At 45.7% G+C, this 57,671-nt stretch carries 53 protein-coding genes (1 of these 53 running past the window's edge); 32 read left to right on the top strand and 21 right to left on the bottom strand.

What is annotated here, in order from left to right:
- The 3 genes from AACT19_RS01245 to AACT19_RS01235 all read left to right on the top strand — a co-directional run.
- A protein-coding gene (locus AACT19_RS01245) for an ArsR/SmtB family transcription factor (RefSeq protein ID WP_004732945.1) crosses the window boundary here: on the top strand, positions 1–233 show its 3' portion. 76 nt of this gene lie to the left of the window's left edge; 233 of the gene's 309 nt are visible here — the last part of the coding sequence; the start codon falls outside the window, past its left edge; its stop codon occupies positions 231–233.
- 185 nt (positions 234–418) lie between these two features.
- The gene (locus tag AACT19_RS01240; RefSeq protein WP_076644896.1) at positions 419–1,759 is read left to right on the top strand and encodes an aldehyde dehydrogenase family protein; all 1,341 of its coding nucleotides are present in this window, start codon (positions 419–421) and stop codon (positions 1,757–1,759) included.
- A 9-nt stretch (positions 1,760–1,768) separates the two neighbouring features.
- A complete protein-coding gene (locus tag AACT19_RS01235) occupies positions 1,769–2,548 on the top strand; it encodes a 2OG-Fe(II) oxygenase (protein ID WP_076644861.1) in 780 nt (259 codons plus the stop codon).
- Positions 2,549–2,640: 92 nt separating this feature from the next.
- On the opposite strand, the gene AACT19_RS01230 is transcribed toward AACT19_RS01235, so the two are convergent.
- Positions 2,641–4,620: a methyl-accepting chemotaxis protein gene (locus AACT19_RS01230; RefSeq protein WP_076644860.1), complete on the bottom strand. Its 1,980-nt coding sequence runs from the start codon at positions 4,618–4,620 to the stop codon at positions 2,641–2,643.
- A 497-nt stretch (positions 4,621–5,117) separates the two neighbouring features.
- On the opposite strand from AACT19_RS01230, the gene AACT19_RS01225 reads away from it, so the two are divergent.
- Positions 5,118–5,291, top strand: a complete 174-nt coding sequence (locus AACT19_RS01225) for a hypothetical protein (RefSeq protein WP_004732938.1) — start codon at positions 5,118–5,120, stop codon at positions 5,289–5,291.
- Here AACT19_RS01225 and AACT19_RS01220 read toward each other — a convergent pair.
- Together AACT19_RS01220 and AACT19_RS01215 are read right to left on the bottom strand one after the other, a co-directional pair.
- The gene (locus tag AACT19_RS01220) at positions 5,288–6,172 is read right to left on the bottom strand and encodes an SDR family oxidoreductase (protein ID WP_076644859.1); all 885 of its coding nucleotides are present in this window, start codon (positions 6,170–6,172) and stop codon (positions 5,288–5,290) included. The genes AACT19_RS01225 and AACT19_RS01220 overlap by 4 nt on opposite strands.
- 36 nt (positions 6,173–6,208) lie before the next feature.
- Positions 6,209–6,808, bottom strand: coding sequence for a hypothetical protein (locus AACT19_RS01215; RefSeq protein ID WP_076644858.1), 600 nt, complete (start codon positions 6,806–6,808; stop codon positions 6,209–6,211).
- Between the two features lie 197 nt (positions 6,809–7,005).
- Here AACT19_RS01215 and AACT19_RS01210 point away from each other — a divergent pair, with 197 nt between their 5' ends.
- Both AACT19_RS01210 and AACT19_RS01205 read left to right on the top strand, forming a co-directional pair.
- Positions 7,006–7,554: a TetR/AcrR family transcriptional regulator gene (locus tag AACT19_RS01210; protein WP_029405971.1), complete on the top strand. Its 549-nt coding sequence runs from the start codon at positions 7,006–7,008 to the stop codon at positions 7,552–7,554.
- A gap of 162 nt (positions 7,555–7,716) precedes the next feature.
- Positions 7,717–8,301, top strand: a complete 585-nt coding sequence (locus AACT19_RS01205) for a TetR/AcrR family transcriptional regulator (protein WP_076644857.1) — start codon at positions 7,717–7,719, stop codon at positions 8,299–8,301.
- Positions 8,302–8,427: 126 nt separating this feature from the next.
- Here the strand turns inward: AACT19_RS01205 and AACT19_RS01200 are convergent, their stop codons facing one another.
- Positions 8,428–10,293, bottom strand: coding sequence for a fructose-specific PTS transporter subunit EIIC (locus tag AACT19_RS01200; protein ID WP_076644856.1), 1,866 nt, complete (start codon positions 10,291–10,293; stop codon positions 8,428–8,430).
- 328 nt (positions 10,294–10,621) lie between these two features.
- Here AACT19_RS01200 and AACT19_RS01195 point away from each other — a divergent pair, with 328 nt between their 5' ends.
- A complete protein-coding gene (locus AACT19_RS01195) occupies positions 10,622–10,924 on the top strand; it encodes a PTS fructose transporter subunit IIB (RefSeq protein WP_017069788.1) in 303 nt (100 codons plus the stop codon).
- A 7-nt stretch (positions 10,925–10,931) separates the two neighbouring features.
- Positions 10,932–11,705, top strand: a complete 774-nt coding sequence (locus AACT19_RS01190) for a PTS sugar transporter subunit IIA (RefSeq protein WP_076644855.1) — start codon at positions 10,932–10,934, stop codon at positions 11,703–11,705.
- Positions 11,706–11,853: 148 nt separating this feature from the next.
- Here AACT19_RS01190 and AACT19_RS01185 read toward each other — a convergent pair whose 3' ends face one another.
- On the bottom strand, positions 11,854–13,632 hold the full coding sequence (locus AACT19_RS01185) for a sodium:solute symporter family transporter (RefSeq protein WP_017090435.1): 1,779 nt from the start codon (positions 13,630–13,632) through the stop codon (positions 11,854–11,856).
- Between the two features lie 566 nt (positions 13,633–14,198).
- Positions 14,199–15,038, bottom strand: coding sequence for a helix-turn-helix transcriptional regulator (locus AACT19_RS01180; protein WP_029222326.1), 840 nt, complete (start codon positions 15,036–15,038; stop codon positions 14,199–14,201).
- A gap of 378 nt (positions 15,039–15,416) precedes the next feature.
- Between AACT19_RS01180 and AACT19_RS01175 the strand changes: the two genes are divergently transcribed.
- The 4 genes from AACT19_RS01175 to AACT19_RS01160 all read left to right on the top strand — a co-directional run bounded on the left by AACT19_RS01175 (position 15,417) and on the right by AACT19_RS01160 (position 20,780).
- On the top strand, positions 15,417–17,321 hold the full coding sequence (locus AACT19_RS01175; RefSeq protein WP_076644854.1) for a PTS fructose transporter subunit IIABC: 1,905 nt from the start codon (positions 15,417–15,419) through the stop codon (positions 17,319–17,321).
- 93 nt (positions 17,322–17,414) lie between these two features.
- A complete protein-coding gene (gene manA, locus AACT19_RS01170; RefSeq protein ID WP_076644853.1) occupies positions 17,415–18,632 on the top strand; it encodes a mannose-6-phosphate isomerase, class I in 1,218 nt (405 codons plus the stop codon).
- Between the two features lie 266 nt (positions 18,633–18,898).
- Positions 18,899–19,339: a PTS sugar transporter subunit IIA gene (locus tag AACT19_RS01165; protein ID WP_017111489.1), complete on the top strand. Its 441-nt coding sequence runs from the start codon at positions 18,899–18,901 to the stop codon at positions 19,337–19,339.
- A 13-nt stretch (positions 19,340–19,352) separates the two neighbouring features.
- Positions 19,353–20,780, top strand: a complete 1,428-nt coding sequence (locus tag AACT19_RS01160) for a fructose-specific PTS transporter subunit EIIC (protein WP_076644852.1) — start codon at positions 19,353–19,355, stop codon at positions 20,778–20,780.
- Positions 20,781–20,911: 131 nt separating this feature from the next.
- Here the strand turns inward: AACT19_RS01160 and AACT19_RS01155 are convergent, their stop codons facing one another.
- From AACT19_RS01155 to AACT19_RS01120, 8 genes are all read right to left on the bottom strand, one after another.
- Positions 20,912–22,048, bottom strand: coding sequence for an ABC transporter ATP-binding protein (locus tag AACT19_RS01155; protein ID WP_076644851.1), 1,137 nt, complete (start codon positions 22,046–22,048; stop codon positions 20,912–20,914).
- Between the two features lie 57 nt (positions 22,049–22,105).
- Positions 22,106–22,840 (bottom strand): HAD family hydrolase, encoded by a 735-nt coding sequence (locus tag AACT19_RS01150; protein WP_076644850.1) that lies wholly within the window; start codon positions 22,838–22,840, stop codon positions 22,106–22,108.
- Positions 22,830–24,341, bottom strand: coding sequence for a CehA/McbA family metallohydrolase (locus AACT19_RS01145; protein ID WP_076644849.1), 1,512 nt, complete (start codon positions 24,339–24,341; stop codon positions 22,830–22,832). The genes AACT19_RS01150 and AACT19_RS01145 overlap by 11 nt, the downstream gene beginning before the upstream one ends.
- 103 nt (positions 24,342–24,444) lie before the next feature.
- Entirely contained in the window at positions 24,445–25,725 is a 1,281-nt protein-coding gene (locus AACT19_RS01140) for an extracellular solute-binding protein (RefSeq protein ID WP_076644848.1), read from the bottom strand.
- Positions 25,726–25,731: 6 nt separating this feature from the next.
- Positions 25,732–26,679, bottom strand: coding sequence for a carbohydrate ABC transporter permease (locus tag AACT19_RS01135; RefSeq protein WP_076644847.1), 948 nt, complete (start codon positions 26,677–26,679; stop codon positions 25,732–25,734).
- A gap of 23 nt (positions 26,680–26,702) precedes the next feature.
- Complete coding sequence (locus AACT19_RS01130; RefSeq protein WP_076644846.1) at positions 26,703–27,587, bottom strand: carbohydrate ABC transporter permease; 885 nt, start codon at positions 27,585–27,587, stop codon at positions 26,703–26,705.
- A gap of 102 nt (positions 27,588–27,689) precedes the next feature.
- The gene (locus AACT19_RS01125) at positions 27,690–28,574 is read right to left on the bottom strand and encodes a LysR substrate-binding domain-containing protein (RefSeq protein ID WP_076644845.1); all 885 of its coding nucleotides are present in this window, start codon (positions 28,572–28,574) and stop codon (positions 27,690–27,692) included.
- Positions 28,575–28,746: 172 nt separating this feature from the next.
- On the bottom strand, positions 28,747–30,372 hold the full coding sequence (locus AACT19_RS01120) for an ABC transporter substrate-binding protein (protein ID WP_076644844.1): 1,626 nt from the start codon (positions 30,370–30,372) through the stop codon (positions 28,747–28,749).
- 173 nt (positions 30,373–30,545) lie between these two features.
- Here AACT19_RS01120 and mpaA point away from each other — a divergent pair, with 173 nt between their 5' ends.
- Entirely contained in the window at positions 30,546–31,256 is a 711-nt protein-coding gene (mpaA, locus tag AACT19_RS01115) for a murein tripeptide amidase MpaA (RefSeq protein ID WP_076644843.1), read from the top strand.
- 78 nt (positions 31,257–31,334) lie between these two features.
- Here the strand turns inward: mpaA and AACT19_RS01110 are convergent, their stop codons facing one another.
- Positions 31,335–31,994, bottom strand: coding sequence for a hypothetical protein (locus AACT19_RS01110; RefSeq protein WP_076644895.1), 660 nt, complete (start codon positions 31,992–31,994; stop codon positions 31,335–31,337).
- A 257-nt stretch (positions 31,995–32,251) separates the two neighbouring features.
- On the bottom strand, positions 32,252–32,596 hold the full coding sequence (locus AACT19_RS01105) for a DMT family transporter (protein WP_076644894.1): 345 nt from the start codon (positions 32,594–32,596) through the stop codon (positions 32,252–32,254).
- A 322-nt stretch (positions 32,597–32,918) separates the two neighbouring features.
- Between AACT19_RS01105 and AACT19_RS01100 the strand changes: the two genes are divergently transcribed.
- From AACT19_RS01100 to AACT19_RS01080, 5 genes are all read left to right on the top strand, one after another.
- Positions 32,919–34,067: an S-(hydroxymethyl)glutathione dehydrogenase/class III alcohol dehydrogenase gene (locus tag AACT19_RS01100; RefSeq protein WP_012601124.1), complete on the top strand. Its 1,149-nt coding sequence runs from the start codon at positions 32,919–32,921 to the stop codon at positions 34,065–34,067.
- Positions 34,068–34,383: 316 nt separating this feature from the next.
- Positions 34,384–35,223: an S-formylglutathione hydrolase gene (fghA, locus tag AACT19_RS01095; protein ID WP_076644842.1), complete on the top strand. Its 840-nt coding sequence runs from the start codon at positions 34,384–34,386 to the stop codon at positions 35,221–35,223.
- 160 nt (positions 35,224–35,383) lie between these two features.
- Positions 35,384–35,716, top strand: coding sequence for a DMT family transporter (locus AACT19_RS01090; protein ID WP_009846216.1), 333 nt, complete (start codon positions 35,384–35,386; stop codon positions 35,714–35,716).
- Between the two features lie 145 nt (positions 35,717–35,861).
- On the top strand, positions 35,862–36,263 hold the full coding sequence (locus tag AACT19_RS01085) for a hypothetical protein (RefSeq protein WP_076644841.1): 402 nt from the start codon (positions 35,862–35,864) through the stop codon (positions 36,261–36,263).
- Between the two features lie 236 nt (positions 36,264–36,499).
- Positions 36,500–37,237: an NUDIX domain-containing protein gene (locus tag AACT19_RS01080; RefSeq protein ID WP_076644840.1), complete on the top strand. Its 738-nt coding sequence runs from the start codon at positions 36,500–36,502 to the stop codon at positions 37,235–37,237.
- Between the two features lie 154 nt (positions 37,238–37,391).
- Here AACT19_RS01080 and exaC read toward each other — a convergent pair whose 3' ends face one another.
- On the bottom strand, positions 37,392–38,912 hold the full coding sequence (gene exaC / locus AACT19_RS01075) for an acetaldehyde dehydrogenase ExaC (protein ID WP_004732897.1): 1,521 nt from the start codon (positions 38,910–38,912) through the stop codon (positions 37,392–37,394).
- A gap of 327 nt (positions 38,913–39,239) precedes the next feature.
- Here exaC and AACT19_RS01070 point away from each other — a divergent pair, with 327 nt between their 5' ends.
- Entirely contained in the window at positions 39,240–41,030 is a 1,791-nt protein-coding gene (locus AACT19_RS01070) for a sigma-54-dependent Fis family transcriptional regulator (protein ID WP_076644839.1), read from the top strand.
- A 402-nt stretch (positions 41,031–41,432) separates the two neighbouring features.
- Positions 41,433–43,547: a methyl-accepting chemotaxis protein gene (locus AACT19_RS01065; protein ID WP_076644838.1), complete on the top strand. Its 2,115-nt coding sequence runs from the start codon at positions 41,433–41,435 to the stop codon at positions 43,545–43,547.
- A gap of 100 nt (positions 43,548–43,647) precedes the next feature.
- Here the strand turns inward: AACT19_RS01065 and AACT19_RS01060 are convergent, their stop codons facing one another.
- Positions 43,648–44,499, bottom strand: coding sequence for a LysR family transcriptional regulator (locus tag AACT19_RS01060; RefSeq protein ID WP_076644837.1), 852 nt, complete (start codon positions 44,497–44,499; stop codon positions 43,648–43,650).
- A gap of 117 nt (positions 44,500–44,616) precedes the next feature.
- Between AACT19_RS01060 and AACT19_RS01055 the strand changes: the two genes are divergently transcribed.
- Together AACT19_RS01055 and AACT19_RS01050 are read left to right on the top strand one after the other, a co-directional pair.
- Positions 44,617–45,264: a glutathione S-transferase family protein gene (locus AACT19_RS01055; RefSeq protein ID WP_076644836.1), complete on the top strand. Its 648-nt coding sequence runs from the start codon at positions 44,617–44,619 to the stop codon at positions 45,262–45,264.
- Between the two features lie 143 nt (positions 45,265–45,407).
- Positions 45,408–46,850 carry an N-acylglucosamine 2-epimerase gene (locus tag AACT19_RS01050; protein ID WP_076644835.1) on the top strand — a complete coding sequence of 481 codons (1,443 nt, stop codon included), beginning with the start codon at positions 45,408–45,410 and terminating at the stop codon, positions 46,848–46,850.
- A gap of 227 nt (positions 46,851–47,077) precedes the next feature.
- On the opposite strand, the gene AACT19_RS01045 is transcribed toward AACT19_RS01050, so the two are convergent.
- Together AACT19_RS01045 and AACT19_RS01040 are read right to left on the bottom strand one after the other, a co-directional pair.
- Positions 47,078–47,485 carry a hypothetical protein gene (locus AACT19_RS01045; protein ID WP_026012354.1) on the bottom strand — a complete coding sequence of 136 codons (408 nt, stop codon included), beginning with the start codon at positions 47,483–47,485 and terminating at the stop codon, positions 47,078–47,080.
- A gap of 193 nt (positions 47,486–47,678) precedes the next feature.
- The gene (locus tag AACT19_RS01040) at positions 47,679–49,010 is read right to left on the bottom strand and encodes a ferredoxin reductase family protein (RefSeq protein WP_076644834.1); all 1,332 of its coding nucleotides are present in this window, start codon (positions 49,008–49,010) and stop codon (positions 47,679–47,681) included.
- A gap of 231 nt (positions 49,011–49,241) precedes the next feature.
- Here AACT19_RS01040 and AACT19_RS01035 point away from each other — a divergent pair, with 231 nt between their 5' ends.
- From AACT19_RS01035 to AACT19_RS01015, 5 genes are all read left to right on the top strand, one after another.
- A complete protein-coding gene (locus AACT19_RS01035; RefSeq protein WP_076644833.1) occupies positions 49,242–49,943 on the top strand; it encodes a flavin reductase family protein in 702 nt (233 codons plus the stop codon).
- Positions 49,944–50,099: 156 nt separating this feature from the next.
- Positions 50,100–50,891, top strand: coding sequence for a CLCA_X family protein (locus tag AACT19_RS01030; protein ID WP_076644832.1), 792 nt, complete (start codon positions 50,100–50,102; stop codon positions 50,889–50,891).
- 186 nt (positions 50,892–51,077) lie between these two features.
- A complete protein-coding gene (locus tag AACT19_RS01025; RefSeq protein ID WP_017061616.1) occupies positions 51,078–51,335 on the top strand; it encodes a type II toxin-antitoxin system Phd/YefM family antitoxin in 258 nt (85 codons plus the stop codon).
- Positions 51,325–51,591, top strand: a complete 267-nt coding sequence (locus tag AACT19_RS01020) for a Txe/YoeB family addiction module toxin (protein WP_083717861.1) — start codon at positions 51,325–51,327, stop codon at positions 51,589–51,591. The genes AACT19_RS01025 and AACT19_RS01020 overlap by 11 nt, the downstream gene beginning before the upstream one ends.
- Positions 51,592–51,622: 31 nt before the next feature.
- A complete protein-coding gene (locus AACT19_RS01015) occupies positions 51,623–51,946 on the top strand; it encodes a DUF4144 domain-containing protein (RefSeq protein ID WP_076644830.1) in 324 nt (107 codons plus the stop codon).
- Between the two features lie 115 nt (positions 51,947–52,061).
- Here AACT19_RS01015 and AACT19_RS01010 read toward each other — a convergent pair whose 3' ends face one another.
- Positions 52,062–53,390, bottom strand: a complete 1,329-nt coding sequence (locus AACT19_RS01010; RefSeq protein WP_029222169.1) for an anaerobic C4-dicarboxylate transporter — start codon at positions 53,388–53,390, stop codon at positions 52,062–52,064.
- Between the two features lie 411 nt (positions 53,391–53,801).
- Here AACT19_RS01010 and AACT19_RS01005 point away from each other — a divergent pair, with 411 nt between their 5' ends.
- From AACT19_RS01005 to AACT19_RS00985, 5 genes are all read left to right on the top strand, one after another.
- The gene (locus AACT19_RS01005; protein WP_076644829.1) at positions 53,802–54,461 is read left to right on the top strand and encodes an HAD family hydrolase; all 660 of its coding nucleotides are present in this window, start codon (positions 53,802–53,804) and stop codon (positions 54,459–54,461) included.
- 196 nt (positions 54,462–54,657) lie between these two features.
- The gene (locus AACT19_RS01000) at positions 54,658–55,284 is read left to right on the top strand and encodes an HD domain-containing protein (RefSeq protein WP_076644828.1); all 627 of its coding nucleotides are present in this window, start codon (positions 54,658–54,660) and stop codon (positions 55,282–55,284) included.
- A 41-nt stretch (positions 55,285–55,325) separates the two neighbouring features.
- Positions 55,326–55,853, top strand: a complete 528-nt coding sequence (locus AACT19_RS00995; protein WP_076644827.1) for a GNAT family N-acetyltransferase — start codon at positions 55,326–55,328, stop codon at positions 55,851–55,853.
- Between the two features lie 107 nt (positions 55,854–55,960).
- Positions 55,961–56,647, top strand: coding sequence for a DNA-3-methyladenine glycosylase I (locus AACT19_RS00990; RefSeq protein WP_076644826.1), 687 nt, complete (start codon positions 55,961–55,963; stop codon positions 56,645–56,647).
- A gap of 194 nt (positions 56,648–56,841) precedes the next feature.
- On the top strand, positions 56,842–57,576 hold the full coding sequence (locus tag AACT19_RS00985; protein ID WP_017071662.1) for a GntR family transcriptional regulator: 735 nt from the start codon (positions 56,842–56,844) through the stop codon (positions 57,574–57,576).
- Positions 57,577–57,671: the final 95 nt, after the last annotated feature.

Here is a 57,671-nt window from a genome sequence, read left to right as displayed (position 1 = left end):
CTCAAGAGCACTTTAACTTAGAGAAACAACTCGTTGATACCGATGTTGAGGGGGTATGCGTTAGCATTATTCAGGAGAAGAGTGGCTTATCTCAATCTACCGTTTCTTCTTACCTCTCGAACCTGCAGCGTGCGAAGTTAGTGACATCAAAACGCATTGGCTCGTGGACTTACTACAAGCGTAATGACGAATACATCGAGAAATTCCTGAAAGCGCTGTCTGATTCCCTGTAGTTGAAAAGAACAAAAATCAACAGAACAGCAGTTAGATAGCAAGATGAAAACTGGATGGAATCACGCCATCCTTTATGACGAATATCATTTTTAAAAATCAATATATCGGGATTTTTAGATATCTAGTTATCGAACTATTCAATAATAATGATGCCGATACTAAAAATGCAGCGGAGCCGACAAACATGAGCAAGTCCATTCAATCCTTTGACCCAAGTAACGGTGAACTCCTTGGCGAGGTAAACCACACTTCGGCTGAAGAAGTCACTCAAACCATCCACAAAGCAAAAGCAGCACAAAAAGCATGGCGCAAACTTTCGATGAACGAGCGAGTGCTGACCATTATCAAAGCCTATCAACAACTTGATAAGTACGAAGAGTCCCTCTCACAGTTACTTGCTCGTGAAATGGGTAAAGACATTCGTCGCGCGACCGGAGAAGCAACCGGTGCGATCTACATGGGTCAGCACTATGCAGAAGATGCTCAACGTGCACTCAACACTCGAAAATTATCCGGCTCAACAGAACTTCAATACCGTCCACTAGGTGTTGTCGGAGTTATATCTCCTTGGAACTACCCGGTGATGATGGCAAACAACCTCATTGTGCCAGCACTGGTCGCCGGCAATAGCGTGATTCTAAAACCTTCAGAAGAGACCCCTCTCATCGCTGAAGCATTCTTTGGTGAACTGCAAAAGTACTTACCAGAGAATGTCTTGACCGTGATGCAAGGTGATGGTGAAACAGGCAAAGCATTAGTCGAAGGCGACATCCAAATGATCGCGTTCACTGGCTCAAAAGCAACAGGCCAAGACATCATGCGACGTGCAGCGAGCAAGGTAAAACGATTGGTCATGGAGCTAGGTGGCAAAGACCCAATGATTGTGATGCGTGATGCCAACCTAGAACAGGCCGCTCGCTTTGCCGTCGCAGGCAGCTTTGAGAACTCAGGGCAAATGTGTACTTCGATTGAACGTATCTATGTTGATGATCGTATCGCTGAAAAATTTGAACAACGTGTCACCGAGATCGCCAACATGTACCAGATTGGCCCGTGGGATATGCCGAACGTCAATGTCGGACCAATCATTAATGCCACACAACATCGCAAGATTGTCGAACAGTTAGAAGACGCGCAACAGAAAGGAGCGACTTTCCTTTTAGGCAGTTCTGAGCAACCTGAGCGTTATATCCGCCCTACAGTAATCACCGGAATGACAGCAGAAATGAAACTGGAAACAGAAGAGACTTTCGGTCCAGTTGTCTCGATCAGTCGCTACTCCGACATTGAAGATGCGATTGAGCGAGCCAACGCCAGTGAGTACGGCCTAGGTGCTGTGGTCTTTGGAAACCAAGGCGTCAATGACGTTGCTGACGAACTTGATGCTGGCATGGTTGGCATTAATCAAGGACAAGGCGGCAGTGGTGATGCTCCATGGGTTGGTGCGAAACAGAGTGGCCTTGGTTACCACGGCTCGGTTGACGGGCACCGTCAGTTTGCACAAGTAAAAGTAGTTTCAAGATAGAGGTTGATAATGAATAACAATGAAAATTTTTATGTCGTTCGACGCGAGTCAGGTACCCAGCGCAGTGACCTTCCTGTTTGGGCACCAAAATCTGCAAACCCATTTGCACTTGATAAGAACGTTAACGCGATATCACGCGTTGAAGTAGACAACGTTCCCGGTGCTTTCCAGTTGCGAGATGTGCTGCTTCCCGAAGAAGTTCAGCGCATACTGGATGAAGCCAACAAGCTTGGATTTACAGAAGATGCTGCCGTGTCTCTACCAAGAGAAGTTCGCCACAATCAGAATCTCAACTTGATCGCAGATACTGAAACTCTCGACGTTATTTGGAAGCGCTGCCAAGATCATTTCGTTGATAAATACGGCCACTTTGCTGATGTGAAGCCTCTGGGTATTAACGGTCGTTTCCGCTTTTATCGTTACGATGAAGGGGATTTCTTTAAGATGCACACCGATGGATCATGGCCTGGCAGTCAGGTGGTGAATGAACAGCTAGTCGATGACGCGTATGGTGACCGTTGGAGCATGTATACCTTCTTGATTCTATTGAGTGATGACTTCGTTGGTGGCGAAACCCAATTTATGGTTAACCGTAATGACCCGAGTAAGCCTGCTCGTCGTCAAGGGCATCATCAGGAGAGCGCGAATATAGAATCGGTTAGAACACCAAGCGGCAGCGTGCTTTGTTTTCCTCACGGTACGCACCCCGCCCATTGTATTCATGGCTCTGCGCCGATACTTTCTGGGACGAAATACATTATTCGCACAGACGTACTATTCGAGCTCTAAGCGACTCTACTGGTCGTTTCTACTCTTAAAAAAATGTCCCGCACTAAGCGGGACATTTTTATATAAGATAGAAAGCTTCTAGCTCTAAGCTGCTAACTCTTAAACGTATTCGAAAGCTCTTTCAGTGATGTTGCCAGTTCAGCTTGCTCTTTAGCTGTTGCGGCAATTTGCGTTGCACCCGTCGTAGATTCTGTCGACTTCTGCTCTACCGCCACAACGTTCTGAGCGATATCCTGAGTGACGACCGCTTGCTCTTCGGTCGCAGTTGCGATCTGCTCTGTCATGCTGAATATTTCGCTCACAGCACCTGAAATATCTTGCAACGTCTGCTCTACTCCTCGTGAATCTTCAACTGCTCTTGAAGACATCTTCTTGCTGTTATCAATCACGTTAAACGCGGTTTGCACGTCTGATTGTAGAGAGCTAATGAAGCCTTCAATTTCCAAGGTGGATTCTTGAGTGCGCTGCGCCAGAGTACGAACTTCATCGGCAACGACGGCAAAGCCACGACCTTGTTCACCCGCACGAGCCGCTTCGATCGCCGCGTTTAGTGCGAGTAAGTTGGTTTGGTCAGCAACCGACTTAATCACATCAATCACGCTGTTAATGTTATTGCTACTTTCGTGTAGATGAGTGATTTTTTCAGCGAGGCCGTTAATCTCAGAAGCCAAGGTCTCAATCGATTGGTAAGAGTGCTGAACCGTGCTCAAGCCTGCTTGTGATTGTTCGTCAGCCAGTTTAGCTGAACTTGCTGTTTGCTGTGTTTTAGCCGCAACTTCGCTCACCGTTGCCGAAAGCTCTTCTGTCGCTGTTGCAATCAAGCCGATTTGGTCTTGCTGCTCAACCAAAGTATTAGAGTTGTATTGGCAAGTTTGCGCTGTCTCTTCGGCTGCTGAAGCGAGTGTTAGGCTAGATTGAGACAAGCTATCAATAACCCCAGAGAACTTCTCTAGTGTTTCATTAAGCGATGACGAAATTTGACCCAATTCGCTGTTACCTTCGTAAGTCGCACGAACGGTTAGATCATTGTCATGACGGACTTTAGAAAGTACACGCGTTAGATCTTTAACTCGAGTTGTTAAATCTGTAATGGCTTTAAAGCTAATAAAGGTCGCAAACAGGGTGATCACAACAAACATCGTGATACTGCCCATCATTGCTGATTGAGCTTGCTGAGTTTTCTGATCAGTCAATGCAATAAGAGAGTCTGCCAGTTGGTTCTCTGTCTTTTTCAGCTGAACAATGCGCGCCGTTGATTGCGCGAACCAGTACACAGGGTCGACATCAAATCCGCTCATTTTAGATTCAGCCACATCACGAAGCTTCTCGACTTCCGCGACCGAGCGGTCATTCAATTGTTGTTCAAAAAAGCGAACATTGTCTGGGTTACCCAGTACTTCAAAGTTCGAGAAATAGGTATTTTGCTCAGTCACCAAAGAGATGAATTTAACCAGCATACCCGGGCCAAACTCATTTTTAGAGAAAGTGTTATTGAGAACCGCACGTTCAATACCCGCACGCTCTTTACCTTGAAGGAAGTTATAATAAGCGATGGTTTCAGTCGTGATGGTGGCGTCAGAACTTAGCTCAGCGATCAAGGCTGATACGCTAAGTAGCTTTGCGTTAAGTTTGGTGTAGTAACCCAAAGCTTCAGAAAGCTGGATCGACTGAGAATCGACGCGATTACGAATTGAAGTAATTTGATTGAGGCTTTGGCTGATTTCAGTATTCAGACGAGAGATCTGCGGCAAGTCGATTTCTGCAGACTGCCAGTATTCGGTTCTCTGATTGCGTCTGTTATCCGCACTGGTTCTTTGTGCTCGTAGCTCACTAACAAACTTAGTACCCTGTGAGCCGATAAAACCAGCCGTCATTCCGCGCTCTTTCTGCAACTCATGCACCAATTCACTGTATACAACCGACAAGCGTGTCAGTTGATTCAATGAAGACATTTCACTGGTGGTTTCTACGCCTTTGGATATCGCAGAAACACTAAGCCATAAAAACCCTAAGATCGGTAAAGTAAGCAAAGCGATGATTTTTTGCTTAAAAGACATATCGGTTAAATTCATTTTTATTTCCCTAGCGGCTAACAAATCTTTCTCGGTCATCTCACTAGGCACATTTCTAGCGAATGCGCCTCAATGGTGATCGTATAATTATTCAACTTAATAAATGCAGTTCAATTACCGTGCCACGCAGATCGGTAGGCGGTGAAAGTAACATTTAACCTTATAAAGTACATTGATTTATCGATAAAACTGTTAGCTATGCAACTTTAGTGAACGAAAAAAATGTGCAACAACATATTATTGACGTAAGCGACTGAAAATTGACATTTTTCTTACTATCCCAAAGGGGTAGAACTGCACCAATTATGTGCTCAGAGACAGCTGTATATTTAGAAATAACTATAGATTCAACACTCGCTAGCTATTAATTCACCGCTAACCAACGCCCTATTCTTCGCCAATTAACTGTCTATTCCTCGTTAACTAAATATGTATAATGCCGAGTTGTTAAAGTAGAAATTCGCAATAAATATGCGACAACAAATGAGAGATATTTTATGGAATGCCCCGCTTGCGAAGAACATATCGGATGGGAATGGGTAGAAGAAGCCGCTATCGAACCGAATGAAGAATTCGATTGCCCAGAGTGCCAAGAAACCTTGATGTATACCATCGATGAAGGCACCTATTACGGCGCGCAACATAAAACCGTAGAAGTAGTCGATCACTAACCTTTATTGGACTCCTTATTAAGCTGGGAAAAGTAATCACTTAAGTGATGCTTTCCTAAACAAGGTGCAATGGCATCCCCTTCCATTGCACTCAAGAAAAACTCCGCAGGACCAACTCGATTTTCCGGTAGTCGTCTTATCACGCTCAGAGCCAACTTTCTCACGCAATCGGGAATGTAAGTGATCCGCGTCATTTTACCCTGAGACTGAAACGCAAGTGCTGCGATTTGTGTAGCACTAAGGGCATCAGGACCGCCCACATCCAATTCTTTTTCGGCATTAGGCAATGATGCCAAAATAAAGTCTGCCAAATCTGCGCCATGAATCGGATTCAAACGCACATCACCCGAACCAAACAAGTACACCCTTCCCGACTGAGCCATGTTGTAGAACTCTTCGATATCTGCAAAAAATCCATTGGGACGAACCACACAAGGTGCTAACTGTTCAGATACCAATAAGCGGCATGCAAACCGTTCTTTGGCCTCGAGTAAGCGAACACTTTTGATGACATTGGCCCTAAACGCCGAGACATAAACAAACTTTTTGACGCCTGCTCGTTCAGCTTCTTCCAATAGGTTTAGGTTGGCTTGATAGTCGACATCCATGTAACTCAGTCCCTCTTTCTGACGTGTGATTCCAACACAAGAGATGACGATATCCACTCCATCGCAGCAACCTTTTAGGCTATCGGAATCGGTCACTTGTGCGATTTGAATTTGAGAGTCGTTTAGGCCGAGATCCTTCAATTTGTCAGCACTGCGAGCCTGCGCTTTGAAATCAGCATCACACGCTTGGAGCGCTTCAATAAGATGACGACCTAAGTATCCTGTCGCCCCTGCCACCAAAATTCGGCTTTTGAGCTCATTCGTTACGTTCATTTATAGATAACCCCATTTATTAAAAAGCCTCATTGATTAGATAGCTTCGTTTTCCGGACGATAAGGCTCTTCTCTTAGAATATGGCTGATCAGTAACTTCAAATAGAACACAGGTAAGAACCACTCTAAGCCGACAGGTGATTCGACGACATAAAGCGATATGATTAAGCTTAGCGTGTATAGAGTCAAAGCAACTGGGCGCTGAAGGTAAAGCTCGGTTTTCAGTACCAAGGCACACGCCAACATCATGTAGCCACCCGTCACTGCTACCCACATTAGATTTAAATCCAAGAACAGCCAACTGAATAACGTTAACTGAATGAAGTGAATAGCGATAAAGGTCATGTGTTGCTCAAAGCCTTCCCCTTCTCTGTGAAACCAACGTTTAGCGCTTGATGTCGCATTGGTGATCACGCCACCTAGCATATCAATCGTTAACAAAACCGCTGCCAAGTATTGACCCCAAGACCAGCCCAACTCTGCGTGATTAGCATAAGCTGCAATAAGCGCACCCGCTATGAACGGAATGTACAGTTGCAGGTTCTTCTCTGCTGATGTGGCACCGGGGCCAATAAACTTATCAAGTCCGCCTAAGAAGCCCGCTCTGAATGAGGGTAGGTTCCAATCAATTCTCATAGTTACCTCGAATAGTCGTCTTATTTTTATTTGGAACACTTGGTCTTTTAAAATTAGATCAAAGTTTAACCACTGTAAAGAATTATTTTTGACCACTTGGACTAATTTAAACTAAGATGACATTCATCAGCTACATTAAGCTATTGGTGATGCCTAAATTGACTGAACCTTCAACTATTGAATTCCGAGGAAGACTCATGCCAAAGATCGTCGATCATGACCAAAGACGCGAAGAGATCGCACTGAAAGCCGCTGGTGTGTTTTTGGAGTTTGGTTATAAAGAGTTGGGAATGAGACAACTCTGCTCACATCTCAACATGAGCAAGAGTGCGGTCTATCACTATTACAAAAGTAAAGACGAACTATTTAAGGCAGCAACCGAAGCCATTGTGCGACACGATGGTGGAAACCTCGCAGAACTGCCACTTGCAGTTGAGGCAACTACAGAACAGAAAATTGAAAACTTCGTTCAGATCTTCCAAGCGATAGAGTCGCGTCACTTCCAAGAAATGAAATTAGTTTTTGATTACATTGATGTGATTGGTCAGGACGCTGTCGCCCAGGATCCGAGCATGGCCATTGCCAACGAAAAGTATCAGCAATTGATTGCTCGATACGTTGATGAAAAGAACGCGCTACCGCTGTTCTCCATTCTTATCGGACTGCTCACTCACCAAACGCTGTGTGGTGGTACATTAGAAACCGATCACGTTCGCTCTGTGGTGAGAAAGCAAATAGACAAATAAGAACTTGAGCGCGAAGCCATTTAACAATGAGTTTCAACCAATTAATGGGGATTTCATCCATATTGATTTACCTTGGTTTGAGCGACAATAAACACACCTTTACTAGAACGGGCGTTCAGCATAAAATATTGAACATATGTTCAGATTAATGAAGTAGATGTTATGGCCAAGACTGCGAAGTTCGATAGACAAGATGTAGTAGATAAAGCAACGAACCTGTATTGGGAAAAGGGCTTTCACGCCACTTCTATGCGCAACCTGCAAGACGTGATTGATATGCGTCCGGGCAGCATCTACGCGACTTTTGGCAGCAAAGAAGGCTTGTTTAAAGAAACATTGGCTCGCTATACCGAACTCGGCATTCTCAATCTGAACCGCTTCCGCAGTGAGACGGATTCGCCGATCAAAGCGCTCGAAAATTTCGTGAAACGTGCGGTTGTCGAATCAAAACAAAGTTCGCCAAATGGCATGTGTATGCTGGCTAAAACGGTCGCAGAGCTGACAGATGAACACGCAGAGCTATTAGCAGAAGCGAAGAAATCACTAAAGATCATGGAAGGTGAGTTCGCCAAGTTGATTACAGAAGCGCAAGAACTGGGTGAGATCAGTACAGAGCGCGAGCCGACGCAACTTGCTCGACATGTTCAGGTTCAGATCGCAGGCCTGCGTACCTACGCCAAAACCTGTGACGATATCGATTTGCTCAACTCAATGGTTGAAGACGTATTTAAGTACCACCCTTTTTAAGGGCTGAGCTTATACATTAGAAAGCGATACAAAAAGACTCCACTTTCACCTTAACCGGCCTGAGCGGAGTCTTTTTAGTTTTGATCTAGTTAACTTTATAGATGATAAACTTTGCGGTTTAAAGAGTTACACCTTTCTCATGATCAACGCCTGAGCATTAAGCATCGCTTCCTTAGTACTGACATCTAAGGTTTTCACGTTCGCAAAGCGTTCTACTTCTTTAATCGCCACATCGTGAGCAAAGATCACCAGCCTCGCCCTTTCAATATCTTTCTGCGTGATACGATTGCCTATTCCGTTGGCACCCTGCGTTTCGACTTTAATCCGCACCCCAAGATGATGCGCCGCCTTTTCTAAGGATTTCGCTGCTAAGAATGTGTGGGCAACGCCTGACGGACAAGAAGTGATCGCCAATACATCCGCTTGCCCCTCTTCCGTTACCGAGCCACCCGTGAACTGATTAGAATTCGCTTCGCCTTCGACCACGTTCTTTTTCAGCAGTATCACGATCAGAGCCGTCGTTAGAGCACCTGCTAGTGTGCCGACGATATAGCCCATCTTGCCATCAACCACTGGCAATACAATCCAGCCGCCCCATGGTGCATGGTTCACTACATGGAACATAAAGCCAACCACGTTACCTACAATGCCACCAGCCACAACCGCAGGCAGAACGCGAGCAGGGTCAGCGGCTGCAAATGGAATCGCACCTTCACTGATGCCGATCATTCCCATGATACCCGCGGCTTTGCCCGCTTCACGCTCGTCTCGTTTAAATTTCTTCGGCGATAAGAAAGTCGCCAGTGCCATGCCTAGTGGTGGTGTACAAATCGCAATACCAACCCCCCCCATCAGCCAAGGTTGAGTGTTCACCTGCGTTTGAGCAAACAGCGTTGCGACCTTATTGATCGGGCCACCCATATCAAAGGCCGTCATCGCACCCAAAATGCTACCCAACACCACTTTTCCTGAGCCTGCCATGCCAGTCAGCATTTGGTTCATCTCTAGCATCACTTGGGCAATAGGAGAACCAATCACCCACATCACAGCCCCACAGGTGACAAAGGTACCGACTAGTGGATAGATGAAGATAGAGCTCAGCGAGATCATGCTGTCTGGGAGCTTGATCTTCTTGAGTAGATTAACCACAAAGCCCGCGAAGAAGCCGACCACAATCGCGCCGAGGAAGCCGGTATTGTATTGGTTGACCGCGACCCAAGAACCAATCATTCCGGGCGCTAAACCCGGTTTGTCGGCCATTGAATACGCGATGTAACCACCGAGCACGGCAGTAAACAGGGTTAACCCCGCGATGCCCATCTGTGCAATGTCAGCCAGAACGCCGCTCTCAGGCACTGCGCCATGACCCGACATCATTACCGACAAAGACAAAAGCACGCCACCCGCGACCACGAATGGAATCATGTGTGAGGTGCCGTATAACAAGTGTTCTTTAAGGCGATTAAGAGATTGTGCCCAAGGGCTGAGTGGCTCGACATACACTTCATGATGGCTAGAGGCGTAACTATCGAAAGGTTCAAAATTGGCTTCGAGAAACAGCTCTTGAGCTTCCTCGACCGACTCCACCGCCTTTAATTTTGTAACAAAGCCATCTTCGATAAGTCTGGTCGAAATCTGAGCTAGTACCTCGATATGGTGGTCGTCGTGGTTGTCTGGTGAAGCGAGCATAAAGAACACATCCGACAGCTCGCCGCCATCTGCGCCATAATCGATGCCAGAACGGCTGATACCTACCGCCACAGCTGGTTTAGCTACGGCAGTACTTTTCGCGTGTGGAATCGCAATACCATCGTCAAAGCCTGTATTACCGATGGCTTCACGCTTCCAGATATCATCAAGGAATTCACGTTTATTGGAGAGCTTACCGGCACGGTCGAGCAGTTCAACAAGCTCTTCAAATACCGCCTGTTTTGAGTCTGCTTGTAAATCTAAGCAGATGATCTCGGGCTCGATAATGTTGGTGATATCCATATGCTGCTCTGCCTCGCCTGATTTCAGACTGAAGTAATTACGTAAGTGATAAGGTTAATAAGATGAAAAGATTAACGGTGTGAAGGCACTCAATATATAGGACGAAAGGTGCATTAACTGGATTATTGTAACCAAGAACTCAGAGTGTGACTTTCACCTTGGAATAAAAAACGCCAATCCATAAAATCCACAGAACCCATAACAATATCGTCCCTCCGCCATGCGAGCTTTCTATACTGGATTTTCCATGCAAGATAGCTTTTCCAAGGTAGCTTCTGAAAGGTAGCTTTTGTAACGTAACAGGGACGAGATTAAGCCGAGAATAATAATGAGAATTGTAGCGGTAACTGCGTGCCCTACAGGCATTGCGCACACCTATATGGCAGCTGATGCTCTAAATAAAACAGCCCCTAAGTTCAACGTTTCAATCAAGGTCGAGACGCAAGGCGCTATGGGTATTGAAAACTTACTGACCGCCCAAGATATTACTCTCGCAGACAAAGTATTAATCGTATCTGATATCGATATTGAACAACCAAGCCGGTTCGACCCAGCTAAAACCTTATTCATTCCCATGGAAGAGGTGTTGTTGAGTGTCGATAAAGTCTTTATTAAGCATTGTCGAACTTAAACTTTTCATGAACGAATATCAGATTACCTTCTTCGTTAACGATCCTGCCGCAAACTCACATGTCGCGCAGCCGCTGACTCGCTTAGCGAAGAAGTTCAAAAGCAACATCCGCATTATCAACATCACTCAGAATCGAACTGCCGATCTCTCCAAATCCGTCGCGATGCTGCAAGTAGGTTTACTTCGTGGTGATTTGTGTCAGATAACCGCAGTTGGTATTGATGCGGAGCTGGCCTGTTTCGTTCTCAAAGATGTCATTGCTGAGCATTACGACATGGTTGGCTCACAAGTGAACCATGAATTCTCTAGCGATTTAATCCAGCGAATGCCGCAGATATGCCCACCTTGTGATATCAAATGGCACCACGCTAAGGCGCAAACCCAACTGACCAAATTTGAATGCTTGAAAGGGCTCGCCCACCTAGTGTATCCGGAAGATCCGGATGAGTTGATTCTGGCATTTATTAAGCGGGAGGAACGCTCTTCAACCTGCGTGTCACCAGGTATCGCACTGCCGCATGTGATGTTTGAATCGACTCAAGATCTCTCGATTGCGGTTATCGTCAGTGACGACCCGATTGACTGGGCATCACGTATCGGCGAAGTGCACGTTGCTATTGCACTCGTTCTGCCAACTAAACCACAACGAGAACATATTATTGCGGCGACCAACCTAACTCGAAACCTGCTTCACGATCAGGTCAATGAACGCCTGCAAAAGACTCGAAGCAGTGTCGACCTACAAGCTCTTCTGATGTATATCTCTTCACGTCTGATTTAATTCATCTCACCCTTTTAAGTTCAATTTCTTAATCAGCTAAGTTACTCACTCCATTGGTTATAATCCCAATTGCTTACACAATAAAAACGGCTGAGCAATTACGCTCAGCCGTTCCATTCTAAATGGCTTATCTTGTAGGTTCAGTTACTTAAGCTGTTTTTTTCGCTTGTTTCGCATCCTCAACCGAGTCGTCTACAGCTTTCACTAACAGTAGACCAACGATAAACACGATACCGCCACACAGTACGAACATCATTCTTCCCCAGAATGGGTTTGGTAGAGCAAACATCGCCATCACAGCTACACCAGACACTGCGATCAATGAACCCAGCATGTGACGTTGTTTGTTATCCAGTTTCTTCTGCGCGGTTGATTCAGAGACCAAAGGCGTCGCAAGGTTAGTGAAGAAGGTATCAACATCTTTCTGACGAGACGCTTCCAGTGGTTTATAGAACAAAGTCGAAAGAATAAAGAAGCCGCCTGTAAACGTTAAGTGAGCAATCAGGCCTACCGCTACTTTCAAATCAGACCATTCACGACCTGTTAGCGGCTCTAGGTTGAACCAATTTTGTAGCATTTCAGCGGTAATCACGAAGCCCACGATGTAAGACACAATCGCGCCAACCACTAACGTGCCCCAACCTGCCCAGTCCGGAGTCTTCTTAATGAAGAAGCCACAGAATGCTGGAATCGTCATTGGGAAACCGATTAATGCACCGACGTACATCATGGTGTCGAACAAGCTCAAGCCTTTCAGTGAGTTAATAAACAGTGCGATAAGGATGATAGCGACACCGAAAACCGAAGACATCAACTTAGACACAACCATCAACTCTTTCTCTGTCGCGTTTGGACGAAGAATCGGTTGGTAGAAGTTGATTACAAAGATACCTGAGTTACGGTTTAAGCCTGAGTCCATAGAAGACATGGTTGCTGCGAACATTGCTGCGATTAGAAGCCCCACCATACCCGCTGGCATGTATTGCTCTACGAAGTAAAGGTAAGCGAAGTCGCCTGCTTTAGAACCTGCATCTGGGTAATGTGCTGCAAGGTCAACGCCTTGTCCTGCTACAAACCAAGGTGGCATGAACCAAATGATTGGACCAATTGTCATCAGAATACACGCCAACAGCGCTGCTTTCTTCGCGTTCTTGGAGTCTTTTGCCGCTAGGTAACGGTAAGAGTTCAACATGTTGTTGGTGATACTGAACTGTTTGAAAAAGATAAAGAATGCCCAGATACCGAAGATGCTTACGTAGTTCAGGTTGTTACCAGAAACAAATGATGCGCCTTCTGCTACAGGGAAATCGTTGATGATTTCAGTAACACCGCCACCTTGCACGATAGCCACAGCAGCACATGTCACGGTTACTGCCATGATGATAACCATCTGCATGAAGTCAGACGCGATAACCGCCCATGAACCGCCCGTTACCGACATCACTAGTACAACAAGACCGGTTAGAACGATGGTGGTTGTCATATCGAAGCCAAATATGCCCGATGCGATAATCGCCAAACCGTTCAGCCATATACCTGCAGAAACAATACTGTTCGGCATGCCAGACCAAGTAAACACTTGCTCGTTGAAGCTACCAAAACGCATACGAATCGCATCAATTGGCGTTACTACACGCAGCTGACGGAATTTCGGAGCGAAGTACAGGTAGTTCATCAGGTAACCAAATGCGTTCGCTAGGAAGATAACCGCGACAGCCATACCATCGGCATACGCTTTACCCGCTGCGCCAGTGAAGGTCCAAGCACTGAACTGAGTCATAAACGCAGTCGCGCCAACCATCCACCAAAGCATGTTGCCGCCCCCGCGGAAATAGTCACTGGTTGTACTGGTGAACGTTCTAAACATCCAACCTATTGCGATAAGGAAAAGGAAATAAATTCCTACGATCAGAGTATTGAGTTCCATGTATAAGTCTTCTTTATGATGAATATCTGAAGAGCATATTATCTATAGAATTCTTAATTTGTAGTATTATAAGTCAAGGTTGTGATGGGGCGTATAAACCTGAATATTTGATTTCGAGGCATTAATTACACGTTAGTAAACAAAGAACAAGTCGACGAAAAGTAAACATTTAAAATCAATAACTTAAAATCATTTCAATCAGTAAGTTGGACAACAATAACAAGATTTTATCGTCTCGATAAGTGGTTTTCAATTTACTTGGCATTCATTAAATGCATCGCATTAATACATCAACTCTCACACGTTTAATTCAATAAAGAGGCAACGAAAAATAATAAGCAACTCGCAAAGCGAACCCTTAATGTTATTAATTGGGGGTTATTTAGTGAAACGGGATAAATAGAAATCGTGCCTAAAGATAAGGTTGGGAAATAAGGTGTAGAAATAAACGGCAGAGGAGAACACAAAGCAAATTGCTCACCACACCACAGAGTCCACTGTGGTGATCTAGTCATACAAATTTCGGTCGTATAAGCTCTGGTCACAAAAGGTAATTTGAAGGGATATTAGATTGAACCACGATATTCGGTCGGCGTTCTTCCGGTGCGATTCTTAAACACGCGGCAGAAGTAGTTCACATCTTTAAAGCCACAACGTAGTGCCACTTCATTGAGTTTGAAGTTGTACTTCTTAAGCATGAACTTAGCGCGGTCGACCCGCACGCGGGTGATGTATTCTGCTAGCGTCATGTGGCCTTGCTGACGGAACATTCGCGACAAGTGATTGGATGAAATGCTAAAGCGTGAGGCAATGCTGTCTCGGGTGATTTGGCGGTGGAAGTTCTCTTGAATGTAGATACAAATCCCCTGATACACATCCTGTACTCGGCTATGAGATTTTTCTACGGGCGCTTCCAGCATGATTTTACTGTATTGCAGTAGAGCTTGCAGCAATAACTCATCCATCGGCTGCTTGTTGCTCTCCCTCGCTAGCGAGCTAAGCGCCTCCAAGATATTATCAATCGCAAACCCTGATCGAGTCTGAATACTGTGCTTTTGAATATCGTAAAAGCTTTCTTCCCCTTTGCGCTTACTCACCAAACTTAAACCCAGCTGACGACGACCAAACAACATACTCAACACTGAGCAGTCAGTATCCCAGTTAGGTTTATTCCAGCAGTTAGGTGGGATGAAAATCGCGTCTCCGGCTTTGGCAATAACGTTAGTGATCTTACGATCATGACTCTCCATTTCATTAATATACTCTCCGTCTAGCACCAGCTCTAAGCGCGGAAAGTTCACCTGATAACTGCACGCTGAAGGTGTATGAAAATCTCCAGCAAACCAGATGTTATGAAACGGTTCTCGCTCATTTAACACCGACGAGATTAAGTCATGAAATATCATTATTCGAACTCTTATAAGCAGCAATAAGGCTACCGGAATAGATATACCTGTAACTGAAACATAGCGCTATTGAGCAAAATCACAATTTGAGATCTAGGTTACAAAAATCCAGTCGTAGAAATAAATCTCCAGTAGAGAAACCGATGAGTCACGTTACTTCCCAGATAACAAATCACGCCGAACCCCTTATAAATAAAAGCTTAAGAGCACGACAAACCTTGTCAACATAGGGCTAAAAACGCCCGTTCGACCGATCAAAATCACACTCCATTTATAACGCAACAATCATCCAGTAAATGCATTTTTTCTTCACTACAGAAGGTAAGCCGTAGATTCCAGAATACCCCTAACAAAATAAAAACAGAGTAGGGGTTCATTATGATCACGACATTGATCAATCAAGATTTGATTAAGCTTTCGCTTAGCGCTAATTCAAAAGAAGACGTATTTAAAGAGCTGATAGACGTGCTTTACGCACAAGGCAGAATCTCAGACAAAGCACAGTTTCTTGCCGACATTAAGGCTCGTGAAGAACAAGGTAATACCGGATTTGAAGAAGGTATTGCTTTGCCACACGCGAAAAGCGCTGCGGTCATCAAACCCGCGGTTGTTATCGGTGTCCATCAACAGGGTATCGAGTACGGCGCAGATGACGGCCAGCCATCAAAACTATTTTTCATGATTGCCTCTCCTGATGGCGGTGATAATCACCACATCGAAGTACTGGCAGAGCTTTCTTCAAAACTGATTGAAGAAGGCTTTATCGAAAGCTTCATGAATGCTCAATCTGAACAAGAAGCATTGGAACTACTGCTTACCAAACCTGAACCTTCAGCAACCGAAACCAACATTGAGAAGCAAGGTTTCATCATTGGCGTGACTGGCTGTCCTGCTGGCGTTGCACACACGTATTTAGCAGCCGAAGCACTAGAGAAAGGGGCAGCGGCTCTTGGCTACGGCATCAAGGTCGAAACCAACGGTTCTATTGGCGTTAAAAACAGCCCGACTCAAGAAGAGATCGAACGTGCAGACGCGATTGTCGTGGCTTGTGATAAACAGGTCGACATGGCTCGCTTTGCCGGAAAACGCGTCATCAGCACCAACGTAAAAGCGCCAATCAAAGACGCGCAAGGCTTGATTCAGCAAGCGCTCAATGCACCTAGCTACCAAGCTGAACAAACGCCAACCAACCAATCTGTTGTAGAGAAAGCATCACAAGCGCGTTCTGACCTTTATCGTTACTTGATGAATGGCGTATCACACATGATTCCATTCGTGGTGACTGGCGGCCTATTGATTGCCCTTGCACTGGCGATTGGCGGCGAACCAAGTGAATCTGGCATGGCAATTCCTGCTGGCAGCATGTGGAACCAAATTCTAGAAGTGGGTGTGGTTGCGTTCACCCTGATGATTCCAATCTTGGCTGGCTACATTGCTTACGCGATTGCTGACCGCCCTGCCCTAACCCCTGGCCTTATCGGTGGTTGGATTGCTAACAACGGTTCTTTCTATGGCGCTGACGCAGGCACTGGCTTCATTGGTGCAATCATCGCAGGTCTATTGGTGGGTTACTTCGTTAAATGGATTACCTCGTTTAACTACCACAAATTCGTTCAACCGCTTGTGCCTATCATGATCGCTCCGATCACTGGTTCTCTATTCATCGCGGGTCTGTTCATCTTTGTTATCGGTGCACCTATAGCAGGGCTGATGGATGCGCTTACTGCACTACTAACGAGCATGAGCACAGGCAACGTGGTTCTACTAGGCATCGTACTGGGTGGTATGGCTGGTTTTGATATGGGCGGCCCATTCAATAAGGTGGCATTCCTATTCTCGGTCGGCATGATTGCCAGCGGTCAAACTCAATTCATGGGTGCTATGGCGTGTGCAATCCCTGTGGCTCCACTGGGTATGGCTATCGCAACCAGACTTGGCCGCAAGTTCGACCTGTTCGAATCTTCTGAAATTGAAGCAGGTAAAGCTGCAGGCGCGATGGGCTTAGTGGGTATCTCTGAAGGTGCGATTCCTTTCGCAGCTCAAGATCCTATGTCGGTAATCCCTGCCAACGTACTTGGTTCAATGACGGCAGCGGTTATGGCGTTCTCGTTTGGTATTACCAACAGCGTGGCTCACGGTGGTCCAGTAGTTGCTCTGTTAGGTGCAATGAACTACCCAATGTTGGCACTGCTGTGCATGGCATCAGGTGCGGGCGTAACTGCGGTGACTTGTATCGCGCTTAAAAATCTACGCAAAGCCAAGCTAACGACAGCAGCGGCTTAAGCCATTTCAACTCCAATGGCTTGAGCCCTTCTAAGCTCGTATTTCAATAAATCGAGTAGAGCTCAAGCCATGTTTCCCTACATGGTGATTTCGATGTCTGATTTTTCTTTAGCGAACGATTCGTTCGTACAACGTTTTTTCTACCCAATGACTAATGTGATTCAGAACTACGCATGGGGTAGCCCTTCTTCGTTTAGCCAACTGTTTGGTATTGATAACCAATCAGGTGAGCCGCAAGCGGAGATCTGGATGGGCGCTCACCCGAATGGCTGCTCAATGGTGAACGACAACGGGCAGCAGACAACATTGTCGAACCTTATTTCCAAGAACCTAAACCTGTTTCTAAGCGAGAAAGTCGCGAGCCGTTTTGGTGAACTTCCGTATCTGTTTAAGGTGTTAGCGGCGGAGAAAGCGCTGTCGGTTCAAGTACACCCGAACAAGCAGCAAGCCGAATCTGGATATGCTCTTGAAGAGCAGCAAGGCATTCCGATGACAGCCGGCAACCGTAACTACAAGGATGCCAACCACAAGCCCGAACTGGTGTATGCCCTAACCGACTACACCGCAATGAATGGTTTTAGATCAATCAGCGAGATCCTTGAGCACTTCCATTACCTTGATATTCCAGAACTGCATTCGATGGTCAACGACCTACAAGGCGATCAAACTCCTAATGGCTTAGCCTGCTTTTTTGCGAGCCTGTTGTCTTTAGAAGGTGAACAAAAAGGCATGGCGCTGACCATGTTGCTGGTGAAGGCGAAGCTTTCAGATACACCTGTGTTTCAGTTGATTTCAGAACTGGAAGATCAATACCCAGGTGATGTCGGCCTATTCGCACCACTGCTATTGAACGTGATCACCCTAAAGCCGGGGCAAGCGATGTATCTAGATGCAGAAACACCCCATGCTTACATCAAAGGGACAGGCTTAGAGATCATGGCGAACTCAGACAATGTACTCCGCGCAGGGCTAACGCCTAAGTACATGGACGTGAATGAGCTAGTTTCTTGTACTCGATTTAATGAAAAGCCTGCGGATAGGTTACTGCTCAGCCCGATTGAGCAAGGTGATGTGATGGAATACCAAATTCCAGTCGAGGATTTTAAGTTCTCTATCGTGCAAAACTCACATCAGCGAAAGATCACTACCGAAGGTGCCGAGATCCTGCTACCACTCGATCAGTCCATGGTGCTAACCCATCAATGTGGTGAAACCTGCATAATTGAGAAAGGCCAATCGGTTTTCATTCCCGCTTACGCTGAGAGTTACAAGCTGGATTGCGTTGGACGCGTGGCGCGTGCTTACAGCTAGCTCTACAAAGTAAATCTAGCTCTCCCGAGTAAATACAAACACTGATCATGCCCTGCTTTGCGGGGCATTTTTGTTCCTACAGAAAGTTATTTCAACCCCGAAGTACACCATCAAATATGACTCATCTCACACTGGATGAATGATGCAAATCACACTTAATTTTGCTTGGTACAAATGTACAGTGAAGGGCTTTTATTTGCTATTTCGCGAATCGGGTTAATCCATTAATTTTAATTCAAGAACTTCAATAGTGAATGAGTTAATAAATGATCACACAGCTAACTAACGTCAACTTAATTAATAACAACCTTCAAGCGAATAATAAAAAAGAACTGTTTGAAGAATTGGCAAGCATGTTATTTGAGAACAACCGAATCAGTAATAAAGAAGCCTTCTTGGCAGACATCGAAATTCGTGAATCTCAAAGCATCACTTCAATGGACGGCATCGCTTACCCACACTCAAAAAGCAAGGCTGTAACTGAGCCAGCGATTGCAGTCGGTGTTAAGCGTGAAGGCATTGAGTATGGCGATGAAGACGGCATTAACCCAACCGTGTTTTTTATGATTGCCTCACCAGATAACGGTGCTGACCATCATATTTATGTACTACAAGAACTATTTGGAAAATTCAGCGATGAATTTATTCAAGATATCCATAACGCAAAAGACGAACAACAAATTCTTAATATTTTAATTAATTCATAAGGCGTAGAAAATTATGAGCACCCTAACAACTCAAGCTACGAATACCAGTAGTAACTCTAATAATAAAAATAGTAGTAGCGACTATAAAAAAATCCTTAGTACCATGAAAGGCCATCTGCTTTTCGGTACATCACACATGCTACCTTTCATCGTAGCCGGTGGTGTTCTGCTGGCTTTAGCGGTAATGGCATCAGGCAAAGGTGCTGTACCAGCAGACGGCTTGCTGGCAGACATCTCTAATATCGGTATCAAGGGCCTTGTTCTTTTCCCAATCATTCTTGGCGGCTTTATTGGTTACTCCATTGCAGACAAACCAGCACTTGCACCTGCGATGATCTCTTCTGGCATCATGGCAGACATGGGCGGCGGCTTCCTTGGCTGTATCGTGGCAGGCTTTATCGCCGGTGGCGTGGTGTTCCAACTTAAGAAGATCCCACTTTCTGCGAACATGACGGCGCTAGGTGCGTACTTCATCTACCCGCTTCTAGGCACGTTAATCTCTGCAGGTATCGTACTGTGGGGTATCGGTGAGCCAATCAAACTGTTCATGTCTTCAATGAACGAGTTCCTAGCTTCAATGGCTGGCGCATCTAAGATGGTTCTGGGCACAATCCTTGGCGGTATGACGGCGTTTGATATGGGCGGCCCTATCAACAAAGTAGCGACCCTATTTGCTCAAACTCAAGTAGACACACAACCTTGGTTAATGGGCGGCGTAGGCATCGCGATTTGTACACCTCCTCTAGGCATGGCACTGGCAACTTTCCTATTCAAAAACAAGTTCTCTAAACAAGAGCAAGAAGCAGGTAAAGCAGCAGCAATCATGGGTTCTATCGGTATCTCTGAAGGTGCTATCCCATTCGCAGCGAACGACCCAATGCGCGTGCTTCCTTCAATCGTTGCCGGTGGTATCGTGGGCTGTGTATTCGGCTTTATGACAGACGTTCTACTGCACGCACCGTGGGGCGGCCTAATCACTGCACCTGTATCAAGCAACATTCCAATGTACGTCGTCGGTATTGCGCTTGGCTCGCTAACCACAGCCGTTATCGTTGGCTTCTGGAAGCCAGTCGCGATTGAAACAGAAGAAGACATGCTTGAAGCAACGCCAGTACAAGCTCAAGCGGCTCCTGAAGCAGGTGAAGGCGAGTACGACATCGTAGCAGTAACATGTTGCCCTTCTGGTGTTGCACACACCTTCATGGCGGCAAAAGCACTAGAGAAAGCAGGCTTAGCAGCAGGCCTTAAAATTAAGGTAGAAACTCAAGGTCAAAACGGTATTCAGAACCGCATCACCGACCCAGATGTGGCGAACGCAAGACTGGTTATCTTAGCTCACGATATTCAAGTGAAAGACGCTCACCGCTTTGCTAATGCGAACGTGATTGAGTGTTCAACGAAGGAAGCAATGAAGAAAGCTGCGACTATGGTGGCTATCTAAAACCTGAAACAAGTTAGAAGATAAAATTACTACCCCCTAGTAACTAAAATCCCCATTCGTTTTGTCAGCGAATGGGGATTTGTTTATCTAGACGAATTGTCACAAACTTTAGCTCTGTAACGTCAGTTTGATCAGCCGTGAGGAACAAGGGTCTCTTCGGTTTCCAAATCAAACAAGTGACACTGTAGCGTATTAAAATGAAGTACTGTCTCTTCGCCGCTGTTTGCAATTCGGTCTGCATCGAAAGGGATACGAGCGACCAGCTTGTCTGCACCGAGTTTGAAATAGAGATACAACTCATTACCCATCGACTCGACCACATCAAGTCTATGTACTTGAGTATTTACCTCAGACAACGGCGCATCGTGATTGGCCAGTTGAATGTGCTCAGGGCGAACGCCAAACCACAACCACTCTCCTACTTTTTCACGAGCGATAGCTTGCTTGTCTTGTGGCAGCGTCCAGCGTGCTCCACTTTCTGATACTACATTCATTACACCGTCAATCTCATCTACTCTCACCTTGATAAGGTTCATGGCTGGCGAACCAATAAAGCCTGCGACAAACTTATTGGCTGGGTACTGATAAAGATTCATCGGCGTATCGACTTGCATGATCTCGCCTTGATTCAATACACAAATGCGATCGCCAAGGGTCATGGCTTCCACCTGATCGTGTGTCACGTAGATCATGGTGGCGTTTTGCCCTTCTTGCTTCAGGTTGTTGTGCAGCTGCGCAATGCTGACACGAGTCGACACACGTAGCTTTGCGTCTAAGTTAGACAACGGCTCATCAAACAGAAATACATCCGGCTTACGTACCATGGCACAACCTAGAGCCACACGCTGCCTTTGACCGCCCGACATTTCACCCGGCTTATTATTCAGCAGGTGTTCGATATCGAGAGTTTTGGCTGCATCTTCAATACGTTCATTGATTTCGTGCTTTGGCAGCTTCTGTTGCTTCAGACCAAAAGCCATGTTTTCGTACACCGACATGTGCGGATAAAGCGCGTAGTTCTGAAACACCATCGAGATACCACGATCTTTGGGTGGCAGCTCATTCACACGCTTATCGCCAATGTAGACATCGCCTTCTGAGATATCTTCAAGACCCGCAATCATACGAAGTGTCGTGGATTTTGCGCAGCCAGACGGCCCAACAAACACCATAAACTCGCCTTCGCGAATATTAAGATCGACACCATGCACGGCCTTAAAACCATTTGGGTAGGTTTTCTCTACCCCTCTCAGTGTGACTTCAGCCATAACCTGTCCTTAAATCAATTCGTTAAATACTATCTTTGGAATCTGTCGTTAAACGTTTTAGCCACGCTCTTGCAGTTGATTGAGCTCAAAATGGGCAACCGATGCGATAACCAGATCCGCTACTGGTTCTAATTCGCTGTGTTGAGCCGTACCCGTCAGCACACCAACATTGCTTGCGCCTGCATTGCGGCCAAATTCCATATCCGAAACCGTGTCACCAAACATGATCACTTCGTGTGGCTCAATGCCGCATTTTTCACAGAATGCGTTGAGTAGTGCGGGCGCTGGCTTAGGTTCGATATCACCATCGGAGTAACCAACATAATCGAACATCTCGCTCAAACCTGATTGCTCTAACGTGTAGATGGTTGAGTCTTTGGTATCCGCAGTCGCGATGCCTAAAATCATGCCTTGCTGCTTGAACAGACCGAGCTTTTCGGTCACACCCGGTAGGGCTTCAATCCAGCTAGGGTTCTCTTCGACTTCATCATTGAAAGCCGCTTTGGTCACCTTGGTAAAGTCAGCGAGCGAGACACTGGGTTGCAGCATGTTGAACCACGCTGTCGCGGTATCTTCCACTGGGTTTGAGGCTAATAGCCCATAATTATCAACCACATTACCTTCCACGCCGATGGCCAAGAGTAACTCAGCAGGTGTGACAGTTTGATTACCTTGGTGTTGGTCACTGTAAGATTTCACACGCTCACAAGCACCACGAGAAACGTTAAGCCACATCTTGTGGAACTCTAACAATGTGCCGTCTTTATCAAATAACATCGCCTTAAATTTCATCACGACTCATTCGCTCCATTAGTTCTCCCCAAGTACGCACTAAGGGTTGGTTAAATTCTGGTTGTTTGCCGTCGAATACGGCATTGATGCAGCCTTCAAATTCATTATTAGTAGATGAAGATTGAGTGCTGTTCGATCCTGTTGAGAATGGAAGATCTCCACGACGAATATCGACACGGCACCAACAGTAGCCCTCATCAATATGGATACTTTGCAGCTCATCACTCAACGCCATTCGATCAACAATTTCGCCATCCACCACGCACTCCGCGTAGTAAGGGTTTTCTGAATCAGTTACTGCGATACGATAACTAAGCGCCTGCCCTTGAGAGTCGTTACCCGGCAGCAAATCACCTAAGTTGATATCAAACTTCAAGCCGCAACGGCGCTCTAAATACACTTGTCCATTGCGCAGACCCGACAAAATTCCTTCACCACTTAAGCCATGGCTGTAAACGAAGGTTGATGGGTCACCGTAAATAGAAGGCTCATCCGATTTAGGATTACGTTCATGGGGCTCAAGGTGTGAATCGCTGCCGCCAATCGCCGTAATGCGCTGGCCACAATTCCACATTTCATTGAGAACCAATAACGCCTCTTCGGTCGCTTTCGGTGAGGTCGACCAAGTTGGGTCACAACACACTTCAAACGTCGAAACTTGGCTGAGATCCACTTGATCGTAATGCCAATGCCACGGCTTCATCATCGGGTGATTAATGCCAAGGGAACTGTGTCCGCCATTGTGTCCACTTCTAGCTAAGCACAATCCGGCTTCCATGGTTGCTTGACTGCTGTGTTCAACGTTTCTGAGATCCAAAGACTTAACCGGGCCATGCACATTGAAGTGCCCGAGATCGGTCGTCACTTCTAACGCAGGTAAGAACAAACATTGGTTTGATACAGGCAACTTAGGCTGACAAATGTTGTGCTCAGTGAAAAAGAAGAAATCGAGCCCTTGTGATTCCACAATATCTTTAGCCGCAGCTAAGGTATTGTGACCATCAGAAAGCTGAGTGTGAGCGTGTAAATCACCACGATACCAGCGAGAATCAGAGCTCAGCATGTGGCTGTAATCAAACTCGATATCGTGATCCATTGTGACTGTTGGGTTCAGTTCTAGCTCACTCTCAATTCCGTCAGTACCTAGCTCATTAAAATGATTAACTAACTCATCAGTGCAAAGCACATCGACTTGATACTGCATCGCACGTTCGGTGCGAAACTCACCTTCGAGATTGTAAAGTTCTAAGAACCATTCGCCCGATGGAATCGCACCATCAATTGCGCCTAGCCCTGAGTTTTTCGGTTGAATTGTGAGTGACTTGTGCGCCTTTTCAAACAACACCTTGCCACGAAATGCTTGGTTGGCATCGTAGGCCGCTGCGTATAAGAATCCTTTTTTCACCGTCGTACCAGTAATGGTTACGCAGTGAGAACCTGCTGGCACATCAAAGGGGATACGTACTCTGCCAAACGACAGCTCACCTTGAAATTGGGTCATTGTCTTCACCAAATTCGTCCTAATTGAAGGACTGGGTCAAAAGAGGCCCACCCGAATAGATGGGCATTTATGCATGCAAAGATAGTTTTAACCACTTTACAGATTAAGAACGATTCGCTCGGTCTAGTGCGCGTTGTGCTTTCTTAGCTGCTTGTTTTAGCGCTTGGTCAGCTGGCACGTTTTGGATTTGAATCTGATCCGCTGCCACTTTCAGAGCGTCCATGATCTTACCGTTGGTAGGGTCTAGGAAGTCTTTGGTCGCCGTGTTCGCTTGCTTCAAAGGAATCAGAGCTTGCGGGTTATCTTTAGTGAACGCTTGGTATTCTGGTACTTCAGAAACGCTGTTACGCACTGGGATGTAACCCGTGAACATTGACCATGCCGCCGTGTTCTTCGCATTGGTGTAGAACTCAACGAATTCGAACGCACCTTTTGCTGCTGCTTCGTCTGTGCCTTTTGGCATCACGTAAACCAGCGCACCCGCTTGTGGCGCAGAAGGGTTTGATCCCCAACCTGGCTGTGTGGTTGCTGAAAGCTTAGTGAAATCCAAATCACCTTGGTCACCCGATGAACCTGTGTAACCCAACGCGTTGTCTTTCATGACGTCATCGATGGTTTTGTACCAGTATTCCCAACCTTGACCGCCGTAGTGAATACGCATGATTTGATCATCGTGGATCCACTTACGGAAACTGTCCCAAACCTCAACCCATTCAGCCGAGTCGATTAACACGGTTTTGCCGTCATCACTGATGATCTTCGCACCGTTAGAGAAAGCCGCGTCAATCATGTTGTCTTGACCCCACATTGGCTCCCAGCCATAAAACGTCACGTTGCCTTTCTCATCACGCTGTGTGACTTTTTCAGCGACCTTAGCCACGCCTTGCCATGTGTTTAGGTCTTGCTCGGTAAAACCGTTGTCTGCCAATACCTGCTTGTTGTAGTAGAACACTTGAGTTGTACCGTAAGCAGGCAAGCCGATGATGGTCCCGTCGTCTGCGGTCACTTGGTCTTTAAACGCGCCAATGAAATCAGAGAAGTTAAACTCTTCATCCATGAAAGTCGTTAGGTCGCGGCTCAAACCACGTCCGTGCATCGCTTCCGCACGACCTGAATCTAGCAGCACAAGTTCCGGTGCAGTTCTAGACGCAAGACCTGCTTGCAGCTTCTGGTAGGTTTCCGTGTAGTTACCTTGCAAAGCTGGCTTCACCACATACTCATCTTGGCTCGCGTTGAACTCTTCGATGAGTTTAGTCATCATTTGCTGTGGCTTAGTACCACCGGAATACCAAAAGTTAACTTCGGTTGCGGCAAGAACACTGCTAGAGAACATAGACGCGCTTGCAGCGCCAGCACACACTAGTGCTAGAGTTTTTAGTTTCATTTCCGTTTACTCTTTTACGCCGTTATCGGCGATACCTGAAAGAATCGTCTTTTGACAAATGACGAATAGAATTAACAAAGGCAATACTGCAATGGTGCTCGCCGCCATGATTTGCGACCAGTTCAATCCATAGTTACCTTCGGCAATAAAGTAGTGACGAATCCCGGTCGCAATCAGGTTAAGATCCTGAGTGGTGATAACCAAGCTAGGCCACATGTAGCTGTTGTAATTGGTAATAAAAGTGATGAGGAACAGTGTTGCGACTGCTGCTCGGCATTGCGGTAAGATGATTGCCCATAAGATCTTGAGCTCACCTGCACCATCAATTCGTGCCGCTTCAATCAGCGACGGATGCACCTTAATAAACACTTGGCGTAGATAAAACACACCGAAAACCGACGCCGCGTTCGACGCCACTAAGCCCATGTGTGAATCCAACAAACCCAGTTTTGCCAAGGTGATATAAGACGGAATGTACGTCACTGCGCCCGGCAACATGTAACAGCCCATCACGATAAAATAGAGCACCGTCTTCGAGCGAAACTTCAGCTGAGTCAACGCATATGCAAACATCGCTGAATTCACAATCACCAACAGCGTAGTGAACAAAGCCACGCTAAAACTGTTGAAGATGTACAAGCCAAACGGTGCGCTGTGAAAGGTTTCCACAAACGTTTCCCAACGAAACTGCTCTGGAATCAAGTCCAGCGGGTTAGCAAAGATCTCATCGTTGCTTTTCAGTGAACCAGACAGCATCCATAAGAACGGGAACACCATAATGGTTCCGCAGGTCGCTAAGAAAAGGTGCTTAGCCAGTGCGATAAACGAACGGCGATCCACTGAGCTTTTCTTTGACCCAACCTCTGATTTGGTCGCTTTCGTTTGAGCTGTGACTTTAGGTTCAGCCGCTCTTTGAGTTAAGACTTGATTGGCATCCAATACTTGCGTGGTCATAATTCTGTCCTTTCAAAAATCGACTAGTAGTACACCCAGCGCTTGCCGATGTAGGTATTAATAAGTGCCAACAATCCAGTAATCAGGAATATCACTAACGATGTCGCGGCCGCAGGTCCCATTTCGTAACGCTCAAACGCTTGTTGGTAGAACAAGTACAACAAGGTACGTGTCTCTCCGCCTGGGCCACCTTGCGTTAGGATCTGGAACTGATCGAACGCCTGCATTGCCGTGATAATGTTGACCTCCACCAAGAAGAACGTAGTTGGTGAAATCAGCGGCAGCGTTATCTTCAAAATGCGCGTTAAGCTGCTGCAACCATCAATCAAAGAGGCTTCGTACAGAGACTCTGGAATCTTATTAAGCGCACTGATGTAAAACAGCATCGTCCAACCAATCGCCTGCCAAACCGTCACGATAATCACCGCAATCAAGGCTGTGTTACCGTTCTCTAACCATGGAATCGCGCTAAACCCTGCCGACTCTAATAAGTGGTTTGCCAAGCCCGATTTGGTCTCAAATACCCAAGACCACACAATCGACACAGCGACTGTGGGTGTAATCCAAGGCGAGAAGATCACCGCACGATAAAATTGGCTGCCCTTGAAGTTTTTGTGCAGCAGCATGGCAAACACGAGACCAAGAATGATGGTAGGAATCACCACACCGACTGAGAACCAAAACGTGTTGAGCACTGCTTGAATAAACTCGTAGTCCTCAACCATGTACTCGTAATTTTCTAAACCGATGAACGAATAATCTGGCGAGATGTAATCCCAATCGGTGAAGCTGATATAAATCGAATAACCAAATGGTACGAGCCAAAAAGTAAACAATGGCACCAACAACGGTGCGGTAAATAACAGTACCTTTAAGCGGTTTTTCATTGGTTGTGAGAAAGCACTCATGGTGACCTCATCCTTATTTGTATGCGGTTAAACTAAGTGTTTTTTATGACAGGTTAGTAAGAGCACCCTTCATTTTTTTTATGGCTATCCATAAGAAAATCTTTACTCCAGTTCACCGTCTTCCATTTGGTGATAGAGCCAATCGCAGAAGAAATTCACCTTGGCGCTGCGACTGTGTTTGGTAATCAGATAGTGGGCAGATTCTGCAGGCATCGAGGATTCGTTTGCCAACACAAGGTCTTCTTTCTTGAGCAATTCAGACACCGCGAGCGAACGCACCAGCAACATTCCAATACCGTGCTTAACCGCTTCTAAGGCATGTAAAGAGTTACTCACTTCGAGCAGAACCTTAGGTAATGTCATCTCGAATTGGTTGTGGCCAAGCCATTGCAGCCAGTTCTCTCGGTAGCCTTTCACCTGAACCGTCGGCAGAGCAGCAAAGTCATGCTTACTGAGTATTTCTTGATGCTCAGATTTGAATTGAGGGCTGCACACCAACTGCCAGTGTTCTTGAAACAGTCGCTCACAATGGGTGTCTTCGCTTTCGACCTTGCCGTTAGTCAGTTCGATATCGACATTCTGGCAAGGGTTGGTTGATGGCCAGTCCACCAGCTGAATATCGAGCCTGATAAAAGGGTATTTTTGATAAAAGGATGGCAGGCGAGGTAACAGCCAGTTATGACAAAAGGTATGGTTTACGCGCAGGCTCAACACGTCGGTTTCTTTTTCACCGAACAAGATCTGAGTCTGCAATTTAAGGTGAGCAAGTGAACCTGCCACAATCGGTTGATAATGCTGAGCAGCTGACGTCAGCTTTGCGCCTTTAGAGCTGCGTTCAAACAAGGTGGTATCGAGGAAGGTTTCTAAACTTTTGAGCTGTTGGCTAACCGCCGCTTGCGTGACACAAAGCTCTCGGGCAGCCGCGCCAATGGAACCAAGACGAGCAACAGCTTCGAACGCAACAAGAGCACGTAGAGGGGGTAACATGGCTTCACCTGATTGAAATAAAAGTGAAAAATACTTCAATCAGGTTTCAGTTTTTTGCGGTTACCGTTACAGATTAATGACGAAGGGACGTTGATCAGATATTTATGATCACCGTCCCTTTTCTTCTATCTCTTATATCTATGCGTTAGGCCTGAACTCGCATTTGGCCTATCTATTCTTTGATGTAGAGGTCCTTAGAATAGATACGCCCTTCCACGTTGTTCTTCGCAAAGCCACCAACACTTGGTCGCACTAGGCGAGCCTGCATGTAGTAGTAGATTGGCGCGATAGGCATATCTTCAGCCAGTAACTGCTCCGCTTGATCATAGAATCCTTGGCGATCTTGCTCATTAGTTGCTGACAGTGCGCTGTCCATTGCAGCGTCGTACTTGTCGTTGTTGTAACGCGCAAAGTTACCCGAAGACTCAGAGCGCAATAAGCTCAAGAAGGTCGACGCTTCATTGTAATCGCCGCACCAAGAAGCACGCATCACATCGAAGTCACCTTGGCGACGTGATACTAGGTAAGACTTCCACTCTTGGTTTTCAAGTTCAACTTGCGCGCCTAGGTTGCCTTTGAGCATTGAAGCGATGGCCACTGCAATCGACTTGTTCGACTCACTGGTGTTGTAGAGCAATTTGAAGTCCAATGAGTTAGAAGCATCGTAGCCCGCATCTTTCAGCAGCTCTTTTGCTTTTTGGTCACGTTCCTTTTGAGTCCATTTGCTGTATTCAGGCTGAGTCGCATCAAAGCCTGCTGTATATTCATGAGCAAAGGTATAAGCCGGCAAGTTACCCACCTGAGTGACGCCATTGGTAATCACATCACGCATCATTGAGTAAGACACCGCTTTACGCACTCTCGCGTCATCAAACGGAGGTCGCGTGGTATTGAAAGCATAGTAGTAAGTACACAACAAAGGCACCGCGGTAAACGCATCTTGGTATTTAGTCTTAAGCTGTTGCGCCATATGTGTTGGTACGTCAGAAGTGATATCCACCTCGCCCACCGCATAACGGTTAATCGAAGCGTTTTGGTTTTCGAACGGAATGTAAGTCACTTGGGTTAGATTGGTATCTGAACTGTCCCAATAGTTAGGATTCTTCTTCAGTTCGATGCGTTCGTTAATCACCCACTCGTCCAATACAAACGCACCATTACCCACAAAATGCTTAGGGTCACTCCACGGCTTATCGCTGTTTTCTAGCGTTGCCTTATGAACGGGCATCATCGATGTATGGCCTGTCATCGCCACAAAGTAAGGCACCTTGCTATCGAGCTCGAACTTCACCGTGTGTTTATCAACGGCTGAGACACCTAGATCTTCAACGGGCTTCTTACCTTCTGCCACGTCAGCAATGTTGTTGATTCTGGTGAGCTTTAGATACCACACGTTTGGCGAAGCCAGTTTCGGGTCGACCGCGCGTCTTATCGCGTACACGAAATCATCGGCCGTCACCGGATCGCCATTCGACCATTTTGCGTCTTTACGCAGATGGAATACAAACGTCTGGTTGTCTTCGGTTTCCCAAGACTCCGCGACACCTGGGGTGATATTGCCATCGCGATCTTGAATCACTAAACCTTCAAATAGGTCACGTAGAATGTGCATTTCCGGTAGGCCTTCTGCTTTCGCAGGGTCAAGCGTCGCGGCTTCTGCATCGTTAGCACGAACTAAATGCTGGTCTTTTGCCAGTGAAACACCGGCAGGTAAGGTTTCAGCAACGGCAGTCACTGATATAAAAGGGGTCAATAAAGATGAAATGAGTAAAGCCGTTGAATGTTTTTTAAAATCCATGTTTGTTTGCTCTCCTAGCCTATCTTTGAAGCAAGTAATAAAATTAACAATGCGACGGTTGACGAGTTTTGACGCTATGGTTTATTTAAAGGGGTTCATCTAATGGACTTAGTTAATGATTAATATAGCCAATAGTGAATACTTGATAGTACTTGATCAATCAGGAGATTAAGGTGAGTTTAATTCCAAGAACGGAAAGAGCTGCGTTTTCAATAAAGCCGCTGTCATATGGAAAATCGGTGTTGGGTGCGCCTTTGCTCTATTTCCCCGCGCAAATAGAAAGCGAATCTCGCGGGCTGATTTTAGCAGGCACACACGGTGATGAAACCGCTTCTATCGCAGGTTTGTCTTGCGCCCTGAGAAGCTTGTCAGCCGCCAATTTACGACACGATGTGATTCTGTCGATGAACCCAGACGGCAATCAACTCGGCACTCGCGCCAACGCAAACCAAGTCGATCTGAACCGCGCCTTCCCAACTCAAAATTGGACAGCAAATGGCACCGTTTATCGCTGGAGCTCTCACACACCAGTCAGAGATGTAAAAGTGAGAACCGGGCAAGCCGAACAACTCGAACCTGAAGTGCAATCGCTCATCAACCTGATTGAACAGCGCAAACCTAAATTCGTCATCTCTTTCCACGAACCACTCGCCATAGTCGATGACCCCGATCAATCGGAACTTGCCACTTGGCTGAGCAAGCAATTCAACCTACCGCTCGTCGAAGACGTGGATTACGAAACCCCAGGCTCATTCGGCACTTGGTGCCAAAAAAGAAGCCTACCGTGCATTACCGTAGAACTGCCGCCCGTTTCAGCGGATTTGACTATCGAACAGTATTTGGATGCATTTGTGGCAGTGTTGGGGTGTGAGGGAGCTGTTTAGACAAACACGTTTTTAGAGAGGAATGAGTAAGTGGCTTTGCTAAATTAGTATTTCATGACTAACTACAATTAACGAAAGTCACTTAACTTGATCTCCATTATTGATGGTGCAGATCAGTTGTGTTTCGGAGTTCAATGTAGACAACCAGATAGCACAACCAAGTAAACTAATAGACTTTAAACTATTAATTTCACTACCATAATCAACATGACGAACATCACCATGCATAATCCCATTTCTGTTCGGCCCTCGCTGCTTTTGTGCATCTGAGCATATAGATTTATCAGCGCCAATCTGGTTTTTAACAAATGTACTTGATAGAAAGGCATCAAAGAAGACTCCTTCATCAAATTTTCTAATTTCATTTATTTTTTCATACGAGCGAGACTTATTATTGAAGATACTTCTCTTAAATTCTTCATTAAACACACCCTCAGCTTGAGCTAAAAAAATAGGAATTGCCCCATAATACTCTCCTGCATGATGAAGCCTAAAAGCAGCTTCTAATACACCCGTACGTTCTTTTGCATGTTGTAAGCAATACTGCTTATTTTCATCCAGACATTCGCGGTTTCTCTTCATAAAGAACGTATTAATATCATTTTGTTGCTGCAATTTACGTAAGTTGCCACCAACCTTGGCATAAGGAGTTGGATACCAACCCCATTTAGCCAACTCAATAGAGGTTTCAGCACGTTTTCTAGCTGACTTTTCAAAAAAATCGTCTTCGAGAATCACTAATTTGCCCCATAGAAATATAACCTTGCTATACGGCACCTCGCCGTATTTTGCGTCTATATAGTGCAGCCTTTCACATATCACTTCAATTTGTAATCAATAAGTTAGTTACCACATTGAGAGATTATACTGCTCAGTAAAGTATGATATCTAAATGTATTGAATTAGGATAACTTTTAGTAGAGCAAACGCACGCCAATAAAATGTGAATGAGTATTTACTCTGACTGATTTTGGAGCAAAAACGAGTTAGAGATCCTAATGACTCACCGACGTCGAAAACAAGTTAATAATCACAACACCCACCAAAATCAAAGCGATCCCGATGATCGCGAAGATATCGAGTTTTTGCCCGTAGACCAGCCAAGACAGAGCTGCGACTAGCACTATCCCTGCCCCACACCAAATCGTATATGCCACACCCAAAGACATGGTTTGCACCGTGAGAGACAACAGATAAAAAGCACAGCCGTAGCTCGCCAATACCGCGGCAGTGGCCGGTAAAGAAGTAAATTGCTGCGTTTTAGGTAATAGAGAAGTTGCGACAACTTCAAGCACGATGGCGAGTGAAAGCATCACTGGAGGTGGGAGAGATAAAAGCATGTTTAAGTCTACAACGAGAAAATAGGCGGAAAGCTTACGTCCCATTTGTTTCTAATAAATGTCTTACCTACATAGTTCCTGTTTACAGTGTCCTTAGATTTTCTGAGTAACTAACCCTCCTTTCAGAACTCTTCTTAATACACTCATTATTACAAATACGTAATAATTATTTTCTATTTAAAGGGATTATCAAAACATGCACTCACACCTATACTAGCTCCAACAAAACGAGAGAGCGGAAACAATTAAGCTCAACTACTCTTAACGGGTTGAATTTAATTGCACGGTTATCCGCTGTACTGACATATATAGGAAACATCCAATGACAATCGAAATTAAACCTGGTCAAACGCATATCAAATCAAAAGCAATGGTTGCATGGGCAGCTGGCGAGCCACTAAAAATGGAAGAAGTTGATGTACAACTTCCTAAAGCTGGTGAGGTTCTAGTTCGCATCGTTGCTACTGGTGTTTGTCACACTGACGCATTCACATTATCAGGTGACGATCCAGAAGGTATCTTCCCTTCAATTCTTGGTCACGAAGGTGGCGGCATCGTTGAGATGATCGGCGAAGGCGTTACAAGTGTTGAGATTGGCGACCACGTTATCCCACTTTACACAGCTGAATGTGGCGAATGTAAGTTCTGTAAATCTGGTAAAACTAACCTATGCCAAGCGGTTCGTGAAACGCAAGGTAAAGGCCTAATGCCAGACGGTACAAGCCGCTTCTCTATCAATGGCGAAACAATTTTCCATTACATGGGTTGCTCTACTTTCTCTGAGTACACAGTACTTCCAGAAATCTCTCTAGCGAAAGTAAGCAAAGAAGCACCACTTGAAGAAGTTTGTCTTCTAGGTTGTGGTGTAACAACGGGTATGGGCGCGGTACTGAACACAGCTAAAGTTGAAAAAGGTGACAACGTTGCTGTATTCGGCCTAGGCGGTATCGGTCTTTCTGCAATCATTGGTGCTCGCATGGCTGGTGCTGACCGCATCATCGGCGTTGATATCAACGAGAGCAAATTCGAGCTAGCAAAACAGCTTGGCGCGACTGATTGCATCAACCCAACTAAATTCGACAAACCAATCCAAGACGTTATCGTTGAGATGACAGACGGCGGTGTTGAGTACTCTTTCGAGTGTATTGGTAACGTAAACGTGATGCGTCAAGCACTTGAGTGCTGTCACAAAGGTTGGGGCGAATCAGTCATCATTGGTGTTGCGGGTGCAGGTCAAGAGATCTCAACTCGTCCATTCCAACTAGTGACTGGTCGTGTATGGCGTGGTTCTGCTTTCGGTGGTGTTAAAGGCCGCTCTGAGCTTCCAGAAATCGTTAACCGTTACATGGCAGGTGAGTTTGGTCTGCAAGAGTTCATCACTCACACAATGGGTCTGCAAGACGTAAACGAAGCATTCGACCTAATGCACAAAGGTGAATCTATCCGTACTGTTCTACACATGGATAAATAATACCAATCGTAGTAAATAACTGGTCATTCTAGCTTGTTAAAACACTCGATAATGGCGTTAGAAATTTTGATTGTAGAATAACTACTTATCGAAAATTTCTGCCTTGTTCTCAAGCCTTTTTCCTGCGCTATTTATGACCATCTACTTACTGTGATTGGTATAACACCTCTTGGTCTCGATACTTAGGTGTCGAGGCCAAAGCTATAAATGAAAAGCAACAAACTGTCTTCACCACCTCCTGCCCGGTGGGTGGTGAAACTTTAAATGACATAGACAAGTTATTCCCCAAAACCATCAACCTAACGGAGCACAATAGATGACAATCGAAAACATTAGCCAAGCAAAGGTTGCTGGTGGTTGGCACAAACAATACACCCACTTTTCTGCAACGCTTGACTGCAACATGCGTTTTGCGATTTTCTTGCCACCTAACGCAAGCAAAGAAAACCCAGTTCCTGTTTTGTATTGGTTATCAGGCTTAACCTGTACCGATGAAAACTTCATGCAAAAAGCCAGCGCTTTCAAAGCCGCGGCTGAGCAAGGCATTGCGATTGTTGCACCCGATACTAGCCCACGTGGCGAAGGTGTTGCCGACAATGAAAGCTACGATCTCGGCCAAGGTGCAGGCTTCTATGTGAATGCCACTCAAGCACCATGGGACAGCCATTACCACATGTACGATTACGTGGTAACAGAGCTTCCAGCTTTGATTGAATCGTTCTTCCCAGTAACGTCTGTGAAATCCATTTCAGGTCACAGCATGGGCGGACACGGTGCCCTAACGATTGGTATTAAAAACGAAAATAGCTACCGTTCTATCTCGGCATTCAGCCCAATCACCAACCCAATGCAATGCCCTTGGGGACAAAAAGCATTCAACCAATATCTAGGCTTAGATATTGAAGAGTGGAAACACTACGATGCCTCTGAGCTTCTAAAAACCAAAGGCACTAAGCTACCAATGTTGGTTGACCAAGGCGAAGCGGACAACTTCCTAATTGAGCAGCTTAAACCTGAGCAATTAGTCGAAGCGGCTAAGGTAACCAATGCCGATTTAGAGCTACGTATGCAGCCAGGTTACGACCATAGCTACTTCTTCATCTCTAGCTTTATTGATGAGCATATTGAGTTCCACGCTGCTTACCTAAACAAGTAGTCACACCGATTTAGCCCACACCTTGCAAAAGCGTGAGGTGTGGGCTTTTTTGTGCCTGCTGTTTGGGCAAGCCCGCTGTTACTTAATAGCAGCAACAACGATTCACACTTTCAAGCACCCCGCTATACCAACAAAAACAATACAACTAAAAGGTACGACTATGAGCTGGTTTTTCTTAATGATGGGCGTGATGGCGGAAGCACTTTCTCACGTAGCACTTAAAGCAACCGACGGTTTCAGCTTGTCTAAACCTATCCCTGCTTTATTGGTGATTTCAGGACACTTGGCGGCATTTCTATTTTTGAGCCAAGCTATGAAAGGGATGCCAGTTGGTGTGGTTCACTCTTTGTGGGCAGGTTTAGCTATCGTGACAGTGAGTCTGATTTCTACGTTCGTTTACCGCCAGCACCTCGATACCATGGTGTGGATCGGCATGTTATTCGTTGCGGCTGGTGTTGTGATGATAAACCTGTCGCAAGGTCACTCGCACTAGTGTAGATAATGACTTATGAACAGTGTGTCAATTCGTTCAAATTTCCTAACAGACAGGTGTCACCTTCACTTATTCATACTCTTACAATCAGCAAATCAAACCTGTTACCATAGCGCCTTCAACATCACCTATTTTGAAGGTTGCTATGAAAGCAATTAAGACTCTTTTCTTCCTGATGGTTTTATTGAGCGGTCTATTTACCGCTTGGCTGTTTATCCCGATTCCAGCGACCATGGACAAGCAAACGCTCGACGTTCCATTAACGGAACCGTTCAAGCTTGTGGCGTACCGCAGCAACCCGAATGATGCGAGCAAGCCGCTGACTTACCACTACTATGTGATTTCAGATGTGGTTGGCATAGACGACATGGATCCGTTCCTAGTTACCACAGACCAGTTCGTGAAGCTTGGTGAATTCGACGAGAACACGTTCAATTTAACGGTTAACGGTAAGATTGAGAGCTACACCAACGATTTGTGGATCAAAAAATCTGACGGCAAGCTTCAGCACTGGTACGTAAGTGTTGATGCAAACTATATTCGTTAGAGTCGAATCCAAATAAACCCTATTTTAAAACTGCGCTTTGGCTTCCAAGCGCAGTTTTTGTTTCTAGCGCAATTTTTGTTTCAAGACGCCCGCTTTATACTCTCCCTCACTTTTTACCCACCACTGCCGTGCTCTTAAAAATACTACAAGCAGAGCAGGTTTTATAAGCTCTTGAGATAAGATAAGCTCCACCTATGCTCGACTCCCAATAAATCAAAAATAATAAAGGATCACTTGTGGAATTTACGCTCGACAAATTTAACGGCATTATCATCGACCCAGCAACAGCCCCTCACGATGCGGATTCATTCAATGCCGAACTCAGCGAGATCACCGAATTTTCAAAGCAGAACAACAAAGGCATTATTTGGATTAGTTTGCCTATTTCACTTTCGCACCTTATTCCGGTGGCGATTGAGCTTGGCTTTGTGTTTCACAACTGTCTAGAAGACGAGATTACGCTGATCCACAAATCCGAGATTGTCGAATTTGTGCCTTTCATCCCTACCCACACCTTAGGTGCTGGCGCATTGATCACCAACGAACACAACCAAGTGCTGATGATCAAAGAGCATGGTATGACAGGCTACAAGTTACCTGGCGGCCATATTGAGTTGGGTGAAGGTATTGAGGAATCGGTTGTTCGAGAAACCTTGGAAGAGACAGGTATCGAAGCCACATTCGTTTCGGTGGTTGGCATGGCGACAAGACACCCGTATCAATTCGGCAAATCAAACCTCTACTTTATTTGCCACCTGATAGCTCAAACCCAAGAGATCTCAATTCAAGACACTGATGAAATTGCAGAAGCTAAATGGATTGATGTTGAAGAGTATATTAACAACCCTGACAGCTACCCATTTAACCGCCAGTTAGTCGGTACTCTGATCGGAAAGCAAGGTTTGGAGCTCACTCAGCTAGAAGGCAACTATGGCCCTGTCCACAAGCCCGAGATCTTCTTTTCGAAAAGCTAGACCAATTCAAACATAAAAACGCCCAACTCAAATGAATTGGGCGTTTTGCTTTCACTTTTTATTTTTCTTGATTAAGCCGACTGCGTTGTTAGTTATTCTTCACTCCCTCAACTATCTAACACTTAAAGCTAATCCGTCTTAGAACGAACCTGTATTAGAAGAAACCTAACGGATTAGTATCGTAGCTGATCAATAGGTTCTTAGTGTTTTGGTAGTGGTCGAGCATCATTTTATGTGTCTCACGGCCAATACCCGATTTTTTGTAACCACCAAACGCGGCATGAGCTGGGTAAGCGTGATAACAGTTCACCCAAATACGACCTGCTTCGATGTTACGTCCCATGCGATACGCTAGGTTTGCATCACGCGTCCATACGCCTGCACCCAAGCCATATTCGGTGTCATTGGCAATCTCTAGCGCTTCTGCTTCATCTTTAAACGTCGTTACCGCGATAACAGGACCAAAGATCTCTTCTTGGAATACACGCATCTTGTTGTGCCCTTCCAGCATGGTTGGCTGAATGTAGTAACCATTACCGAGATCATCTGGTTGCTGCGCAATTTCACCACCTGTTAGCACTTTCGCACCTTCTTGACGACCGATTTCTAGGTAGCTCAAGATCTTATCAAACTGCTCTTTAGAAGCTTGTGCACCCACCTGAGTATCGGTATCTAACGGGTTACCTTGTTTAATAGTTTGAGCACGCTCGACCACCTTGGCGATGAACTTGTCGTACACCGATTCATGGATCAGCACACGTGACGGACACGTACACACTTCCCCCTGATTAAAGAACGCGAGCAACATGCCTTCGACACACTTATCTAGGTATTCATCTTCATGATTAAAGATATCTGGGAAGTAGATATTTGGAGACTTACCGCCAAGCTCAACCGTTGATGGAATCAAGCTTTCAGCCGCACATTTCAAGATGTGGTGACCGACTTCTGTTGAACCAGTAAAGGCCAATTTCGCCAAACGATCGCTGGTTGCTAACGCTTGACCCGCTTCGCTACCAAAACCATTGACGATGTTGACCACGCCAGCAGGTAGAAGATCAGCGATCTTCTCCATCATCACCAAAATCGATGTTGGTGTTTGCTCGGCGGGTTTCATCACCACACAACAGCCCGCAGCAAGTGCTGGAGCCAGTTTCCAAGCCGCCATTAAAATCGGAAAGTTCCAAGGAATGATCTGCCCTACTACACCAATTGGTTCTGGGAAGTGGTAGCTTGCGGTGTTTGAATCGAGTTCAGCTGCGCTGCCTTCTTGCGCTCGAATACAACCCGCGAAATAACGGAAGTGATCGACAACCAAAGGAATATCTGCCGCTAAGGTTTCTCGCACAGGCTTGCCGTTTTCCCATGTTTCAGCGACCGCGATTTCTTCAAGGTTCGCTTCAATGCGGTCGGCAATTTTAAGCAGGATGTTCGAACGTTCGGTCACACTGGTCGCAGCCCAACTTGCACGAGCTGCATGCGCGGCATCGAGTGCCAAGCTGATATCCGCCTCGGTTGAGCGTGCCACTTGGCAATACACCTGACCATTCACTGGGGAAGTGTTATCAAAATACTCGCCGCTGACAGGCTTCACCCACTCGCCACCGATAAAGTTATCGTATTGTGCTTTAAAGTTCACCACTGCGTTATCACTACCCGGCTGTGCGTAAATCATAGTTAGATCCTTCTTTGATTTGTTATTCGTTATTGAGCTAGAGCTGTCTTATTTTTTAGGCGGCTCCCCTTGAGAAAAGAACTCATGACAAGACGCCCATGTTTATGCTTTCTGTTTAAAACACTGATACTTCGTGTTTTCTTCACAACAGTAACAACGCAAATCACACGCCAGAACTTCAAAACTTGTTGTTAATAAATTGTAAAACTATGATTACCAAACGTTTACAACCCAAAGTGAGTAGGCATTGAACGGACGTCTGGAAACCACACCAGTGTTCAACTGTTCCAAATTGGTACACCCTCACTGTTACGACATGGAACAGTCATGCACCTTCAACAAGCAAACACCTCAGATTGGCTTTCGTCTTCTTGGCACCGCAGCACAGAAGCGGGGCTAAAACAGAGACGACTACCCGAAGACATTCGCTTGCCACAATCGATCCTTAAACAGCGACGTCATCAATCGTCTGACTTGATTCATATCGTCGAACGTAATGCTCTCCCTCTGTTTAATCAGATGTTTGCGCGCACTGACAGTCGTTTGATTCTGACCGACACTGAAGGGGTGATTCTAGCGAGTTGGGGACAGGAACGGTTTAAGGAGAAGCTGACATCAATTGCACTCAGCTCTGGAGCGTGTTGGCAGGAACAACTTAAAGGCACCAACGCGATTGGCACCGCCATTATTGAAGCGAAACCCGTATCCATCATTGGCGAACAACACTTCATCCACCAGCATCGATTTATCAGCTGTTCAGCAAGCCCGGTGTTTGATCATCAAGGGCAAATGGTTGGCATATTGGACATCACCAGTGAGCAACAGCAGCACGACAGTTCCGTCCAATTGCTGGTTCAAAATATGGTTCAGCTTGTTGAAAATCAGCTACTGAGTCACATCCCACAAGGCACAACTCGAATCGATCTCGCGTGTGAGAAATCTTTATTACACAGTGGTTGGCAAGGGATTGTGATAGCCAATGAAGCTGGCGAAGTAGTGGCGCACAATCAGGTTGCCTCTCAATTGTTGGATCAAACCTCGATCGTCGGCGAATGCATAGATACCCTCTTCAACCGAACCTCATTAGACACGCCCTTTGTATTTGAGAAACAGCATCTCAAACAACCAACCACCAGACGAACGCGCTCCATTTCAGCATCGTGCGATTTGCACCATGGCGAACAACAGATAGAACACGCTTGGCAGCAAGCCAACAAGGTAATCGACAGAGGGATTAGCCTGTTAATCTTAGGAGAAACGGGCGTTGGAAAAGGCGAATTTGTTAAAGCATTACACAAGCAAAGCCAGCGTAAATCGTCGCCTTTAGTGGCGGTAAACTGTGGGGCGCTGCCGAAAGATCTTATCGAATCTGAGCTGTTTGGCTACGCGCCGGGCGCATTTACTGGCGCAAGCCACAAAGGGTTCCAAGGCAAGATCCGTCAAGCAGACAAGGGCATTCTATTTTTGGATGAGATCGCCGACATGCCATTGGAGGCTCAATGTCGATTGCTGCATGTTCTGCAAGACAAATCCGTAGTGCCTGTAGGCTCAAATCAGAGCTACCAAGTCGATTGTCAGATCATTGCTGCCACGCATAAAAACCTAGAACAATTGGTCGCTACGGGGGAATTTAGACAAGATCTGTATTACAGACTAAATGGCTTAGCCTTCACCTTGCCAAGCCTACAACACCGACAAGATAAGCACGCCTTAATCGAGCACATTCATAGTAAATACGCCGAAGATGAGCAAACAATCTGCCCTCACTTGATGAGCTTACTGTGCGCCTATTCTTGGCCGGGTAATATCCGCGAATTAGACAACTTACTTAAGGTTGCTGCTCTATTAGCAAGTGATGAACCCCAACTCACACTCGAGCATGTGCCCAGCCACCTTGCTCAACATCTCACGTCATTAGCACACGATAATCAGCATCAACTGACGACTCCTAATGCCATCAAAGGTACAGCGAGTAACGATTTAAGAAGTACCGTTGAAGAAACCTTGTTGCAAACGTATCAAGCGAACCAAGGCAACATCAGTAAGACTTCGCGAATACTCGGCATCAGCCGCAATACCATTTATCGAAAGCTAAAGAGCTTGGGGATTCTTCAATAAAACATGCACAATGATTTGGTTCCTCAGATTGAACATGCAACGCATAAACACGCACTTTACAAGTGGATATAATGCGCTTCGGATTAAATTAAAGCGTGAGCAAAGTCACGTAATGAGTAATCCATATTCAGGACACTCTCAAACTACAACTTCTTGATTTACCGACAAATAAATATCATCAATAAATTTAAAAGATCAATGAATACAAATAGCTAATGAAATAATTACGGCCATTTGCTTGCCTTATAGAACTCGCCCGCAAGATATAAATCTGAGCACTATGCAATCCTATTTATAATTTTGATCACCCTATTCTTTTTGTGTTCATTATTTTGAATTTTCCATTCACTTATCTTGTTTAAAATCTCTGGAAAACTACCACTATTTGGCTACAGGGATCATATGTTTAACAGTATACGTACGCGAATTGCGGTGAGTGCAGGCGGAGCAATGGCTTTCACTCTGTTGATCGCAATGGGCATGACCACCAGCGCCTTTACCGATGTGAACAAACAAGTCACTGAAAAAGTAAAGACGCAGCTGACAGACGCCACAACGACAGATTTACAAAACACAGCCATTCAACAAGGTTTGAACATTGCCAACCAACTTGATCCTGTACTAGCAAACCTTAAGCAAGCACGATCCATTATTGAGTTAAGTTCAGAAACCAACGCAAGCGCAGACCTTATCGTTAAACAGTTTACTGCTGCCTTGGAAGCACAAAACAAAGCTGTATTTGCGGGCTACATGGTGTGGGAGAACAAGACTTGGCCACAACAAACCGATCTGAATAACGAGATCAGCTTGGACACTGAATTAGGTTTTAACAGTCAGGGCTACCTTGCCCCTTTCTTCTCTCCCAACGATCAGAACAGCTTTGATGCCGTCGCAATGGAGAGCTTCAGCAATACCGAACTCAACAGCAACGGTGAGCGCAAAGACGATTGGCACTTAATGCCATACCAAACCGGTAAGACATTTGTGATGGAACCCTATTTCTATCCAGTTCGCGGCAAGCAAGAGCTCATCACTACCATCAGCCAACCAATCAAACAAGACGGAAAAATCATAGGCTCAATTGGCTTTGATTTGTCTTTGTTCGAGCTTCAAAGCCAGAGTGAATTATTTGCGCGTAACTTGTTTGATGGCGAAGGAAAAATCCTTATTACATCATGGAAAGGCATAACTCTCGCCAATAGCCGTGCTGGAAACATGGTGGGTAAACGAGTCTCTTCTGAATTGGAATCCGAATGGTCGAAGATTCAATCTATAGCTAAACGAGAAGGGGCTGGTCTTGTTAATTTCGGAGGCGATGAGTACGCAATAACAGCCATCGATACGAGTGATGCGCCATGGGTAGTCATGGTGTCGGTTCCCAGTAGTCACCTTACAAAAAGCGTCGACGACTACACGCAATGGAGTGATGCACAGAATTCAAAAGCACTTGAAAAAGGTGTGTGGGCGGGGCTCATCGCAGCTATTCTAGGCATTGCCTCAATGGCATTCATTGCCAATTCTCTGGGCAAGGTTCTGAACAACTTAGTGGAGCGTTTTAAAGATGCAGCACAAGGCGAAGGCGACTTAACTTACCGCATTGAAGTGAAAGGAAAAGATGAAACCGCTCAGCTTGCACACTGGTTCAATACTTTCTTATCTCGTATGCAAGAGATGCTACTTACCGTTATGGTAACGGCCGACCAAGTAGATAAAAACGCAACAGAAGGCCAAGCTCGTGCCGAAGTTTCACGTGACCAGTTGAACTCTCAGGTTAACGAGGTGAACTCACTTGCCACAGCCATTAATGAAATGAGTGCGACAGCGCAAGAAGTGGCAAGCTCAGCCGTTCAAGCAGCCGCAGCCGCAAGCCAAGTACAAAGCAACAGTCTCAATGGCATGACACGCATGGACAATGCCGCCAGCGCGGTAGACAGCTTGGCTGTGCAGGTTAACGATGCGCAGCAACAAACACAAAATTTGGTCGATTCGAGCACCGCTATTCAGGGTATCTTGAGCGAGATTGGTGGCATTGCAGAACAAACCAACTTACTTGCACTTAATGCCGCTATTGAGGCAGCACGTGCGGGTGAAGCAGGACGAGGCTTTGCTGTCGTGGCAGATGAAGTGCGTAACCTCGCAAATCGCACTCAAGGCTCGACAGAAGAGATTCGTTCGATGTTGGCTCGCTTAGAACAAGAGACTCAATCTATCGTGATATTGATGGAGCAAAGCCAGAAGCAAGCGAACGATACCAAAGGGGAAACCCAAGCAGCACATCTAGCCTTGTCGGAAATCAACCAAGCGATTGAAGTGATTAACGACATGAACAATCAGATTGCGTCCGCGGCTGAAGAGCAAAGCTCAGTATCAGAAGAGATTAACCGCAATGTAGTGATCATCAATGACACCGCCGTGGAAGTGATGGGCACCATGACATCATCAGTAGCAATCAGTAATGAGCTGACCGTAAAAGCTGGAGATTTACACGGAGAATTGAGTAAGTTTAAGCTCTCTTAACGCACGTTCAGTCTTCCATAAAAATAAGGCCGAGAAACGCAGTGTTTTCGGCCTATCTATTTTAGTTCCGCACTCAACGTTACCATCTCCGAGCAAAAATCTAATTGGAATCCAACTCGACAAGTTGATTGAGCACCTCTTTATCCAATACTGGGTGGTGCTTGCTCGCTAGGATCAACACAATATCGACCGAAGGCAGTGGCGGCATATCTTCAAGTATTTTCAAATCCGGAGTCACGCTGAGCTTACCCATTGCACCAATGGCTAATCCGGCTTTAACGATCGCTCGCTGCGCCGAAGCGGTATTACTACACGCCAATAACTGATAAGGCGTACCTTGCTTAGTTAAGCCATTCACTGCTGCAGCGTGATATTTACAGTCCGTTTGAAACAAGGCTAATGGAACAGGCTTGGAGCTATCAAACGCATAGTCAGGGCTGCTTATCCAAACACCCACATCATGTGTAAGCCAATAACCCTCTTCGCTGTCGGGCGCTCGGGTGACAATCGCGGCATCGAGTCTGCCATCATCCAACCACTCTCTGAGCGTAATGCTGGGCAGGCTGAATATTTGGATTGAGCACGTAGGCTCTGCTTGCTGTAACAGGCGAATCACTTTTGGCAGAATGGTGTCATTGTAATCTTCAGGGCAGCCGAGTCGCAGAGGTTGTTTGTCTTCGTAACGCTTTACTTGCTTTAGCGCGGTATTGTGGAGGGCGACCAACTGTTCGGCATGAGAACGCAGCGCTAAGCCTGCTTCAGTGAGTATTAAGTTACGTCCTTCTTTTTGGAAAAGAGTGACGTTGAGTTCTTCTTCCAACTTACGCATCTGAGCACTGAATGCCGATTGGGTGCGATTTATCTGTTTCGCTGCACGTGTGAAACTACTGGTTTCCACAAACGCGAGAAAACCTCGCAAAGCATCAATATCCATATTGAAATCACCACCCATCGTTTTTATTAATGTATTGCATCAAAATTATCCGTTAGTACGCCGCAATACAATCCCCTAAGCTCAAATGCATGCCCCTAGGCTCAATACATACCCACTAAACGCAAGGAAGCAACGATGCAGCTTTATATTGGAAACCAGAACTACTCAACTTGGTCACTGCGCGCATGGCTAATATTCGACAACTACAACCTGAATGCGGAAGTCATCAAGCTCAAGCTATTCACCTCCGATTTTTACGACACTCTGGCGAAAGTGACGCCAACGGCCAAGGTTCCAACCCTAGTTGACGGTGACGTTGCTGTGTGGGATTCATTGGCCATTCTCGAATACGTTAACGACGCTCACTTGAACGACGTAGCATGGCCCAGTTCAGTGAAAGAACGCGCCCATGCCCGAGCAATTTCCGCCGAGATGCACTCTGGATTTTTTGCCGTCAGAAATGAAATGCCGATGAACTGCCGCGCACAACGAAAGCTCACACTCAGTGAAGACGCCTTGAAAGACATCGCTCGTATCGATGCCATTTGGTCGACACAGATGGAACAATACCCTGAAGGATGGTTATTTGGTGAATGGTCGATTGCCGATGCGATGTTTGCACCTGTGGCTTTACGTGTAGAAACCTATGGCATCCAGCTTTCAAAGAAAGCCTCGCAGTATCAACAACGTGTGCTTAACAGCCCATCAATACAAAAATGGCTGGCAGAGGCAAGCTTAGAAACCGATGTGGTTGAAGAAGATGAGGCGGGGAAGCCTGTATAAAATACAAAACACCCTTTCAAGGCTCACTAGTCTGTGAGCCTTTATTTAAACCACAATAATTTGGTCGATTGTGATCACCGAATCACAATGTGCAGATGCGATTGTTTATATTCAACTAAATTCAAATAGTTAAGATAAACATTATGTTACGAGCAACGATCGCATTACTCAGCGTGGCCAGTTTCACTGTATCTGCCAATGTCACCCTTCCCTCTGGAGAAGACTGGATCAATCATGCCTCTGAAGGGCTCGCACCTTACTGGCTGATGCCTAGCGCTCAGGGAGAACCGATAGGCAACTTCCCGACGTTTCGCTGTGATGATGGCACCTTGCTCGATGTTTCTGATGTGTGTCCTGAATTGAACCGAGGCTGGATCACTCCGCACTTTGGCAAGGAGTTTACGCGCATGAAATCACGCCAAACCTATGCCTACGGCGTGCTCTATCACCTTACTGGAGACAAACAAGCTTTAGCGCTTGCTAAGCAAGGGGCGTACTACCTCATTGATCAGCTAGAAGATAAGCAAAATGGTGGCTTTATTGGCTACACAAAAGAGGGAAAAGCAGGCCAGGATTGGCAGCAGCGTACCTCTCAAGATCAAGCGTATGCACTGGTAGGCCTCGCAATGTATTACTACCTGACGCAAGACAAAAAGGTGGAAGAAGCTCTCATCGCCCAACAAGCGTTTATCTTTGATAAGTATCGACTTAGCGACAACAGTGGTCTTGCTTGGGTACTTGCTGACGGTGAAGATGGCAGTGCAAAACGACGCGAACTGGTCGCGCAACTTGATCAAATAAACGGCTACCTGTTATTAGTCGCTCCTCTGCTCAAAGAGCCCATCAAATCAAAATGGCTTGATGACTTAAACTGGCTCACGCAAGCCATGATTGACCAATACCATTCTGAAGATGAACAACGCTTCTACGGGGCTATTCACGATAAAGCTGCGATGATGCCGAATGCCAATCACAACGATTTTGGGCACACCATCAAAGCATATTGGATGACCTATCTAACCGGTCATGCATTAGATAATTCCGATTGGTCGGAGTTTGGTTTAGACGGCATGAAACACACTCTGGATCAGGCGCAATATCAGAAAGACTTTGCCAATGTATCTAACTACTTTGGTGAGCGACTTCAGAAAATGTGGCAAGGGCAAGATATCACGGGCTGGCAAAGCAGACCGCACAGTCAGTGGGCGTCATCATGGGAGTGGGCTGAGCTTGATCAAGCGGCCATGACGGTTTCGCTGGTCGATGGTTCAATGAAAGACGTCCTGCAATACACCCTACCGACCTTTCATGATGTATGGGTCGACCACAAATATGGTGGCGTTGGGCTTGATCCTAAGCGAACTAAAGCTTTCCATTGGGGCAATGGCTATCACCAATTTGAACATGCGCTGATTGGCTATTTATATGCTCAGCAAGTTGACGCTAAACTGGCTGTATTGCACTACGCAAGACCGATCAACAGCAATATGCCAATGGAACCGTATTACTATCAAGGAGACGTAGTTAAGTTGGAGAAACTTGGAGATGGAACGCAGAAGGTCAGCTTCAATAACATTCGACCTTAATATCTGATATTCGCTCATCGATACTTTTAGCTGTGGTTTACGGTTAAGACGGAAAAGGTGAGTGACTAGCTGTTCGCAAAGCCTGAGAAGAAAAGATGCTTTTCAGGCTTTTGAAATACAGTGGAACAATATTTATTGGTAGGGTTTGAAATGACTTTATGAACAAACTTTCACGAGCAAGTAAATCTTATCGGGCCTCAGTGAAACAGCATAAGACATCGAAAAAATCACTTCTTATTATTCTGCTCAACCAGCTTTTCATTCCACGCTTCGTTGCCGTCTCGCTTACTGACATCATACTCAGAACAGAACTGCGATATGGTCATGTTGTTATCGCCCGTCGCTAACTTTAATGCCAACTGAACTTGTTGAAGCTTGCTTTGAAGGCGAAGGTTTTGGCCTGCCTTTGGGCTTTTTTCTTTGGCGAACTTTAAAGCGGCGTGTTTACGCTCGGCAGCGCCAGCTCGGCGATCCGCTTCTGATAATAGATATTTTAGCTGCGCGACACTCTTGCCCTTCTTAAAGGCAGGCTCAAGCAACTCAACGCATTCATCAAATGATGGATTTATAACATATGGATCAATTCTATGCGCTTGTTGACGCATCCACTCTAGAGCGAGCTTTTCATCTGACATTTTGCAATCTTTACCAATAAAACAGCCGTACATGGTATCGCTCAATAGCAAACCGCTGCAATAAAAAATTGAGTAACTTTTGCCTTTTTAATTAGAGCTTGTCGTTAAGTATCAATAACACCAAATCCAACCGCTGCCTTAACCTCGCAACGAAGAGCCAAACTTGACGCTATTGATACCTCATTAGGCCTTTTTAACGCATCACAAACAGCTCTTCGTGATAATTTTGGTCAACATTGAACTTGTACGTATCGAGTTCTTTTTTAAGCGAGGTTGAGAACAACTCTGGCCCACAAAAATACAACTCATAAACATTTAGATCACCACATTGACTCGCGATTCTCTCTGCGTTTAATCGCGGAGAGTGCAAGGTATCTATTACGTTCAGCTTCACACCGACTTGATGCGCAAGGTGCCATAATTCATCGACTAAATGCTCATCGACACCGCGAGTACAGTAAAACAGTTCAATTCGAGGATGAGTTTTCTCTGTTTTGAGCGCTTCAAGCGTTGCAAAAAACGACGCTATTCCGACACCACCAGCAATCCAAATCTGTGGCTTGTTTAGGTCAAACTCAAGTCGACCATAAGGCCCTTCCACCGTAACCGCATCGCCCGCCTTTACTCGCTCAACTAACCCATTAGTAAAATCACCCAACTCTTTAATCAAGAAACGCAGTTCTGAGTCTTCGCTACCTGACACAATGGTAAACGGGTGCGGGTCTTCATTACCAAAGCGTAAGTACGCAAACTGCCCTGCTTTGTGTCCTCGCCATGATGTACTTAGCTTTAGCACTAACTCCATCACTTCAGCTTTGGGAAAGTAGCGAGTGGAAACGACAGAAACAGAGTGACGATTACGACGCCCTACAAAGCCCAATAAACTGTAAATCGCCGCAACAGACCCAACCAAAGCAAATGCCACTGTTAGGTAGTAAATTGGTTCGCCCCAATAGGCATGTTTGAGCAGTAATACTGAGTGAAAAGCGATCAATAGGTACGCGACCGACATAAAACGATGTGACAATTTAAACGGTTTGTATTTCACAACCGCCCACAACGACGCCACCAGTAAAACGAGTAATAGGTAAAAGCCCCACTCTCCAATGTTTTCAGCAAAGCCGTGGAGTCCATTGACCCATGCTTCCCAACCAGACAATGTTCTTGCAGGGCCTGAACCATCATGGCGAACAGGCTTAGCCAACACACCTGACATCACTAGCCACTTGGGAATCTGGTACCACAACCAGTGTGTCACACCCAGTGCAACGCCGCCTATACCTAGCCATTTGTGGACTCGATACGCTTTATCCATACCGTTGAGCCAATTCTCAACTATGGGTAAACGCATCGCCAAAATCATGGTGATGGACATTAACATCAGAGACAAAATACCCGAGTACTGAATCATGGCAGAGCGCCATTCAAAGACATCGCTTGAAGCAAATAATTGCGGTTCCATCGCAAACCAAAAGGCTGACATTGTGGCAATCATTGCCCGGATGATATTGCGGACTGATTTCATTTTTTAACACTCATAAAGACGACATCATTACTTTAGCTTGCGTGATGTAAAGCGACGTCAACATACGTAAATCTATGCAAATGATCTCGTCCGTTGGCTGTCGCAGAGATAAAAGAGACGGGCAGCCCACGCCCAAACTAAGCACTCTGCTGATCGATAGAGGGTGCTTCTGCGTAAATATGACTTGGTTAGTGAACAAGTCGTCGAAACAAAAGTGAGAAGAAGAGAAATATGAAGGAAATGACCCTTTCAAGACAAGATATCCAAGCAATGGATCAACGTGAGCGCGCTCGTTTAATTAACTCCTTATCGGGGTTCAAAAGCGCCAACCTTATTGGCACCTGCGATAAACAAGGGCTAGAAAACCTTGCTGTGGTGAGTTCTGTGGTTCACCTAGGGTCAAATCCCCCCTTGTTTGGCTTCATCGTCCGACCATCAGAAAGTCGCCGTCATACATTAGAGAACATCCAAGAAACTCGACACTTCACCATCAACAGCATCGGTGCGGGCTTTGTTCAAAAAGCCCATCAAACTTCCGCTCGTTATCCTAAATCAATCTCAGAGTTTAACGCGGTCGGGCTCACGTCCTATTACGATGATGTGTTCCCTGCTCCGTTTGTCTTGGAAAGTCCTCTGAAAATAGGCTTGGCTTTCAAAGAACAAATCACAATTGAAAGTAACCAGACTCAAATGTTGATTGGTGAAGTTGTTACGGTTCACGCGCCAAAACGTGCCGTGATGCCGGACGGCTACCTAGATTTAGAAGCGTTAGATTTAGTCACTATTTCTGGGCTAGACAGCTATCATGTCACGCAGAGGCTACATCGTTTAAGCTATGCCAAGCCAAATAAGCCGCTGTTTCCACTGACCCACGAAGGTAGCCCAACCTCATGGGAAGCTTTCGAACACAATCTAACTCATTTTGTTCGGTAATTTACTCACAAAGGTGCTAACTTTCGTTCATAAATACTATTCATAACGGTGTGGTTTAAAGAATATGGCTCAATGCCCAGCATCCGATAAGAATGCTCCACTTAATTCTCATCTAACATCTTTATTTCCACCTAGCATCTTTCTCCAAGGACCCCTTTGAAGTTAACCCACTTTAAATACAAATCGCGCAAAGGCCCAGACTACCGACATGGCGATCAGGTGTCATTCATGGACATCAAACAGACCTTCGGTATGGGCAGCATTCGTGTGGGTGCTTGGGTAACGAAAGAAGAGAAAGAACTGGCTGCAAATCTGATATTCGACTCGTTAGCAGACTTGGCTTACATCTTGGCTCTGCCGCCAGAAGCGATTGGCCTGCGCGGCACATTAGGCTTAGCTTTCGGCAGTGGCGGCAGAAAAGGCGTACAAGCACACTACGCACCGAACCAGAGAGAATTAGCCCTCGCTAAGAATGCAGGAGCTGGTGCTCTCGCCCACGAGTTCTGGCATGCATTTGACCACTACATCGCTGAGAAAGCGTTTGAAATCGGCGACACCTCTGGCCCTCGTAAGCAAATCTTGTTCGCCAGCGACTGTTGGCTACACGATAGAAAAGTACGACCTCATCCTTTAAACGAGAGTTTAATGTCTGTGTTCGATGCCACACTACTCAGTGACAACAACCTAGATAAACATGACTACGTTACGCGCAGCGTTATTGCAGACAAGGCAACGTCGGCTCGTTACTTCTCATTGCCAACAGAAATGATGGCGCGGGCCTTTGAAGCTACGATTGAGTCTTGCTCAGATATCGAGAATTCTTACTTAGTCGATGGCACGACCAAACCGGATATGTTCCCTCTCTATCCAGACCTCACGCATCGCAAAGAGATTTATCAAGCGCTACAAGGTTACTTCGCGCCGTTGGGGCGATCTTTAAGTAAATAGCATTTTGAGTCAGTAACACTCTGCAGATTTACAGTGAGTGACATGTACCATAAGTTGATCATGTGTAATCTCTGAGATAACATGTACAACAAGCGGAACATGTACAATGGTTAATTCATGAATGATTAACTATTCTGTGTATATTGAAAGATTAAACATATCCAAAAACAACAGGGTAAATAAGTGATGAATATTGTTTCTTTTACTGAGGCCAGAAATAGCCTTAAGTCTGTGCTCGATAGAGTGGTAGACGATTCTGATGTTACGGTAATAACCAGACGAGATTCAGAAGATGCCGTGGTAATGTCTCTTGACCATTTTAATTCAATGCAAGAAACCTTGTACCTAATGAGCTCGCCTAAAAACGCTGAAAGATTGGCTGAATCCATTGCTCAACTCGAAGCCGGAAATACAACCGTTCGAGAATTGAATAATGACGAATGATCGAAAGATTGTATTTACAGATAATGCTTGGGAAGATTACCTATACTGGCAAACCCAAGACAAGAAAACGCTCAATAAACTAAATAAGTTGATTGAAGCAGCCAAAAGAACGCCCTTTGAAGGGATTGGAAAGCCGGAGCCACTAGTCGGCAACCTGTCTGGATTTTGGTCAAGACGAATCGATGACAAGAATCGATTAGTGTATAAAGCAGATGACGATAACTTTTACATAATTGCTTATCGTCACCACTATTAAAAGCAGTAAGCAGCACATAGAAAGGGCAGTAATGATCAGTTGGCCATCTTTAGTAAAACTCGACGGTGATGATGAACTTATTTACGTCGCATCCGAACACGAATTTCAAGCAGAATGCTCAGAGATGATCTTGGGTGAAGATGATTACCTGATTGATTCAGTTGGCGACAGCTATTCACTTCAATCAAGTTCTAACCAACTGTCTCTAGCTAAACGAGCAGACCAGTATTCGGTTGAAAGCGTGACCAAACTGATTCGAAACCACGAGTTCCAGAAAGCTGAAGTGTGCCTGATGAAGATCCACTTCTTAACGATAGAAGAAGCGATTCAGTCTTTGGCTTTTGAGCTACGTTAATATTGCTTTAGAGCTCGTATCAAAGCTAATTCCCAAGACAGATTAAACAAAAACAGCGCCAATTCAGGCGCTGTTTTTCGTTGTTGTCTTAGCTATCTCAAAGAAAGCTAATTCATTAAGCGATAAAAATCTGAGCCAGTGCGTAGCCTAAGCAACATGCGCCTACTACACCGATCAAACCAACCGACATGAATGAGTGGTTGAAGTACCACTTACCAATCTTGGTAGTACCAGACACATCGAAGTTAACCGTTGCGATATCTGATGGGTAGTTCGGGATGAAGAAGTAGCCGTAAACCGCTGGCATTAAGCCGATCAACAAGGCTGGATCTAATCCTAAGCCAAGGCCAACCGGTAGCATCATACGAGCAGTCGCGGCTTGCGAGTTCACCACAACCGATACGATGAACAGCGCTAGTGCGAACGTCCATGGGTAGTTAGTTACCATTTCCACGATGCCAGATTTGAACTGAGGCATTGCGTATTGGAAGTAAGTATCCGACATCCAAGCGATACCGAAGATAGCAATCGCTGCCACCATGCCCGATTTAAATACCACACCATTTGGCACATCACGCGGGTCAGTTTTGGTTGCCAGCAAGATGATACCGCCGAAACAGAGCATCATCATTTGGATGATCACCGACATCTTGATTGGCTTGTCGCCGTCTACGATGGTTCTGATTTCAGGCACCATCGCCACGATAACAATCACTACAATCGACAATAGGAAAATCAATACCGCATTACGAGCCGAAGTTGGAAGCACTTCATCCAAAGAGGTCGCTGTAGTGCTTTCAATGCGCTTTTTCCACTCAGGATCTTTTAGACGCGCTTGGTATTCAGGATCGTCGCTCAGTTCTTTACCACGTTTCAAGCTATACAGAGAAAGCAAAAGTGTGCCGAACAAGGTTGCAGGAACTGTCACCATCAGAATAGAAAGCAGAGTAATAGAGTGTTGGATATCAGAAAGTTGCGCGAGGTAATAGACCACAGCAGCAGAAATTGGTGATGCCGTTATAGCTAGTTGAGACGCAACAGACGCAGCCGCCATTGGGCGCTCAGGACGAATACCATTCTTCAACGCAACATCGCCGATGATTGGCATAATTGAGTAAACCGCGTGGCCAGTACCCAATAGGAAAGTCATCGAGTAAGTCACGAACGGTGCTATCAAGGTAACGCGTTTGGGGTTCTTTCTTAGTACCCTTTCCGCAACTTGAAGCATGTATTTCAAGCCACCAGCCGCTTCGAGGATCGAGGCACAGGTAACAACAGCGAGGATGATCAGCATTACGGTGACAGGTGGAGACGTTGGTGGCATCTTGAAGACAAACACCTCGATAACCAAGCCAATCCCAGAAACAACACCTAAGCCAATACCGCCATACCGAGACCCGATATAAAGTACGACTAGTAAAAATAGAAACTCAAAATACAACATAAGCAACCTTGCTAAAAATGTGGACTAATTATATTTTGTCCTTTAGTTCAGCCTTTTACTTATTACTTGGTCACACTATGATTGCAGGCTTCCGCAAATTGTTTTTTATAAGATTATGGTCACGCTAACACGTCTGTAAGTTTATGAATTGTAATAGGAAGCTAGGCACTCAACCTAGATTTGTTATGTATGATAGCCATTATTGTGTCTGTTAGAACCGCATGACCTATCAAACATCAGACTCATAACTGAACGATATTATTCCAACGCAAGTTAATCAGGTTTCGCCTCATCTAGAAGCATATTACCGAGACAATTCGTCATATTCTTACTGAACACTGACTCGCCTATCTCCAGGCACTATGTCAAAATACTCGCCCTCACGACGACAACACAGAAAGAACCACGGATATGAATTTTCAAGCTGCTATTTTTGATATGGATGGACTGCTGCTCGACACCGAGCGACTTTGTATGCAGGTTTTTGAAGAAGCATGTCACGCGCAAGGCGTTCCGTTTTTGCAGGATGTTTACCTAGGCATCATTGGCTGTAACGCAAAAACCATCGAACAGATTTTTAGAAATGGCTACGGTGAAGGGCTAGATTACCCAGCGCTGAACAACGAATGGCGCACACGCTACAGTGCGATTGTTAAGCACCAAGCTATCCCAGTAAAAGACGGCGTGATTGAGCTTCTTGAGTGGCTGAAATCAAACGACATTCCAATCGCGGTGGCGACCTCGACTCAGCTTGATATCGCTAAAAAGAAGCTTGAGCTGGCTGGCCTAGATTCTTACTTCACCTCACTAAGCACAGGCTGTGAAGTCACCAATGGTAAGCCTCACCCCGAGATCTACCTGTTAGCGGCAGAACGCCTAGGTGTTGCCCCTGAAGCCTGCCTAGCGTTTGAAGACTCAAACAACGGTATTCGCGCATCAATGGCAGCCAACATGATCAGCTTCCAGATCCCTGATTTGGTTGAGCCTTGCGAAGAAGTAAAAGCGCTTGGACACACCATCAGCCCTTCTTTGCATCATGTGTTAGCAAAACTTCAACAAGCTGCAGCTTAGGCTCTTATTACCGTTGATAACGCTTTAATCAACACAGAATAACCTTTCTATTAAGCCGACTCACAGAGTCGGTTTTTTTGTGGGTATTCCTTTTATAAAAGATAAAAAATCACGCTAGAAACTGTTACAGTCGATGTGAAACTGATGCTAAGTGACAAGCAACATTGATAACGTCTAGAAAGGGAGAAAGAGACACGTGATTGAGAAAATTGAAAGCCAACTGCTTGATTTTGCAAAGCAAGAGATGACACAAGATGCAGCGCACGATATCAGCCATATTAAGCGCGTAGTCAAAACCGCCAAGGCTTTATGTACTCAAGAACAAGCTAAGTTTGAAGTCGTGCTGCCCGCTGCCTACCTTCATGATTGCTTCACCTTTCCGAAGAACCACCCAGACCGCGCTCAAAGCTCACAAATGGCAGCAGACAAAGCCATCTCTTATCTCAAATCTATCGAATATCCTGCGTCCTATCTTGATGAGATCCATCATGCCATTGTCACGCACAGCTACAGCGCCAACATCACACCTGAAACGTTAGAAGCTCAAATCGTCCAAGATGCCGATCGCCTAGATTCTCTCGGTGCTATTGGCATTGCTCGCTGCCTGTACGTCGGCCAAAGCTTTAACGCTGAACTCTATAACCATCAAGACCCGTTTGCGAAGCAACGTGACTTGGATGACAAGCATTACAGCGTCGACCATTGCTACGTGAAGCTGTTCAAGCTCGCTGAAACCATGAATACAGAATCCGCCAAGTTAGAAGCCAACAAGCGCACCGACTACATGCGTGGCTTTCTTGATCAGTTGGGCGCAGAAGTTTAACGGATTAAAAAAGAGACACGCGATTAGGGAGAGAGAAGGATATGGAAATAAACCGCTTTAAAGCATCCGACGCTGAAGAGATCGTCACTTGGTTTACATCCCTAGAAGACTACGTGTTGTGGGGTGGGCGAACCTTTGGTTGGCCGTTAAAAGCAACCTCCATCATCAAACGTTCTCAAGAGCCACATGTCGAGCTATATACCTTCTCTGCATCTAAGTCATACTTTGAACCGAACACCGATTCAAACGCCAACTCAAACGCCAGGGACTTGCTTGGCTTTATGGAATTTCAGCGCATGTCTGACAATGAACTTCGCTTTTGCCGGGTCGCGATTCACCCAAACCAACGAGGCAAAGGGCTTGGGCAATCCATGATAGAAAGTGCATTAGAAGCTGCGAAAAAAATACCGGATGTCACCACCATCACTTTAGCGGTATTCAAGCAAAACCACGGCGCAAAACGCTGCTACGACAAAGCGGGCTTTCAGGTGGTCGACAAAGAGCCGAGCGTAAAAGAGTTCAATGGCAAAACGTGGCCCCTGTATCAAATGGAATTAAAGCTCTGCTAGCTTGCTTTAATTGTCAGACTGGTTTTAGTTAACAAACTGGTTTTAATTGCTAGATTCAACCCCATATCATTAAGCATTGGCTACACAGATGTAATTTGGAACCTTCAATGACCCAAGAAAAATTCGACACTATTTATCAACGAGCAGCTCATCGCAAAGGCGGAACAGCCGAACTCGAAAAGATTGTTCGTGCGCCCCTTTCACAAGCCGAGCTATCACAAATCACAGACGACCGCTGGTTGGCCGCCTTTACCGAAAAGGTATTCCAATGTGGTATTTCATGGAATGTGGTGAGAAAGAAGTGGCCGCAATTTGAAGAAGTGTTCTTTGAATTCAATATCGAGAAAATGCTGATGCTGCCGAATGAAATGTGGGAACAGAAAGCACAAGACCCGCGTATTATTCGCCACCTCACCAAAGTGATGACCATCCCTGCCAATGCCACCATGATTCACAATGCCAAGCGTGAAGCCGATTCATTCTCGCAAATGGTTGCCGACTGGCCATCAGAGCGTATCACCGAGCTGTGGGATTACCTGAAAAAACACGGCAAGCGATTAGGTGGTAATACTGGTGCCTACACGCTGCGCCAAATGGGTAAAGACACCTTCATCTTGTCATCAGATGTTGAAGCACACCTACGCAGCACAGACGTGGTTGATAACGGTCGTAATACCAAGCGAGCACAACTGGCGGCAGGTAAAGCCTTCAACGAATGGCAGCAACAGTCAGGTCGTAGTCTGAGCGAAATCAGTCAAATCGTTGCCTACAGCTGCGGTGATAATCGGGTTTAGTTAAATTAAAAATGGCTTAAAGCTAAAGATTGCACACAGTTCCCTGCAAACAAAATGTTATAAGTCATTAACAAATAAGCGTGCATCGCACTTTCATCCGGTGGCATTGTATAGATAAATGTATACAATATAGAGTAACTCTCATGAATTATTCTCGACTAACCCAACTCGACTAAACAAGGGCCCTTATCTCTATGACAGCTCTCAAAAATTCTGTCTCCAAAGGTGTAAAAACGAAAGTAACAGGCCAGACTCAAGACGATGTTGTTTACTGCCATATCTTCGACGCGATATTAGAACAAAGGCTGCCACCAGCCACCAAATTAAGCGAAGAAGCGCTAGCAGAAATCTTTAGCGTTAGCCGCACCATCATCCGTCGTGCCTTGCTGCGTCTCTCTTTAGAACAAGTTGTGGTGATCCGTCCTAACCGAGGAGCCGTGATTGCAGCCCCAACGGTTGACGAAGCCAAACAGATCTTTAAAGCACGTGAAGTGATGGAAATTGCTATCACTGAGCTGGCGGTAAAAAACGCAACCAAAGCTCAAATAGAAGAATGCAGAAAATTAGTCGCAAAAGAGAACTGTGCTTTCGACCAAGGTGACTACGGCTCCGGCTTACGCTTGTCTGGTGAATTCCACATCAAACTGGCCGAAATGGCCGAAAACGCACCACTGCTGGCTTTCCAACGCAGCTTAGTGTCACAAACCTCACTGCTGATCGCTCAGTACGAAACGGGCAATCACTCGAACTGTTCTCTAGACGAACACTCAGGCTTACTGGATGCGATAGAGTCAGGCAACGAACAACAAGCTGTAGAATTGATGCAAGAACACCTAAGCCATATTCGTTCGAAGCTCAACCTAGACAGCAGCACGGCTTCTAGTGATCTGCATGTCGTGTTCTCAGATCTGCTTAAGAGCAAGTCATAGAAGATTCAACAAGCGCTTAATAACCATCCGTTAACAACTTTTTGTTAACAGCTTTTTATTAACAATACAGGAGAGAAGTAATACCAATTCCATTA

Source organism: Vibrio sp. 10N.222.47.A9 (genome assembly GCF_963872585.1).
Classification (GTDB): domain Bacteria; phylum Pseudomonadota; class Gammaproteobacteria; order Enterobacterales; family Vibrionaceae; genus Vibrio; species Vibrio splendidus.
Note: the sequence above shows the minus strand (reverse complement) of the source record. Positions and strands in the feature narration are given on the sequence as shown.

What these genes read in the sequence shown, in the direction of transcription:
- AACT19_RS01190 (WP_076644855.1), top strand. Translation starts at nt 10,932, where the DNA reads ATGAACGAATATCAGATTACCTTCTTCGTTAACGATCCTGCCGCAAAC.
- AACT19_RS01140 (WP_076644848.1), bottom strand. Translation starts at nt 25,725, where the DNA reads ATGAAACTAAAAACTCTAGCACTAGTGTGTGCTGGCGCTGCAAGCGCG.
- AACT19_RS01015 (WP_076644830.1), top strand. Translation starts at nt 51,623, where the DNA reads ATGATCAGTTGGCCATCTTTAGTAAAACTCGACGGTGATGATGAACTT.
- AACT19_RS01055 (WP_076644836.1), top strand. Translation starts at nt 44,617, where the DNA reads ATGCAGCTTTATATTGGAAACCAGAACTACTCAACTTGGTCACTGCGC.
- AACT19_RS01085 (WP_076644841.1), top strand. Translation starts at nt 35,862, where the DNA reads ATGAAAGCAATTAAGACTCTTTTCTTCCTGATGGTTTTATTGAGCGGT.
- AACT19_RS01060 (WP_076644837.1), bottom strand. Translation starts at nt 44,499, where the DNA reads ATGGGTGGTGATTTCAATATGGATATTGATGCTTTGCGAGGTTTTCTC.
- AACT19_RS01225 (WP_004732938.1), top strand. Translation starts at nt 5,118, where the DNA reads ATGGAATGCCCCGCTTGCGAAGAACATATCGGATGGGAATGGGTAGAA.
- AACT19_RS00990 (WP_076644826.1), top strand. Translation starts at nt 55,961, where the DNA reads ATGACCCAAGAAAAATTCGACACTATTTATCAACGAGCAGCTCATCGC.
- AACT19_RS01135 (WP_076644847.1), bottom strand. Translation starts at nt 26,679, where the DNA reads ATGACCACGCAAGTATTGGATGCCAATCAAGTCTTAACTCAAAGAGCG.
- AACT19_RS01220 (WP_076644859.1), bottom strand. Translation starts at nt 6,172, where the DNA reads ATGAACGTAACGAATGAGCTCAAAAGCCGAATTTTGGTGGCAGGGGCG.
- AACT19_RS01165 (WP_017111489.1), top strand. Translation starts at nt 18,899, where the DNA reads ATGATCACACAGCTAACTAACGTCAACTTAATTAATAACAACCTTCAA.
- AACT19_RS01185 (WP_017090435.1), bottom strand. Translation starts at nt 13,632, where the DNA reads ATGGAACTCAATACTCTGATCGTAGGAATTTATTTCCTTTTCCTTATC.
- AACT19_RS01020 (WP_083717861.1), top strand. Translation starts at nt 51,325, where the DNA reads ATGACGAATGATCGAAAGATTGTATTTACAGATAATGCTTGGGAAGAT.
- AACT19_RS00995 (WP_076644827.1), top strand. Translation starts at nt 55,326, where the DNA reads ATGGAAATAAACCGCTTTAAAGCATCCGACGCTGAAGAGATCGTCACT.
- fghA (WP_076644842.1), top strand. Translation starts at nt 34,384, where the DNA reads ATGACAATCGAAAACATTAGCCAAGCAAAGGTTGCTGGTGGTTGGCAC.
- AACT19_RS01205 (WP_076644857.1), top strand. Translation starts at nt 7,717, where the DNA reads ATGGCCAAGACTGCGAAGTTCGATAGACAAGATGTAGTAGATAAAGCA.
- exaC (WP_004732897.1), bottom strand. Translation starts at nt 38,912, where the DNA reads ATGATTTACGCACAGCCGGGTAGTGATAACGCAGTGGTGAACTTTAAA.
- manA (WP_076644853.1), top strand. Translation starts at nt 17,415, where the DNA reads ATGTCTGATTTTTCTTTAGCGAACGATTCGTTCGTACAACGTTTTTTC.
- AACT19_RS01070 (WP_076644839.1), top strand. Translation starts at nt 39,240, where the DNA reads ATGCACCTTCAACAAGCAAACACCTCAGATTGGCTTTCGTCTTCTTGG.
- AACT19_RS01150 (WP_076644850.1), bottom strand. Translation starts at nt 22,840, where the DNA reads ATGAAATTTAAGGCGATGTTATTTGATAAAGACGGCACATTGTTAGAG.
- AACT19_RS01005 (WP_076644829.1), top strand. Translation starts at nt 53,802, where the DNA reads ATGAATTTTCAAGCTGCTATTTTTGATATGGATGGACTGCTGCTCGAC.
- AACT19_RS01035 (WP_076644833.1), top strand. Translation starts at nt 49,242, where the DNA reads ATGAAGGAAATGACCCTTTCAAGACAAGATATCCAAGCAATGGATCAA.
- AACT19_RS01010 (WP_029222169.1), bottom strand. Translation starts at nt 53,390, where the DNA reads ATGTTGTATTTTGAGTTTCTATTTTTACTAGTCGTACTTTATATCGGG.
- AACT19_RS01180 (WP_029222326.1), bottom strand. Translation starts at nt 15,038, where the DNA reads ATGATATTTCATGACTTAATCTCGTCGGTGTTAAATGAGCGAGAACCG.
- AACT19_RS01235 (WP_076644861.1), top strand. Translation starts at nt 1,769, where the DNA reads ATGAATAACAATGAAAATTTTTATGTCGTTCGACGCGAGTCAGGTACC.
- AACT19_RS01105 (WP_076644894.1), bottom strand. Translation starts at nt 32,596, where the DNA reads ATGCTTTTATCTCTCCCACCTCCAGTGATGCTTTCACTCGCCATCGTG.
- AACT19_RS01050 (WP_076644835.1), top strand. Translation starts at nt 45,408, where the DNA reads ATGTTACGAGCAACGATCGCATTACTCAGCGTGGCCAGTTTCACTGTA.
- AACT19_RS01175 (WP_076644854.1), top strand. Translation starts at nt 15,417, where the DNA reads ATGATCACGACATTGATCAATCAAGATTTGATTAAGCTTTCGCTTAGC.
- AACT19_RS01145 (WP_076644849.1), bottom strand. Translation starts at nt 24,341, where the DNA reads ATGACCCAATTTCAAGGTGAGCTGTCGTTTGGCAGAGTACGTATCCCC.
- AACT19_RS01160 (WP_076644852.1), top strand. Translation starts at nt 19,353, where the DNA reads ATGAGCACCCTAACAACTCAAGCTACGAATACCAGTAGTAACTCTAAT.
- AACT19_RS01200 (WP_076644856.1), bottom strand. Translation starts at nt 10,293, where the DNA reads ATGGATATCACCAACATTATCGAGCCCGAGATCATCTGCTTAGATTTA.
- AACT19_RS00985 (WP_017071662.1), top strand. Translation starts at nt 56,842, where the DNA reads ATGACAGCTCTCAAAAATTCTGTCTCCAAAGGTGTAAAAACGAAAGTA.
- AACT19_RS01230 (WP_076644860.1), bottom strand. Translation starts at nt 4,620, where the DNA reads ATGAATTTAACCGATATGTCTTTTAAGCAAAAAATCATCGCTTTGCTT.
- AACT19_RS01120 (WP_076644844.1), bottom strand. Translation starts at nt 30,372, where the DNA reads ATGGATTTTAAAAAACATTCAACGGCTTTACTCATTTCATCTTTATTG.
- AACT19_RS01210 (WP_029405971.1), top strand. Translation starts at nt 7,006, where the DNA reads ATGCCAAAGATCGTCGATCATGACCAAAGACGCGAAGAGATCGCACTG.
- AACT19_RS01045 (WP_026012354.1), bottom strand. Translation starts at nt 47,485, where the DNA reads ATGTCAGATGAAAAGCTCGCTCTAGAGTGGATGCGTCAACAAGCGCAT.
- AACT19_RS01215 (WP_076644858.1), bottom strand. Translation starts at nt 6,808, where the DNA reads ATGAGAATTGATTGGAACCTACCCTCATTCAGAGCGGGCTTCTTAGGC.
- AACT19_RS01240 (WP_076644896.1), top strand. Translation starts at nt 419, where the DNA reads ATGAGCAAGTCCATTCAATCCTTTGACCCAAGTAACGGTGAACTCCTT.
- AACT19_RS01125 (WP_076644845.1), bottom strand. Translation starts at nt 28,574, where the DNA reads ATGTTACCCCCTCTACGTGCTCTTGTTGCGTTCGAAGCTGTTGCTCGT.
- AACT19_RS01130 (WP_076644846.1), bottom strand. Translation starts at nt 27,587, where the DNA reads ATGAGTGCTTTCTCACAACCAATGAAAAACCGCTTAAAGGTACTGTTA.
- AACT19_RS01155 (WP_076644851.1), bottom strand. Translation starts at nt 22,048, where the DNA reads ATGGCTGAAGTCACACTGAGAGGGGTAGAGAAAACCTACCCAAATGGT.
- AACT19_RS01195 (WP_017069788.1), top strand. Translation starts at nt 10,622, where the DNA reads ATGAGAATTGTAGCGGTAACTGCGTGCCCTACAGGCATTGCGCACACC.
- AACT19_RS01065 (WP_076644838.1), top strand. Translation starts at nt 41,433, where the DNA reads ATGTTTAACAGTATACGTACGCGAATTGCGGTGAGTGCAGGCGGAGCA.
- AACT19_RS01100 (WP_012601124.1), top strand. Translation starts at nt 32,919, where the DNA reads ATGACAATCGAAATTAAACCTGGTCAAACGCATATCAAATCAAAAGCA.
- AACT19_RS01090 (WP_009846216.1), top strand. Translation starts at nt 35,384, where the DNA reads ATGAGCTGGTTTTTCTTAATGATGGGCGTGATGGCGGAAGCACTTTCT.
- AACT19_RS01040 (WP_076644834.1), bottom strand. Translation starts at nt 49,010, where the DNA reads ATGAAATCAGTCCGCAATATCATCCGGGCAATGATTGCCACAATGTCA.
- AACT19_RS01025 (WP_017061616.1), top strand. Translation starts at nt 51,078, where the DNA reads ATGAATATTGTTTCTTTTACTGAGGCCAGAAATAGCCTTAAGTCTGTG.